We start from the raw sequence: 57,671 nt of genomic DNA on the forward strand, positions 1-57,671 counted from the left end.
TATCAGTGACAATCGTGGTGACTTTGTCAGTACCTGGAACCAGGTTCTCGAAATGCTCGCCGCCAGTCACTTCCTTGATGCCGGTAGTAACAGTTTGGTCGCCTTTGTACACATCGTCCGGAGCCACAGCCGAAACGGTGCCGCTCGACTGGTTCACACCGATGGTGATGGTCTGGTTGTTATCCAGAGTCACCGTCAGTGGGCCAGTGGTGTTGGTGACCGGCTTGCCATCCTTGTCGACCAGAGTCGCGGTGTAGACGATTTCGCCGCCTTCACCCACGGTTTTGGTGGCCGTCAGGACCACATCGACCTTGTCGATGGTGTCGTTGATCTGCGTCGTCGCCCCACCCGGTGCGATATCAAGCTTCTCGAAGCCGCCACCGACGATGTCCGGATTGATCGTGACGTTGATCGGTCCGGCATCTTTGAATACGTCGTCGCTCGGTGCCTTGGACGTCACCTGGCCAGTCGTCTCGCCCTTGGCGATGGTGATGACGTCACCGTTGCTCAGGGTCAGGGTCAGGTCGCTGCCGGCCTTGTTGCTCAAGGTCGCGGTGTAGGTGATGTTGCCACCTTCGTCGGCTTCGCCTGGTGCGGTCAGCGTGACGGTGGTGGTGTCGGTAGTGCCGGGTGTGTCGGTTACGGTGGTGTTGACCGGCGTGGTGCCTGGCACCAGGTTCTCGAAATGCGCGCCGCCGGTCACATTGGTGATGGCGGTGGTGATGGTCGGGTTGCCTTCATACACATCGTTCGGCGCAACAGTGGTGACAGTGCCGGCGGATTGGCCGACGCCGATGGTGATGGTCTGGCCATTGTCCAGGGTCACGGTCAACGGGTTGGTGATGTTGGTGACCGGGTTGCCTGCCTTGTCCACAAGCGATGCGGTGTAGACGATGTTACCGCCTTCGCCCACGGTGGTCGTGGCGGTCAGGACTACATCGACCTTGTCGATAGTGTCGTTGACGGTCGTGGTAGCGCCGTCACCGGCCACTTCCAGTTTCTCGAAGTTGCCGCCGGTAGTCTCGGTGATCTTGACGGTTTGCGTGCTCTTGTCGACAAACACGTCATCGCCCGGGGCATCAACCGTCACGGAGCCAACGGTTTCACCGGCCTTGATGATGATGGTCGAACCGTTATCCAGTTTCAGCGTGACGTCAGTCTCTGCTTTATTGGAGAGCGTGGCGGTGTAGGTGATCTGGTCGCCTTCGTTGATATCGCCCGGCGCAGTCAGCGTCACGGTGGTGGTATCGACCGAGTCGGTGATGGTGGTGACGGCTGGCGTGGTGTTGGGCACCAGTTTTTCGAAATTGCCACCGGTGGTGCCAGTGATGGTCGTAGTGACCGTGCTGCCGTTGACGTAGACGTCGTTCGCCGGGGTGTCGACCACCACGGTGCCGACGGACTCGCCGGCCTTGATGGTAATCACCGAACCGTTGGACAAGGTCACGGTCAGCGGCGTTTGCGCCGGGTTGGTCAGGGTTGCGGTATAGGTGATCTGGCCGCCTTCGGTGACCGTGTTGGTGGCGGTCAGGGTCAGGCCGGTGTCGTCGACCGAGTCGGTAATGGTGGTGACGGCAGGCGTGGTGTCTGGCACCAGGTTTTCGAAGTTGCCACCGGTAGCCCCGGTAATCGTGGTGCTGACCGTGCTGCCGTTGTTATAGACGTCGTTGGCAGGTGTATCGACCACCACGGTGCCGGTGGACTTGCCAGGCTCGATGGTGATGACCGAACCATTGCTCAACGTAATGGTGACCGGTGTCTGCGCCGGGTTGGTCAAGGTCGCGGTGTAGGTGATCGGACCGCCTTCGGTCACCGTTTCGCCTGCCGTCAGGGTCACGGTGGTGGTGTCGATGGTGTCGGTGATCTGGGTCACGGCCGGCGTCGGGTCGACGGTGAGCACCAGGTTATTGCCACCGGTCGTGCCGGTCACGGTCACGCTGATCTGACCGGGATCGATGTACGGGCTGTCGTTCGGTGCCAGGGGCACGTTGACGGAGCCAGTCACCTGGCCGGCCGGGATGGTGATCACCGCGCCGTTGGACAGGGTAACAGTCAAGTTACTGGTAGACGGCTGGGTCACCGTGGCGGTGTAGGTCAGCACGCCGCCAGCTTCAGTGATGGTCGGCGTGGCGCCCAGGGTCAGGGTCGACGGCAAAGGTGCCGCCGTGAGCGGGTCGTTTGGTTGCCCGCCGAGCTCGTTGGTCAGCGCATTGGTCGCGAAACCCAGGCCTGCCGTCGGGAAGCCAATGGTCGGATCGACCGAGCCCGCCGTCTCATCAAGCATTACAAAGCTGTGGCCGCCCCCGGCAGCACCGGTACCTGCCGCTGACGCGCCTGCAGCGGTGGCTTCCAGGTCGGTGGTCGGGTCAGCGCCGGCAGCAATGGCCTGTTGCAGTTCGGCAACCGAAGGCGCGGCCTGTGCGGTGGCTTGGGCCAGGTCGGTGCTGGAGTCAGGCGCGGTGGCGCTCCACTGGGTGTCACGCCCCAGGTCCAGGGTGCGGCCATCGGCTAGCTCCAGGCTGACGGCGCCCGACATCCCGGTGTCAATCTGGTCGCCGGCGAACAGGCGATCACCTTCAACCAGCACCCGACGGGCACCTTCCGGAGAAATGACGAAAACTTGGCCAACAATGCCCTTGACGATTGCAACAACACTGCTCATTGAAGATTTCTCCGGCGATCCATTCTGTGGGTGTCCCTATGACTGAGAACCTATGGGATTCATCAGTCTGGGAGGTGCGTAGTTTGTAAAACGTGTGACGTCAAATAATTGGCTATATTTTTTGGCAATTTACTTTATGCCAAACTATTGACCTTCTTGGCGCCATCCTAAACAATCGCCTCGCTAATGTCACATTGATATTCATGCGGCGAACCGTCCTACATGTGTGAACCAGTTCCGCTTTTGAACTTTCCGACGTACGGTCATTACGGTAGCCATTTTCTAACGCAGCACACCAAGTTGCTGTGACTTGAGACAAGAAGTCCTGGGGATTTTTAAAATGCGTTTGCACCTGCTTAAGGCAATACCGTTCGTTCTCGCCGCCAGTTTTGTACAAGCCCAAACCCTGCCCCAGGCCATGCAGCAAGCGCTGGATGTGCATCCTGAGATTCAGGCAGGTGTCAACGCTCGTATCGCGGCTGACTATCAGTTGCGTGCGGCCAAGGGTGGCTACCTGCCCCGTGTCGACTTGAACGCGGGTTATGGCCGTGAAGGTACCGACAGTTCATCCACCCGTGCCCGTGGTGGCCACTGGGACACACTCAATCGCGGTGAGTCGAGCCTGCGCTTGCAGCAAATGGTTTTTGACGGTTTTGCCACTTCCAGTGAAGTAGGGCGTCAACAAGCCACCGTTAACTCCCGCGCGTTTTCGCTGCTGGGTACTTCCGAGCGCACTGCATTGACGGTAGCCCAGGTTTACCTGGATGTCCTGACCCGTCGTGAGTTCGTGCGCCTGGCTGAAGACAACCTGCGCAATCACGAGCGTATCTACGACCAGATCAAGTTGCGCACCCAGCGTGGCGTCGGCAGCGGGGCTGACCTGGACCAGGCCGAAGCCCGTCTGGCCCAGGCCCGCAACAACGTGATCACTGAGCAGACCAACCTGGCCGATGCCCAGACCAACTACCTGAGCGCCGTCGGCCAAGACGCCGATCAGTTGGAGCGTCCACCCAGCTTCATGGCACTGCTGCCCGCCAACCTGAACGAAGCGCGTCGCCAGATGCTGGATAACAGCCCGATCCTGCGTTCGGCCGAATCCGACATCGCCGCCGCCGAAAAACAATACGAAGCCGCCAAGTCTTCCTTCTACCCACGCTTCGACGCCGAGTTGGGCCGCAACGCCGACAACAACATCGACGGCGACGCCAGCCACAACAACGGTTGGGAAGCCATGCTGCGCATGCGTTTCAACCTGTACGCCGGTGGCAGCAACAAAGCCGAGCTGGAGTCCAAGTCCTACCAGTCCAACCAGGCGCTGGATATCCGCAACAACGCCTTGCGTCAATTGAACGAAGAGCTGGGCCTGGCCTGGAACGCCATGAACAACGCCAATGCCCAGGTGCCGATTGCCCAGCAATACGTCGACCACAGCAGCAAGGTGCGCGGTGCCTACCAGAAGCAATTCAGCCTGGGCGAACGAACTCTGCTTGACTTGCTCGACAGTGAAAACGAGCTGTTCACGGCTTCGCGTCGTTTGGAAGAGATAAAAAACGTTCAGTTATTTACTCAGTACCGAATCAAGGCGACCATGGGCGAGTTGCTCAAGAGCCAGGGAGTGGTCGCACCGATGGCCTCCGTCGTACAGAACGATGTGAAGCCGAAAGTCCAACTGCCTGGGATGAATTGAGCTATTCCTTATAGTCCCATCTGTTAGTTGAGAGAGCCCGCGTGGAATCAGAAGTCAGTCGAGTCCATCTCAGTCATGATCCCCGCACATTGCACGACGACCCGTTACTCGACGGGTTGTTGGCTCTCTGCGCCCTGCACCAGAAGCCCGCCAGTGCGGCAATGCTGACCACCGGCCTGCCATTGCCGGCCCAGCAACTGACCGCCGATTTGCTGGCCCGGGCCGCAGCCCGCGCCGGTTTGCAAGGGCGGTTGCTGCAACGCAAGCTCGATTCGATCCCCGCGATTGCCATGCCGGCGCTGCTGTTGCTCAAGGACGGCCGCAGTGCCGTGCTGCTCGGTTGGCAGGGTGAAGACGAGGCCCAGGTGCTGCTCAGCGAAAGCGATGGCGGTGAAACCATCGTCAAGCGGGAAGCGCTGGCCGATGACTACATCGGCAAAGTGTTCTTTGCCCAGCCCCAGCACAAATTCGATGTCAGCCACGGCACCCTGATCCCGCGGGCCCGCTCCTGGTTTCGCGACACCCTCAAGCGTTCGCGCTGGCTCTACGCCGATGCCATCGCCGCCAGTTTCCTGATCAACCTGATTGCCATGGCCGCGCCGCTGTTCGTGATGAACGTCTACGACCGCGTGGTGCCGAACCAGGCCACTGCCACCTTGTGGGTGCTGGCCACCGGTATTTTCATTGCCTACGTGTTCGACCTGGTCCTCAAGAGCCTGCGTAGCCTGTGCCTGGACCTGGCCGGCAAGAAAACCGACCTGATCATCTCGGCTACGCTGTTCGAGCGGATCGTCGGCATGTCGATGAAATACCGCCCGGCGCGGGTCGGCAGTTTTGCCCAGAACATCCACGAGTTTCAGAGCCTGCGCGACTTCCTCGCGTCCCTGACCCTCACCAGCCTGATCGACCTGCCGTTTACCCTGCTGATATTCATGGTGATCGCGATCCTCGGCGGGCACCTGGTGTGGATCCCCATGCTGGCCTTCCCGATTGCCCTGGGCATCGGCTACCTGCTGCAAAAGCCGCTGGTTGCCACCATGGAGCGCACCATGGCCCTGGCTTCCGAGCGCCAGTCGAGCCTGATTGAAACCCTGGCCGGGCTGGATGCGGTCAAGGTCAACAACGCCGAGAGCGAGCGCCAGTACCAGTGGGAACAGACCATTGGCACCCTCAGCCGCCTTGAGTTGCGGGTGAAAATGCTCTCTGGGCTGTCGATGAACATCACCTTGCTGATCCAGCAACTGGCCGGTGTGATCATGATTGTCTTCGGCGTCTACCAGATCATCGACGGTAACCTCAGCATGGGCGGCCTGATTGCCTGCTACATGCTCAGTGGCCGCGCCCTCAGCCCCCTGGCATCGCTGTCGGGCCTGATGACCCGCTACCAGCAAGCCAAAGTCACCATGGTCTCCACCGACCAGATGATGGAGCTGCCCCAGGAGCGCAACTTCGAAGAGCGCCCCTTGAGCCGCCGCACCCTGCAAGGCGCCATCGAGTGCCGGGGCCTGAATTTCACGTACCCCAACCAGCAGAACATGGCGCTCAAGAACATCAACCTGGTGATCAAGCCCGGCGAGAAGATCGGCATCATCGGGCGCAGCGGCTCAGGCAAAAGCTCCCTGGCCAAACTGATCGTGGGCCTCTACCAGCCCGACTCCGGCGCCTTGCTGGTGGACGGCGTGGACATTCGCCAGATCGACGTCAGCGAACTGCGCCACAACGTGGGTTATGTGCCTCAGGATATCCAGCTGCTGGCCGGTACCCTGCGCGACAACCTGGTCTCCGGCGCCCGTTACGTTGAAGACGAAGTGGTGCTGCAAGCCGCTGAATTGGCCGGTGTCCACGAATTTGCCCGCCTGCACCCACAAGGCTACGAGCTGCAAGTGGGCGAGCGGGGCCAGAACCTTTCTGGCGGCCAGCGACAAAACGTCGCCTTGGCCCGTGCCCTGCTGCTCAACCCGCCTATCCTGCTGCTGGATGAACCGACCAGCGCCATGGACAACACCGGTGAGGAGCGCCTCAAACAGCGCCTGCAAGCCGTAGTGGAAAGCAAAACCGTGGTGCTGGTGACGCACCGGGCGTCGCTGTTGTCTCTGGTGGACCGTTTGTTGGTCATCGACCGTGGGCAAATCCTTGCCGATGGCCCGAAAGCCGTAGTGATGGAAGCGTTGAAGAAGGGGCAGATCAGTGTTGCGTAAATTCAAGGACGCGGTCCGTCGCTATTTCATTGGTTCCGATTCGCTGGACGGCCAGCCACTGCCAGAGGTCAAGAAGGCCCTGATCGAAGATGCCCCGCGCGTGGTGCGGCTGACCATCTGGGGGATCATCGGGTTTTTCCTGTGCATGCTGCTGTGGGCCGGTTTTGCCAAGGTCGACGAAGTGACACGCGGTGATGGCAAGGCCATTCCCTCCTCCAAATTGCAGAAGATCCAGAACCTTGAGGGCGGTATCGTCGCTGAGTTGTATGTCAAGGAAGGGCAGATCGTTGAGGCCGGTGCGCCGCTGATCCGCCTGGACGACACGCGCTTTGTTTCCAACGCCGGGGAAACCGAGGCCCAGCGCCTGTCCCTGCTGCTGCGCATCGAGCGTTTGAACGCCCAGATCGAAGACCGGCCGTTGAATGTCCCTGAAGATGTGCGGGCTGCTGCGCCAACCCAGGCGATCAACGAGCAGTCGCTGTACGAAAGCCGGCGCCAGCAGTTCAAGGACGAAATCGGCGGCTTGCAGGAGCAATTGACGCAGCGCCAGCAAGAAATGCGCGAATACACCTCCAAGCAGGGCCAGTATCGTAGCCAGCTGTCGTTGCAGCGCCAGGAAATCAACATGTCCGAACCCCTGGTCGCCCAGGGTGCGGTGTCGCCGGTGGAAGTGCTGCGTCTCAAGCGCGCAGAAATGGAAACCCGTGGGCAACTGGACGCCACCACCCTGGCCATCCCGCGCGCTGATTCGGCGATCAAGGAAGTACAACGCAAGATCGACGAGACTCGCGGTAAATACCGTAGCGAAGCCCTGACCGAGCTCAACGAGGCGCGCACTGACCTGAACAAGGCCCAGGCCACCGGCAAAGCCCTCGAAGATCGTGTGAGCCGGACCATGGTCACCTCGCCGGTGCGCGGGATCGTCAAGCAACTGCTGGTCAACACCATTGGTGGGGTGATCCAGCCGGGCAGCGACATGGTCGAAATCGTACCGCTGGACGACACCTTGCTGGTAGAAGCCAAGATCCGCCCGCAAGACATCGCCTTCCTGCACCCGGGGCAAGAAGCCGTGGTCAAGTTCACCGCCTACGACTACACCATCTACGGCGGCCTCAAGGCCAAGCTGGAGCGCATCGGTGCCGACACCATTACCGATGAAGACAAGAAAACCACCTACTACATGATCACCTTGCGCACCGACCGCAGCCACCTGGGCACCGATGAGAAGCCGCTGATCATCATCCCTGGCATGGTCGCTTCGGTCGACATCATCACTGGCAAGAAGACCATCCTCAGCTACCTGCTCAAGCCCATCATCAAGGCCCGGGCCGAGTCGCTGCAGGAGCGTTGATTTTCGGTGTCTGGGCGGGCCCTTTCGCGAGCAAGCCCGCTCCCACATTCGACTGCATTCCCATGTTGGAAATCGGTCGAATGTGGGAGCGGGCTTGCTCGCGAAGGGGCCCTCAACCTCCCCACACCTTCCGTCCTCTCCCCAAAAACGCCATATCGTTATTCTCTAACGGTATTTAAATTCCAGTTCTTATATCTATAAAGTCACTCTCCTGACTGCCAGGGAGTGATCACATGTCCACCGCCACAGCCGCCTTGCCCACCGCGCAAACCTTCGATATCCGCCCATTCCCCGGCAGCGTAGGCGCCGAGATCATTGGCCTGGACCTGTCGCGCCCGGTCAACGACCAGGACTTTGCCCGCATCCATCGCGCGCACCTGGACCACCATGTAGTGGTGTTCCGCGACCAGCGCATCACCCCCGAGCAACAGATCGCCTTCAGCCGCCGTTTCGGCGTGTTGCAGATCCATGTGCTCAAACAGTTCCTGCTGGTCAACCACCCAGAAATCCTTATCGTCTCCAACATCATCGAGAACGGCCAATCCATCGGTCTGGGCGACGCGGGCAAGTTCTGGCATTCGGACCTGTCATACAAAGAACTGCCGAGCCTGGGTTCGATGCTCCACGCCCAGGAACTACCATCCGAAGGCGGCGACACGCTGTTTGCCGACATGCACAAAGCCTGGGACCAGTTGCCCGAGCATCTGCGCAAAGCCGTGGAAGGTCGCAGCGCTGCGCATTCCTACACCGCGCGCTACAGCGAAACCAAATTCGAAGGCAACTGGCGCCCGACCCTGACCCCCGAACAACTGGCGCAGGTCGCCGAAGTGGTGCACCCGGTGGTGCGCACCCACCCGGAAAACGGGCGCCAGGCGCTGTTCGTCAGCGAAGGCTTCACTACCCGCATTGTCGGCCTGCCCGAAGACGAAAGCCGCGACCTGCTGGCCCAACTCTTTGCCCACAGCACCCACCCGCAAAACATCTACCGCCACCGCTGGCAGCCCCACGACCTGGTGTTCTGGGACAACCGCTCGCTGATCCACCTGGCCGCCGGTTGCCCCAGCCACCTGCGCCGCAAACTGTTTCGCACCACCATCCAGGGCGACGCGCCTTTCTGATTCGGAGCATGACCATGTCCAGGAAAACCCCCTTTGCACGATTGGCCGCGACCGTGGGCCTTGGCGTCAGCCTGTTGGCCGGCAGTCTGGTTGCTCCCGCCGTCGCCCAGGCCGAAGGCGAGATTCGCATTGCCGAGCAGTTCGGCATCGTTTACTTGCTGCTCAACGTGGTGCGCGACCAGAACCTGATCGAGAAATATGGCAAGCAGGAAGGTATCGACATCAAGGTCGACTGGACCCAACTGTCCGGCGGCGCGGCGGTCAATGACGCGCTGCTCTCCGGCTCCATCGACATTGCCGGCGCCGGGGTCGGCCCGCTGCTGACCATCTGGGACCGCACCCACGGCAAGCAGAACGTCAAGGCCGTGGCTTCCCTGGGCAACTTCCCGTACTACCTGGTCAGCAACAACCCCAAGGTCAAGACCATCGCCGACTTCACCGAGAAAGACCGCATCGCCGTGCCGGCCGTGGGGGTTTCCGTGCAGTCGCGGTTCCTGCAATACGCGGCGGCCAAGCAATGGGGCGACAAGGAGTTCAATCGCCTGGATAAATACACCATCGCCGTCCCGCACCCGGACGCTACGGCTGCGTTGATCGCCGGGGGTACCGAGCTGACCGGGCATTTCTCCAACCCACCGTTCCAGGACCAGGCGCTGGCCAACCCCAATGTCCACGTGGTGCTCAATACCTATGACCTGCTGGGGCCAAACTCGCCGACCGTACTGTTTGCCACCGAGAAGTTTCGCAACGACAACCCGAAGACCTACAAGGCCTTTATCGATGCGCTGACCGAGGCCGCGCAGTTTGCGCAGAACGATAAGGGCGCCGCTGCCGACACTTACATTCGTGTGACCAAGGCCAAGATCGACCGTGCCGCGCTGCTGAAAATCATCGACAACCCGCAATTCGAATTCAGCGTCACGCCAAAAAACACCTACCCGCTGGCCGAGTTCCTCTACCGGGTTGGCGCGATCAAGAACAAGCCTGAATCGTGGAAGGATTACTTCTTCCAGGATGCCAAGCCGCTGCAAGGGAGTTGAGATGAACGCGCCCTTGCAAGGCCACACGGCCAGCAACCTGAAGACCACTGAGGCGCTGCTCTCGGTGGATCACGTCAGCCTTGAATACCGCACGCCCGAACGGGTCGTGCGGGCCACCCACCAGGTCAGTTTTGAGATCGATCCGGCCGACCGTTTTGTGCTGCTGGGGCCTTCGGGCTGCGGCAAGTCCACGCTGCTCAAGGCGGTAGCCGGTTTTATCAAACCCTGTGAAGGCGAAATTCGCCTGGTAGGGCAAAAGGTCGAACAACCGGGCCCGGATCGCATCGTGGTGTTCCAGGAATTCGACCAACTGCCGCCGTGGAAAACCGTCAAGCAGAACGTGATGTTCCCGTTGTTGGCCTCCAAGACCCTCAAGCGTCGCGAGGCCGAAGAACGGGCGCTGTACTACCTGGACAAGGTCGGTTTGAGCGCCTTCGCCGACGCCTATCCGCACACGCTGTCCGGTGGCATGAAGGCCCGTGTGGCGATTGCCCGGGCGTTGGCCATGCAGCCGAAAATCCTGCTGATGGACGAACCGTTCGCCGCCCTCGACGCCCTGACCCGGCGCAAGATGCAGGAGGAGTTGCTGCTGCTGTGGGAGGAGGTGCGCTTTACCTTGCTGTTTGTCACCCACTCCATCGAAGAAGCGCTGGTGGTGGGCAACCGCATCCTGTTGCTGTCGCCGCATCCGGGGCGCGTGCGCGCAGAAATCCACAGCCATCAATACGACCTGCACAGCCTGGGCGGTGTGGAGTTCCAGGCGTCGGCGCGGCGTATTCATCGCCTGTTGTTCGATGAAACGCCCGAGGCAGAAACCGAACTGGATTTCGCCGATATCCGCATCGCTTATTGAAGGACTGTGCCCATGCGCCAGGAATATGAAATCACCCTGCAACCGCTGCCCGGCGTGCCCGTGGAGCGTGCCTTACCCCTGCGCCAGCGCCTGTGGCAACAAGGCTGGTTGCGCAAAGGCTTGATCCTGATCGTGCTGGCGCTCCTCTGGGAAGCAGCGGCGCGCTATCAGAACAACGACCTGCTGCTGCCCAGTTTCCTGCAGACCTTCAACGCCTTCTACGACGGCATTGCCAGTGGCGAGCTGTTGGGTAAGGTCAGTATCTCGCTGGTGGTGCTGCTCAAGGGCTACCTGATCGGCATTGTCCTGGCATTCGCCCTGACCACTTTGGCGGTCTCGACCCAGATGGGCCGCGACCTGCTGAGCACCCTGACCTCAATGTTCAACCCGCTGCCGGCGATTGCCCTGCTGCCATTGGCGTTGCTGTGGTTTGGCCTGGGGCAGAACAGTCTGATTTTTGTGTTGGTGCACTCGGTGCTGTGGGCCTTGGCACTCAACACTTACTCGGGGTTTATGGGGGTGTCGGAAACCCTGCGTATGGCCGGGCGCAACTACGGCCTCAAGGGCATGCGCTTTGTGCTGTTTATCCTGATCCCGGCGGCGCTGCCATCAATCCTCGCCGGCCTGAAGATTGGCTGGGCCTTTGCCTGGCGCACATTGATCGCTGCCGAACTGGTGTTCGGTGCGACCAGCGGCAAGGGTGGCCTGGGCTGGTACATCTTCCAGAACCGCAACGAGCTGTACACCGACAAGGTCTTCGCCGGGCTGGCGGTGGTAATCCTGATCGGCCTGCTTGTGGAAAACCTGGTGTTCGACACTTTGGAGCGCGTCACTGTGAAGCGCTGGGGGATGCAGCGCTAAACAAGAATGATTGCTCTTTGCCTGTTGCGAGTCCGATAATGCCGCCCGAACCTGATGCCGTCCTGGCGTCAGGCCTGGCCGGTAAAAGGATTTACGAACATGCGGTTTTTGGTCTTGGCGGCGGTGCTGCTGTTATCGACATCGGCTTATGCCGAGTTCAAACCCGAAGTGGTTTTCAGCGCCAAGCCGGTCTACCCCAAGACCCTGAGCACCACCCAAGGTCATGCGCAGATCAGCCTCAAGATTCATAACGACGGCTCGGTCAGCGATGTGAAAGTCCTCAGTGCCACCAAGCCAGCCTTTGGTGAGTCCGCCGTCGGTGCGGCCAAGCAGTGGCGCTTCAAGCCCTGGACCGTGAATGCCGAGCGCCCGGCGGTGATCGAGGCGCGCAATGACATATTGTTTGCACCCGAGCCCATCAGTCGTGAAGCGGTCCAGCTGAACTTTACCGAGGTCAAGTTTCAATCCTGCCGTGACCTGAACGAAGAGGTCAGCCAGTTCCGTCGCGAGTATCCCTCCCGGCCGTTGAGTGCCATGAAGAGCTTTGCCATCACCCGTGTGGCGGTGATGCTGCCGGCGTTCAGTGGCAAAAGTACCTATGCCGATGGCCTGGCCTTGGCTGATCAGTTGGAAAACCTGCTGCCGGAAGTCGTCCGTCAGTGTCAGGCCAACCCCACCGCCACCTACGCCGATTACCTGCCGCATAGCCTGAAACAGTACCGGTAAAGCCTGCTACGATTGCGTGCGCTGTACTCCAAACCCATCACGAGTGCTTGGCATGCAATTACCGGATATGAACCTACTGGTCGCCCTCGACGCCTTGCTCGACGAGGGCAGCGTGGTGGGTGCCGCGCGGCGGATGAACCTGAGCCCGGCTGCCATGAGCCGTACCCTGACGCGCATCCGCGAGGCGGTGGGCGACCCGATCCTGGTGCGGGCAGGGCGCGGCTTGGTGCCCACGCCCAAGGCCCTGGAGTTGCAAGGCCAGGTGCGCAATGTGGTGGAGCAGGCGGCGTTGCTGTTCCGGTCGGCGGACGAGGTCGACCTGAGCACCTTGCGTAGGCGGTTCAGCGTGCGCGCCAATGACTTTTTTGTCGGTGTGTATGGCGGTCGTCTGTTCGACACCATGGAGCGTGTGGCACCCCATTGCGAGCTGCGTTTCGTCCCCGAAGGCGACAGCGACGACGAAGCCTTGCGTGAAGGGCGGTTGGACTTGCGCGTCGGCAACACCATGCCGATTACCCCGGAAGTGAAGGTGCAGAACCTGTTCTCCACCACCTTCGTCGGCCTGGCCCGCGAAGGCCATCCATTGTTCGACGAAGAAATCACTGCTGCACGGTTTGCCAGCTACTCCCATATCAGCATCTCCCGACGGGGCATCGCCCGTGGGCCGATCGACACCGCCCTCAATGCCCAGGGCCTGGAACGCCGGGTGGCGATGATCGCGCCGGGGTTTCACGGCGCGATGTTCATGCTGCCCGACTCCGACCTGATCCTGCCGGTGCCCAAGGAAGCGCTCTACAGCGCCAATCGCCTGAAACTGCCACTGCGCGCATTCACCCTGCCGATCTCCCTGCCGACCCTGGTGTTGACCCAGGCCTGGCACCCGCGTTTCGACAAAGACCCGGCGCACAAATGGCTGCGCGAAACCATGCGCGAAAGCTGCGCGGCTACCTGGCGTGAAGCCCAGCCCACCTGAAAACCCCCATCCCAATGTGGAATGGGCTTGTGTGGGAGCGTTTACAGTGAGTGCCGTGGTGGGTCTGATAGCTGCGTCTGGCGCAGTTATAACCTTCCCATAAGTCAGTTTTCGTCATGTCTAAGCCTTATTAAACTGCTCGGGTATTCTATTTCCGAGTTGTACCTTCATGACTTCCCTCGCTGCCCCCGCTCCCTTGGCTGCAGCCAAACCCGCCGCCGTCAGCCCCCCTGTGTTTGGCCCGCGGATCATCATCGGCCTGGTCGGCGTGCTGCTGGCGGTGTTGGTCTCGGGCCTGAACGAAATGGTGACCAAGGTCGCCCTCGCCGATATCCGTGGTGCGCTGTACATCGGTTTTGACGAAGGCACCTGGCTGGTAGCCGCTTACACCGCTACCTCCGTCTCGGCCATGGCCTTTGCGCCGTGGTGTTCGGTGACGTTTTCGCTGCGCCGTTTCACCCTGTGGGCCATCGGCCTGTTTACCCTGCTGGGGGTGCTGTGCCCCCTGGCACCGAACTACGAAAGCCTGCTGCTGCTGCGTACCGTACAAGGCTTGGCCGGTGGCGCTCTACCGCCGATGCTGATGACCGTGGCCCTGCGTTTCTTGCCGGCCAACGTCAAACTCTACGGCCTGGCCGGCTACGCCCTGACCGCCACCTTCGGCCCCAGCCTCGGTACACCGCTGGCGGCGCTGTGGACCGAATATGTCGGCTGGCAATGGGCGTTCTGGCAGATTGTCGCGCCGTGCCTGCTGGCCATGGCCGCTGTGGCCTATGGCCTGCCCCAGGACCCGCTGCGCCTGGAGCGCCTCAAGCAGTTCAACTGGCGCGGCCTGCTGCTGGGGTTTCCGGCGATCTGCATGCTGGTGATTGGCATCTTGCAGGGCAATCGCCTGGACTGGTTCGAGTCGCCGCTGATCACCACGCTGTTGGTGGGCGGGGTGCTGTTGCTGGTGCTGTTCATGCTCAATGAATGGTCACACCCGATGCCGTTCTTCAAGTTGCAGATGCTCGGGCTGCGCAACCTGTCGTTTGCCCTGATCGTGCTGGCCGGGGTGCTGGTGGTGTTGCAGGCGGTGATCATCCTGCCATCCAGCTACCTGGCGCAGGTGCAGGGCTATCGGCCGCTGCAAACCGCGCCGGTGATGCTGATCATGGCCCTGCCGCAGTTGATCGCCCTGCCGCTGGTAGCGGCCCTGTGCAACTTGCGCTGGGTGGACTGCCGCTGGGTGCTGGGGATTGGCCTGGGCATGCTGACCTTGTCCTGTGTCGGCGGCGCGCAACTGACCTCGGCGTGGATCCGGGATGAGTTCTACGTGCTGCAACTGTTGCAGATCTTCGGCCAGCCGATGGCGGTATTGCCGTTGTTGATGCTGTCCACCGGCAGCATCGTGCCCACCGATGGGCCGTTTGCCTCGGCCTGGTTCAACACGGTCAAGGGCCTGGCCGCGGTGGTTGCCACCGGGGTGATCGAGGTGCTGACCACCCACCGCCTGCATTTCCACTCGACCATGCTGGTGGACGCCCTGGGCAACTCACCGTTGGCCAATAGTGACGCCCCGGGCTTGGCCCATCGGCTGCACCAGCAGGCGGTGGTGCTGACTTCTTCGGATCTCTATTACGTCATGGCCGGTGTTGCGGTGGCGTTGATCCTGCTGATTTTCTGGATGCCGACGCGGATTTTCCCGCCGCGCGCACCCACCTGATTGTTGACGCAGACAAAGGATTTTTATGAAACGTAAAGACCAGATTGCCGTGACTGTTATCGCCGTGTGCGCCGTGGGTGTGCTGGTGTACCTGCTGGCGCCGGGTGTATTTGGCAACAAGCGCCAGACCACCAACGACGCCTTTGTGGCCGCCGACTACACCCTGGTGGCGCCACGGGTTGCCGGGTTTATCAAAGAGGTGTTGGTGGAAGACAACCAACAGGTCAAGGCCGGGCAGTTGCTGGCGTTGATCGATGACCGCGACTTGCGCGCCGCCGCCCAGGCCGCCGATGCCGAGACCCTGATGGCCCAGGCTCAACTGAAAAACGCGGTGGCCACCCTTGAGCGGCAAAGCTCGGTGATCGCCCAGGCCCAGGCCACCGTGGCCGCCGATCGCGCCGAAGTGGCCTTTGCCGAACACGAATTGAACCGCTACAACCATCTTGCCGGTGTCGGTGCTGGCACTGTGCAGAATGCCCAGCAAGCCAAGACCCGTATCGACCAGGCCACCGCGCGCCTGGCCAATGCCACGGCGGTATTGGCCGCCGAACGCAAGCAGGTGGAAATCCTCAGCGCCCAGCGCGATGCGGCTGAAGGCGGCTTGAAGCGGGCCCAGGCCGCGCTGGAAATGGCCAGTTATCAGCTGTCGTACACACGCATTGTCGCGCCGGTGGACGGCATGGTCGGCGAGCGTGCGGTACGGGTCGGGGCCTTTGTCACACCCGGCAGCAAGATCCTTGCCGTGGTGCCGCTGGCCGACGCGTATGTGGTGGCCAATTTCCAGGAAAACCAACTGTCCCACATGCATGCCGGCCAAGCGGTTGAAGTGCGGGTCGACAGCCTCGACGGTGAAGTGCTCCAGGGCCACCTGGAAAGCCTGGCGCCGGCCACGGGCGTGACCTTCGCCTCGGTCAAGCCGGACAACGCCACCGGCAACTTCACCAAGGTGGTGCAGCGCATTCCGGTGAAAATCCTCCTGGAGCCAGGGCAGGCGCATATCCATCGCCTGCGGGTCGGGATGTCGGTGGAGGCCAGCGTCAACACCCATCCCAGTGCGCAGCAACGTGAGGTGGCGCAGCAATGAGAAAACTCGCACTGCTTACCCTCAGCCTGGTCAGTCTGGGTGCGTGTACCGTAGGCCCTGATTTCCAGCGGCCCGATGTCCGGTCGACGGCGCACTGGGCCGAGCCCCAGGGACGCCAGGCCGCCAGCCGTGCGGTCAGCGATCCGTTGGAAGAGCAGTGGTGGGACGTGTTCCACGACCCGCAACTGTCGGCCCTGGTGCGCCGGGCACTGAGTGACAACCTCGACTTGAAACTGGCCAGCAGCCGCCTGCAACAGAGCCGCGCAGTGCGCCAGGTGACGAGCGCCGGACGCTATCCAGAGGTCAGCGCCGATGGCAACTACGGGCGCAAACGCAATAGCGCCAATGGCCTGAGCGACCCTTCGGGCAACAACGGCCGTTCGGCCTTCAACCTATGGGATGCAGGCTTCGCGGCCTCCTGGGAACTGGACTTCTGGGGCCGGGTAAGACGCGAAACCGAAGCTGCCGACGCCACCCTGCAAGTGGCCGAAAACGACCGCCGCGCGGTGCTGCTGTCGGTGCTGGCCGAGACTGCCCAGGACTACATTCAACTGCGTGGCGTGCAAAGCACCCGTGCGGTCACCGAGCAAAACCTCGACGTGGCGCGCCGTAGCCTGAAACTCTCGCAGCTGCGTTTGGCCGACGGTGTGGCTACCCACCTGGATGTCGCTGAAGCCGCTGCGCAAGTCGCCGCCATCGAAGCGCGCCTGCCGGATTTGCAGCAGCGCCAGGACCAGTTGATCAACGCCCTGAGCCTGTTGATGGGCCAGGCTCCGCAAGCCTTGCATGCGCAACTGTCACCGGACGGCGCAGTGCCCCAGACCCAGCGCCAGGTGGCGATTGGCCTGCCGTCGCAACTGGCAGAGCGCCGCCCCGACATCCGCCAGGCCGAGGCGCGCCTGCATGCGGCGACCGCCAGCATTGGTGTGGCCAAGGGCGACTTCTACCCACGGATCACCCTGTCGGGCAGCCTCGGTTCCCAGGCCATGCAGTTATCGGATCTGGGCTCCTGGGGTTCGCGCACGTTCGCTTTCGGCCCGTCGTTGAGCCTGCCGCTGTTCAACGGTGGCCGCTTGCAGGGCATGCTCGACCTGCGCGAAGCCCAGCAGCAGGAAGCGGCCCTGGCCTACCAGCAGACCGTGCTGCGTGCCTGGCATGAAATCGACGACCAGTTGACCCGCTACAACGCCAGCCAACTGCGCCGCGACAGCCTCGCCGAAGCGGTGCGCCAGAACCAGATCGCCCTGGACACCGCCCAGCACCAGTACGTCGAAGGGGTGGTGGATTTCGTCAACGTGCTCACGGTGCAGAGCGCCTTGCTGGCGACCCAAGAGCAATGGGTGGAAAGCTCCACCGGCGTGTCCCTGGCCATGGTCGGCCTGTACAAGGCGCTGGGCGGAGGTTGGGAGTCGGTGTACCCGTTGCAGACCGCCGGGCGGTAACTGATAAAGTTTTTTGCCAGTCGCGATACAAGCTGTAATGATAATTGCTCTCAATAGTGTATCCGGGCGATTCATGGACACCGCGACTGACGGCCAGCAACAGCTTCATCTCCTGTACCGCGACCATCATGGCTGGCTGCAAGGCTGGCTGCGCAAGCGTTTGGGCGACCGCGAGCACGCCGCCGATGTGGCGCAGGACACGTTCCTGCGCCTGTTGGTGTCTGGGCGTTTTCCCGGGGCCAGGGAAAGTCGCAGCTACCTAACGCAGATTGCGCGCAACCTGGTGATCGACCAATGGCGCCGCCTGCGCATCGAGCGCGCCTATCTGGAAAGCATTGCCCACTTGCCGGAGCCAGAGTCGCCGTCACTGGAGACCCGCGCACTGATCCTCGAAACCCTGATGCAGATCGACGCCATGCTCGACCGCATGCCCGAGAACGTGCGCCGCGCGTTCCTGTTGTCGCAGTTCGAAGGCCTGACCTACGCGCAGATCGCCGAACGCCTGGGGGTGACGATCAGCTCGGTGCAGAAGTACATGACCCGCGCGATCATTGCCTGCTACCAGGTGGCCTACGAAGAATGAGAGCCCGCCATGACGCGCCGATTGCCCAGGCGGTGGTCGAGCAGGCCAGTGAGTGGTTGATGCTGCAATGGGGCGGCGAATTCGATGGGGCCCAGCGCCAGGCCTTTGCCCATTGGCAGGCCGCCGACCCGGAGCATCGTCGCGCCTGGCAGCGTTTGCAGCAGTTGCAGCAGACCTTGGGCGGTGTGCCCGCCGACAGCGCCCGTGCGGTGTTGCGCGACGCGCCAGACCCCCAGCGCCGGGCCGCGCTGAAACTGCTTGGGTTGCTGCTGGTGGCCGGTGGCAGTGGCTACCTGGTGCAGGGCAGCCAGCCCTGGCAGGCGGCCTTTGCCGAGCATCGCACCGCCACTGGTGAGATTCGCCACCTGACCTTGAGCGACGGCACCCACCTGGACCTCAACAGCGACAGCGCCATCGACCTGCGCTTCAGTGCCACTGAGCGGCGCATCCGCCTGATTCGTGGCGAGCTCCTGCTGACCAGCGGCCACGACCCGTCCCGCCCGCTGATTGTCGAAACCGCAGCGGGCGATATCCAGGCCCTGGGCACCCGGTTTGCCGTGCGCGAGCTGGACGATGGTAGCCGCGTCGATCTGTATGAAGGGCGTGTGCAGGTGCGCCCGGTGCAGGGTGTGCCGGTGCTGATGAATGCGGGGGACAGCCTGTGGTTCAGCGCAACGCAGACCTCGGCGGTGACCGCGCTGGATGCCAACGCCAGCAGTTGGACCCACAATCGCCTGATCGCCGAGCGCCAGCCGTTGGGGCAGTTTGTCGCGGAACTGAGCCGCTATCGGCCAGGGGTTTTGCGTTGCGATGAGTCGGTAGCGGGCCTGTTGCTGACCGGCGTATTTCCCCTGAATGACACTGACGCGATCCTTGCGGCGCTGGAGCGCTCGCTACCGGTGCAGGTACAGGCGGTGACCCGTTACTGGGTCACCCTCAAACCCAGGGCCTGATTCCCACAGGGTTTTGTGTCTGGGTTGAGGGCCAAGGATAAATTTTTGATTTTCTTTTGTCGGTTTTCTATCCCCGTCCGGGATACCTCTTGAAAGCCAATCAAGAAGCGTTCTCACGGGGAGTCCTGCAATGCCGCACCACCCAATCCAACCTCTGGCCCGCGCCTTGCGCCGTGGCCTGTTTATCAGTGTGCTGGCGACTGTGCCAGTCGTCCCGAGCATGGTTCAGGCCCAGGAGAGCGCCGGTGAAGCCTTGCGCCAATACAACATTCCTGCCGGCAGCCTGGACCAGGCGTTGAACCGTTTCGCCAGCGCATCGGGGATTTTGCTTTCGGTGGATGCGGCGCTGACTTCAGGCAAACGCAGCCCTGGCTTGCAGGGTCGCTATGCCACTGGGCCTGGGTTGGAGCAGTTGTTGGCGGGCAGCGGCCTGGTGGCGATGCAGTCCGGTGGTGGCTGGTCGGTGCAGGCCATTTCGGGGGACGGCTCGGTGCAATTGGGCGCGACTCGGATCAGCGCCCAGCAGGCCCAGGAAAGCGCCTGGGGCCCGGTCGACGGCATCGTCGCCACGCGGAGCGCCACGGGCAGCAAGACCGATGCGGCACTGGTGGAAATCCCCCAGACCATCAACGTCATCACCGCCGCCGAAATCAAGGCGCGGGGTGCGCAAAGCGTGACCCAGGCGTTGCTCTACACCCCAGGCATGAGCGCCGGTGGTTTTTCCGACCGAGTGAAGCTGTTCGATGAGCCGACCTCCCGTGGCTTCTCGCCGACGCCCCTGTACCTTGACGGCCTGCACTTGCCGTACGGCGGTGGCAGTACCGGCGGCGCGTTGCAGATCGAGCCCTATTCCCTGGAGCGCATCGAAGTGCTCAAGGGCCCGGCATCGGTGCTGTACGGGCATAACCAGCCGGGCGGCATCGTCAATATGGTCAGCAAGCGCCCCAGCGAGACCCCGGTGCGCCAGGTGGTGCTTGAAGCCGGCACCTACGAGCACAAGAGCGCGGCCATCGACCTCAGTGGCCCGCTGGATGACCAAGGCCAATTCTTCTATCGCCTCACTGGACGACTCAAGGACGAACAGGGCGAGATCGACTACTTCGAAAACAAGCGGCAATTCATCGCGCCCAGCCTGACCTGGCGACCCAATGACGACACCAGCCTGACCCTGTTCGCCCAATATCAGAAAGACAAGGGGGTGCCCGAAGCCCAGGGGCTGCCGGCCTCCGGGACGATCTGGAAAAATCCGAACGGCAAGATCGACCGTGATCTGTTTATCGGTGAACCGGGCGTCAACAAATACAACCGCGAACAGGTCGCCTTCGGCTACGAGTTGTCCCATCGTTTGAACGACACCTGGACCCTCAAGCAAAACGCGCGCTATGCCGAAGTGGACGACCGCTACGTGGCGCCGTTGCACGGCTATCGGTTTGTCGCCAACCCGGCCACCGGCGCCATGGATCAACGCTACCTGCAGCGCTTCGGTGTGGATTGGAAGCAGAACAACAAAGTCATCGGCGTGGATAACATCGCCCAGGCCGAGTTCAACACCGGCGAGTTTTCCCACACGCTGATCGTGGGCCTGGATTACTACCACTCCAACTCCAGGTTCCTCGGCCTCTATGACCGCAATCCGCCGATCATCGACCTGTTCACGCCGGTCTACGGCCAGCCGCTGAATTTTGGCCAGCCGTACCGCTGGGACAACACCATCACCCAGACCGGCCTGTATGTGCAGGACCAGATCAAGTGGGACAAGTGGGCGCTGGTGCTGGGCGGGCGTTATGACTGGGCCAACGTGGTCAACAAGGTGCCGCTGAGTGGCGACCGCACCAGCAGCAAGGACCAGGCATTCACCGGTCGCGCAGGCCTGGTATACCTGTTCGATAACGGGCTGGCGCCGTTTATCAGCTACTCGGAATCCTTCCTGCCGCTGTCCGGCACCGATGCCAACCAGAAGCCCTTTGACCCGTCCACCGGCAACCAGTACGAAGTCGGCGTGAAGTACCAGCCGCCGGGCCAGGAAAGTTTTGTGCAGGTCTCGGTCTACCAACTGGACCAGGAAAATATCCTGACGGCCATTCCGCTGACCAACTTCAGCAGCCAGAGCGGGGCCATGCGTTCGCGCGGCGTCGAGTTCGAAGCCAAGGCGGTGTTGAACGATGCCTGGGATGTGGTCGCTTCGGCGGCGCGCAACGACATCAAGTACACCAAGGACAACGAGGGGCGCGAAGGCCGCCACCCGGCGGGCATCTCGCCGCTGACAGCGGCGTTGTGGGTCAACTACACCGTCGTTGACGACAGCCCGCTGGCCGGTCTCGGCGCAGGTATCGGCGCGCGTTACTCGCGCAAAAGCCTTGGCGACTACTACGCCGGCGCGTTCAGTGTGCCGTCCTACACCGTCTACGATGCGAGCCTGAGCTACGACCTGGGCGCCTCGCCCCTGAAGCTTAAAGGCGTCAAGTTGGCGATGAATGTGCAGAACCTCGACAACAAAACCTACGTCTCACAGTGCACCAGCGACCTGGATTGCTACTACGGCGAAGGGCGCACGGTGGTGTCGAGCCTGACGTACGACTGGTAAGGCACAACCCTGTAGGAGCCGGCTTGCCGGCGATAGCGGTCCATCTGCTGTTACGTCGATGGCAGGCACACCGTGATCGCCGGCAAGCCGGCTCCTACAGGTTGATCAGTGGGGATTCTGCAAAAACACCACATACCCGCCAAACCACTCACTCTCCTTCAAATACTCCGGCTCCTGCCAATCCCCGCCCTGGATCAAGCCGATCTTGAACGGTAGCCCCAGCCGGTTCATCCGTGGCAGGTATGCCGCGTAATCCGGGATGCTGTGGCGCCCCTGGTAGGTCTGCACCACCACTTCATCCACCACCCCTTTGAGCTGGGCGATGGCGGCCGGGTCGGCGTTGCTGCTCCAGTCCATCAGGCCGGTGATGCTCAGGCGCAAATCCTTTGGCAGGCGCTGGCGCAAATCCTTGAGGAAGTCGGCGTATTCGTGCAGGTATTGGGTGCGGGCGTCGAAGTCGATCTGGATACCCACCACCGGGTTGCCCGCGGTTTTCCAGCGCTGCACCTGCCCCAGCAATTTTGTGTAGACCGGCTCTGGCCAACGCAGGGTGTGGGCGCGGTAGACCACCCACACCTGGCCCTGGCGGATGCGCGGCACGCTCATGCCCTGGGCGATGAACTGCACGCCACGTTCGGGGTGGCGGCGGGTCGAGTTGATCTGGCCCTGGAGGATGTACAGGGTCCTGGCCTGCTTGAGCACCGGCTGTGGTACGACGCCGCTCCACAGCCAGAAAGCGTCATAGTCGTAGGCGTCGACGGTGGCGAAGGCCGGGCTCGCCAACAGCAGCAAGCCTAGCCACAGGTGTTTCACCAGTAGTACTGCAGCGACTTGCCCCACTGCGTGTCGGCAAACCCGCTTTTCAACTGGCGGAACCAGCCCTTGCGCACCGCCTTGTCCACGTCCTCACCACCGCAGCTGTTATAGCCCGAAGGCGCGTAACAGTTGATCGCCCGGAACAGCGCATAGGCCTTGTCGTCACGCGGCGCCTTGGGGTTGGCGATCACCTGTTGATAACCATCGAGCCGCGAGAAGGTTTCACCGGTGAAGCCCGATGGGGTGCTGCCCAGACTGCCGGCCGAGCGCGCCTCTTCCAGGGGCATGCCGTCCAGGCCGTTACGCAGGATGAACTCACCCAGGCAATTGAGGCCGTGTGGGTTTTTCGCGTCGTTTTGCAAGGTGCTGGCGGTTTGCGCGATGGTCGGGCAGGTGTAGCCGGACGGCGCCTTGTCGCCGCTCCAGCGGAACAAGGTCAGCGCCTGGCCGCCGTCGTACACGTAGCCCAGGCTGGTGCCGATCTTGTCTGCGGCAGGGGGGGCCGGCAGTTGCTGCAAATCCTCGGCAAAAGTCGCGAACTGGCCGCGCAGCAGGTCTTTGTAGAGCAACACAAATTGCGCGGTGCTGCGCTCCAGCGGGTCGCTGGCCTGGCTGATCTGCTGGCGCAACAACTCTGGGCCGGCCACGCTGCGCAGCAGGATATAGCGCACTTGCGGGGTCTGGATCGGCGAGTCGGCGGTGAACACCTTGGCCAATTGGCCGCTGCGCTCGTAGTTCATTGCCAGGGCCAGTTCCAGTTGCTCGCGCTGCAAGGGCAGCTTGGCGTGCGACAGCAGTTGTAGCCACAGTGCCTCGGCGCCTTTCCAGTCCTGCCTGGCTTCCAGGGCCAAGCCGCGAAGGGTCTGCTGGCTGAAGGCGAAGTAATCCAGGCTTGATGGCACGTCTTGTGGCAGATGCTTCAACGCCTTGTCGGGCTGGTGCTCGACATACAGGGCGAACGCGGCCTGCAAGTAGTCGTACAGCGCAGGCTCGTTGGCAAACGCGGCCTTTTGCGCATCAAGGGTGGCGCGGGTCATATTGAGCAGGTTGTTGGCGCGCATCCACATCAGGTCGTTGATCGCCAGCAGCAGTGGGTTGCGGATGGTTTCGGCATAGCTGGTCAGCAGCTTGTTGTCGGTTTCTTCAACCAGTTCATCGATAGACCCATTGCGCTCGGCATCGCTGGCCTCGGTCAGTTGCCAGGCGTAGTCGTCTGCCAGCTTGGCCGCATCGCCCGCCAGCCAGTGAACCCGGCGTAGCAGGCCGCGAGCGGAGGCCGCATAGTCGCCCTGTGGATAAGTTTTCAGGTAGCTGAGGAAGCTATGCTCGGCTTCGCCCAGGGCGGACTTATCCACAGCCTTGCGCTGGGGCATGCCGTATTCGTCGAAGGCGTTTTCCTGGGCATGGTTGAGCGACGCGCGGGCGATCATGTACACCGCCGTTTCTTTCAGCCAGGGCAGCGTTGTGACGGTGACCGCGGCAAACCCGCGCTCGGCATATACAAAACGCCCGCTGTAAAAGTCGGATGCGGCGAGCAAATAGGTCGTCAGTTCCCGACCCTGGGTCGATGTCATCAGCTGCGGCTCCAGCAGCACTTCGCCCTGCCAGTCACAGGTGCCAAGCAATTTCAGGCGTGCATTGGCCAGCAGCACCCGTTCATTTGCCGGCACATCGGCCTTGATCACTTGGCGTACAAAGTCGGTGGCACTCTGCACATTGTTGCTGCGGCAGCGGCTGCCTTCGCCCCACAGGAACTGGTCACCCGCTGGCGCCGTCGTGGTATCGCGCTGGATACCCAGCGAGGCCAGCAATTGTGTCAACTCGGCGCTTTGTTCCTCGGCCGATTCTGCGGCAACTGGGGCAGGGACTAGGCGATACACCGGGAACGGCACCGGGCCGAATCCCTGGGCCAGGTCATCTGCGCCCAGCGCATTGGGCGTCAGCGGCGCATTCTTTTTGGCCGCGAGCAATAGACGCAAGTTGGTCCGACTGTCATTGCCGGGGCTCAGAAAAGGCACGTTGCTGCACGCGGTCAGCGAGTCCTGGGATACGCGCCAGTCGGGGTAGCACGAGTCGTCGCCACTGGCCTGGGCCTGTAGGGATACACCGGCATACAGTGCCAGGGTCAGGGATGACAGAAGACCGATGCGCATGAATTGTCCTTATTCCGGGAGGCCGTGAATGCCGCTGGGCGAAAGGTGCAGATGATAGCGTGAACATTGCAAAATGTTGCACAGAAGGCCGTCAATCTGTGGGTTTTATCGGTCTAGACTGTAGTCAATCACCTAGTCTCGGAGTTGCCATGGAATCGCCTGTCCACACCCTGCCGTCGTTGTTCAAACAGCTCGGGCTGCCCGATGACGCCACCAGCATTGAGCGTTTTGTTGCGGTGCATTCACCGCTCAAGCCAGAGTTGAAACTCGAAGATGCGTTTTTCTGGACGGATAGCCAGAAGGCATTTTTGCGCGAAGAGATTCTGGAGGATGCGGATTGGGCGCAAGTGATGGATGAGTTGAATCTGCTGCTGAGGGCTGGGAGGGATAGACCGGCTGGTTAGTTCATCAATACATCTTCCATAGGATAGCTCGGTCTTGAGTTGGGAAATTTCCGACTTCTCAAACTGAGTTAGATGATAGAGGGAAGTGAAAAAAATGGTTATCAACAGGCGCACATTGTCTCCTGTTGGAAAAGCCATATGAGTGGAAAGCCCGCCGCCCGCGTTACGGACCCTACGGCATGCCCAATGTCGGGGCATGGCAGCAACCCTATAATCGAAGGTTCTCCTGACGTCTTCTTCGATGGCTTGCCCGCAGCACGCCAAGGTGATGTATCTACTTGCGCAAGCCGGATTAGCACTGGTGTGTCTTCGACGGTTTTCATCAACGGAAAACCTGCCGCAACGCTCGGCAGCGTCGGTGAACATGGCAACGTGATCATCGGCGGGTCGGGAACCGTGTTCATCGGTGACAGATTCACACCGTCCCCGCTCACTCCCCTTGCGCCGTTGAGCAGTTCCATAGCCCCTTACTCCGGACGCTTTCAACTCATAGATCAGGAAACCGGCCAACCTATTGGTGGTCGCAAGGTAAAGGTATGGTCGAGTGCCGGCTGGAGCACGTTCGACACCACCAATGGCGAAGGCATGACATCGTGGGTTAACCACGATACGTCGCAGGCTATCTATATTGGCCTAGTGCCGGGCGACGAAGCATGAATGATCAACCCGGCCTGTCTCAGGGTGGCATGAGCCCCGAAGGCACGACCAACCCCGTGGGCATCCTGAAGCCGAAGCTCGGTCTCCAGGACAGGAAAGTACTGTGCTCGGCAATTTGCTATTGCAGCGGCACACCTAACATCAGCCAAGATGGCAGGAATCTTAAACAGGGCTGTGTGGCACAGCGCCTTGGGGAGCTTGACGAGATTCTCCAGGGGCGCAGTCCGTATAGGGCCGAGGTCAGTTACGACATGACCAAGCGTCCACCACAGCCAATCCTCGACAGTCAAACAGGGACCAGCCCTCATGGCTGGATACCGGGCTGGATCAACAAGTACTGGAATGAAGACCCAGAACATCCACCGTTCAAGGCCGGGAAAGGGATGATTCGCCGGCCCGATGTAGTGATCGTCAAGGACGCCAGCAAGCCGCCAACTCAGGACAATATCAAGCAAGTGGTGGAGATGAAGTTTCCACCTGACCCTCCGAAAGTGGAGCAGGCGCAGGATTATGCAAACATAGCAGGCAACAAAAATAAGGTCGTTGAGATGACATCCACCGAATGTGACTGTAGCCAGGAAAATCAGCAGTCCAACGTGCCAGTGGCGCAGCTTGGCTGGGCCGCAGCCATCGCTGGTGGCGTGATGTTTATCCTGACGCGTGGCCGCTCCCCTCGGCCAATGATCCCCGCTTACTGATTCGGAGGAGCCCCCATGGAACCGGAATTCAATGTGGCCGAAGAACTTGCCAAGCAACCACACCTGCTGGAAATACCCGGTCATCTATTGATGAAGGGCGGCCCCCAGAATTATATCGGCGCAGTACTTTGCCTGCGGGGAACGCTGTATTTCAAGGAGGCCCATACACGTTTGGTGCGCGAAGCGCTATGCCAGTGTTTCGACGACTTCAAACGCTTGGCTGAGCCCCACCTCACTTGGCTCTGGCGCGAAGAACCTCCTCAGGGCAAGCCACTGTCAGCTTTTGCTGACGCAAAGCCACTCCGAGATATGGTCGAAGCAATGGATGCAGACGACCTTCTCAGCTTCTACTACCTCAGTGGCAAGCAATCCAACGACGCTAGCGCTTGGCTCTTCGATGTTTTTGGTATGCGTGGATGGAAGGCAAAGATGGGGGATGAGCTCAGCGTCCTGCAGTTCTCAGTACCGCTTTTGTACCAAGAGCAGAGCCCACTCAGTTTCCTGCGCTTGTTCCTAGACTCCGCGCGCCGATTGGTCCCCGAGCAGGGCTACGCGGGGCATGCCTTCAATCTTTCCGTCACCAACCGGGATAGCAATGAGCCTACTGAAGCCTTTATGGCGGCGCGCATGCCTGGATTGGATGTAGGCACAGCCGCTCTGTTGGCCAATATCCCCGAATTCAAACCCACAAAAATCAAGACGGTCAGTTGGCTGACCTTGCTCGACCAAGCACGCCTGGATCTTGTTGGCGGCCTGGATGGCCTGCGTGCGCAGCTACCGTCCAGCCATTTTGCCTTCTATGACTACGGTAACGGCGTAGTGATCCAGGCCGGTGCATACCCGTATCTTGGCGGGGATGCCGATGATCCGAAACCGGCGGCCTACGTGTTGTTGAACCATGTGCTCAAGGACATCCGCTACGAGACTGTAGGTTCACTGCACGGTGGCTCTCATGATGGCGAGTTGCGGCTGGTGGACTGGTCGGCTGATCAGTGGCTCAAGCGCTTGGATGTGGACGCAGACGATATACCTGCCTGGCGTGCCAAGTTACTTCGCGATGAACCCTGCTTGGATGCTACAAACACCCTGCCGGGGCGGTTGTAGAATCGATGGGCTGACCACCTACGAATACAAGGATGGCGAAAATGAATAGGAAAAAGGTGTGGTGGTTGTGGGGCGGGTTGGATGCTATTTATCTCACTTGGTATTTTCTAAACAGCTTACTTGGCGGTCGAGTTCCTTTTTTTAGCGATATCGCCAGCGCTGTGAATATTTTTCCGGATCACGGTTCAGTGCAGATTTATATATTTGCTTTTAACTTGGTTCTTCAAGTTTCGGTTGTTTTTTCTTGTGCGTTATTTTTATTGCAAAAAACACAGGTTAAATGGCTTGTATATTTACAAACTCCTTTGCGTCTTATTTTTATAGTGCCCTCTGTTTCGATTTTGTTGATTGGCGCTCGCGTATTTCCAGATTACAACGTTATTTTTATGGCTGTCTTAGTGGTGATTTCCGAGGCTGCAAAAGTCTGGAGTGTTCGGCGGTATGGTCAGAAAAGTTGATCGGGCGCGCTGAAAACCTTCACCTTTGATGGAAACTGTCCTATTCGCCGCTCAAGCCGGAGTTGAAACGCGAAGCGCGGCTTTCTGGACGGATAGCCAGAAGGCTTTTTTGCGTGTAGGAGCGAGCTTGCTCACGAAGGTCGTCAACGATGACGTGGGCACCCTGGATCAGCGCGGTGTCTTGGCGTTTTTTCGCGAGCAAGCTCGCTCCTACAGGAGGGCCTGCCGCCTATCTGCGAATTTGTATCAAAACTTGACGAGATTCCATCCATCCACCATATTGATAGTTAGCAAACTAACTGTATGCGAACTATCCCGTGTCCCAATCCCTCGAACACCTTCACATGAGCCTCAGCAGCAGCATGGTGGCTGGCGCCCGTCACTGGCGCAAAATCTGCCAGAGCACCCTGGTGAGCTACGGTATTTCCGAAGCCTGTGCGGTGCCTTTACTGATGATCGGCCGTCTCGGCGACGGTGTGCATCAAGTCAAGGTGGCCCAGGCGTCGGGGATGGAAAGCCCATCCCTGGTGCGCCTGCTCGACCAACTGTGCAACAGTGGTTATGTGTGCCGCACCGAAGATATCCACGACCGCCGCGCCAAGGCCTTGAGCCTCACCGCGCGCGGTCGTGAGCTGGTGCAAGCGGTGGAAGCACAACTGGTGCGCCTGCGCCGTGAAGTGCTGGCCGATATTGCGCCTACCGATATGGAAGCCGCGCTGCGTGTGCTGCGCGCCTTTGAGGCGGCGACACTTTGAACGGATTTTTCAGTGGCTTCCCGCCCGCCCGCGACTGGTTCTACGGTGTGCGTACCTTCGCCGCCTCGATGATCGCGTTGTACATCGCCATGCTCATGCAAATGCCGCGTCCGTATTGGGCGATGGCCACGGTGTATATCGTCTCCAGCCCGTTTGTCGGCCCCACCAGTTCCAAGGCGTTGTACCGCGCCATCGGCACCTTGATGGGCGCGGCGGCGGCGGTGTTTTTTGTGCCGATGTTTGTGCAGTCGCCCTACATTCTGGTGGTGGTGATCGCGTTGTGGACGGGCACTTTGCTGTTCCTCTCCATGCACCTGCGCACGGCCAATAACTACGCCTTGATGCTGGCCGGCTACACCCTGCCGCTGATCGCCCTGCCGGTGGTGGATAACCCCCTGGCGGTGTGGGATGTGGCCGAGGCGCGGACCGAAGAAATCTTCCTCGGTATCGCGGTGGCCGCCGTGGTGGGCGCGATGTTCTGGCCGCGCCGACTGATGCCGGTGTTCGATGGTTCGGTGGCCCAGTGGTTTGCCGATGCCCAGGTCTACAGCCAGCGCTTTCTGATGCGCAATGTGCAGCCTGAAGAAGTCAGCAACCTGCGCGGCGCTATGGTCGCCACCTTCAACACCCTCGAATTGATGATCGGCCAGTTGCCCCACGAAGGCGCACGGCCGCAGACAGTGCGTAACACCAAAGAACTGCGTGGGCGCATGATCCACCTGCTGCCGGTGGTGGATGCACTGGATGATGCGTTGTACGCCATCGAACACCGTGCCCCGCAGTTTCTCGATCGTCTCACACCGATACTCCAAGCCACCCAGCAATGGCTGGAAGACACCCGACAAGGCGCACCGCTGGAAAGCTGGCGCGCCTTGCGCGACCAGTTAGACGCCCTGCAACCCCAAGGCGAAGCGCTGGACGATCGCCACACCCTGCTGTTTTCCAACGCGCTGTACCGCCTTGGTGAGTGGATCGACTTGTGGCAAGACTGCCGCAGCCTGCAAGCCGCCATTGAGTGCGAAAGCCAGGACACCTGGCGCGCCGTCTACCGTCACTGGCGCCTAGGCCGACTCACGCCATTCCTCGACCGTGGCCTGATGTTTTACTCGGCGTTCTCCACCGTCACCGCGATCATCGTCGCCTCGGTGCTGTGGATTCTGCTGGGCTGGACCGACGGCGGCAGTGCGGTGATTCTGGCGGCGGTGGCGTGCAGCTTCTTCGCCTCGATGGACGACCCGGCGCCGCAGATTTATCGGTTCTTTTTCTGGACGGCGATGTCGGTGCTGTTCGCCAGTCTCTACCTGTTTCTGGTGCTGCCCAACCTGCACGATTTCCCGATGCTGGTGCTGGCGTTCGCCGTACCGTTTATCTGCATCGGCACCCTCACCGTGCAGCCGCGCTTTTACCTGGGCATGTTGCTGACGCTGGTGAACACCTCGTCATTCATCAGTATCCAGGGGGCCTATGACGCGGACTTCCTCAACTTCGCCAACGTCAACCTGGCCGGTCCCGTGGGCCTGCTGTTTGCCTTTGTGTGGACGCTGATCGCCCGGCCCTTTGGCGCCGAACTGGCGGCCAAGCGCCTGACCCGCTTCAGTTGGCGCGATATTGTCGGCCTCACCGAACCTGCGACCCTGGCCGAGCACCGGCACATGGCCGTGCAAATGCTCGACCGCCTGATGCAGCACCTGCCGCGCCTGGCCCTCACCGGCCAGGACACCGGTATTGCCCTGCGTGATTTGCGGGTGGCACTGAACCTGCTCGACCTGCTGGCCTACTCGCCGCGCATCCTTGGCGTGCCACGGGTGTTGCTCAACCAAGTGGTCGAAGGCGTCGGGGCTTACTTCAAGGCCTGTCTTAAAGCCGGTGAGCGCTTGCCCGCGCCCAGCGGCCTGCTGATGACCCTCGATCGCACCCGCCGCGCGCTCAACGGCCAGGGCCTGCAAGGCGAGGACGATACCCGCCTGCACCTGTTGCACGCCTTGGCCGGCCTGCGCCTGGCGCTGTTGCCTGGGGTTGAATTCATTGGCGGCGCCGAGATGCAAGCGCCGCTGCCTGATGGAGCGCCTCTATGATCGGTGACCTGGACATCAGCGGGGTGTTCCTGCCCACGCTGCTGGTGCTGATGGGCATTACGTATGGCTTTTACCTGGTGGTGCACGGGCTGTTGACCCGTGCCCACTTCTATCGCCTGGTCTGGCACCGGGCATTGTTCAATGTGGCTCTCTACGCGCTGTTGCTGGGCGCTGTGGACTCACTCAGTCGATACCTGATGACATGAAAAAACCTTTTTTGACGATTGGCCGTGTGGTCCTGACGCTGTTGGTAGTGACCTTTGCCTGCGTCGTGGTCTGGCGCATGGTGATGTACTACATGTTTGCCCCCTGGACCCGCGACGGGCATATCCGTGCCGATATCGTGCAGATCGCCCCGGACGTGTCCGGGCTGATCCAGCAAGTGGACGTGCGCGACAACCAGTTGGTGACCCGTGGCCAAGTGTTGTTTGCCGTCGACCAGGACCGCTTCAAGCTCGCCTTGCGCCAGGCCCAGGCCGCCGTGGCCGACCGCCAGGAAACCCTGGCCCAGGCCCAACGCGAAGCCAAGCGCAACCGTGGCCTGGGCAACCTGGTAGCCAGCGAGCAATTGGAAGAAAGCCAGTCCCGCGTGGCTCGCGCCCAGTCGGCCCTGGCCGAAGCGCAGGTGACGGTGGACAGCGCCCAGCTCAACCTCGACCGCTCGGTGATCCGCAGCCCGGTGGACGGCTACGTCAACGACCGCGCCCCCCGGGCCCAGGAATTTGTCACCGCCGGGCGCCCGGTGCTGTCGGTGGTGGACAGTAATTCCTTCCATATCGACGGCTATTTTGAAGAGACCAAGCTGGACGGCATTCATGTCGGCCAGAGCGTGGATATCCGCGTGGTCGGTGATAACGCGCGCTTGCGCGGCCATGTGCAGAGCATCGTCGCCGGGATCGAAGACCGCGACCGCACCAGCGGCGCCAACCTGCTGCCCAACGTCAACCCGGCATTCAGTTGGGTGCGCCTGGCCCAGCGGATCCCGGTGCGCATTGCCTTTGACGATGTGCCGGCAGACTTCCGCATGATTGCCGGGCGCACCGCCACCGTGTCGATTATCGCGGACCAGCCCAAGCCCGGAGACCAGCCATGAAGCGACTGCTGGCGACCGCTGGGCTGGGGTTGTTGCTATCTGCCTGCCAGGTGGTCGGCCCGGACTATCACCTGCCGGACGAAGCCGCCGTGAACCGTGGCGACCTGCAAGGCCAACTGGCCGGGCAGGGCAGCAATGTAGTCTCGGCCCCGGTGCCCGCCGACTGGTGGAAGTTGTACCAGGACCCGCGCCTGGATGAGCTGGTGCGTCAGGCCATGGCCTCCAACACCGACTTGCGCGTGGCGGCGGCCAACCTGCAACGGGCGCGTTTCCAGGTACAGGAAGCGCAATCGGCGGGCGGTTGGAGCGGTGGCGTCAAGCTCGGCGCCCAACGCTTGCAGGAGTCCGGCGAAGCCTTCCTGCAGGCGGATAAGGTGCCGGTGGCCAATGTCGCAGATATCGGCATCACCACTTCTTATCAGTTCGACCTGTTCGGCACCTTGCAGCGCGGCATCGAAGGCGCCCAGGCCAATGCCGACGCGACCCAGGCCGCCGTCGATACCGCGCGCATCACCCTGGTGGCGGACGTGGTGCGCTCCTACACCCAGGTCTGCGCAGCCAACGAAGAGCTGGAAATTGCCCGCCATTCCCTCGACCTGCAAGCCCAAGGCACGCGCCTGACCCAGCGCCTGCGTGACGCTGGGCGCGGTGATGAAACCCAGGTCACCCGTTCGCAAACCCAGTTCAAGTCGCTGCGTGCCGAACTGCCGCGCTTTGAAGCCGCGCGCCAGGCCGGGTTGTTCCGCCTGTCGATGCTGCTGGCCAAGCCCGTGGACCAACTGCCCGCCGGCACCCGTGAGTGCGCCGAGCTGCCGCATATTGCCCAATTGCTGCCGGTGGGCGATGGTGCGGCGCTGCTCAAGCGTCGGCCGGATGTACGCCAGGCCGAGCGCCGGCTGGCGGCCTCGACGGCGGGCATCGGCGTCGCCACCGGCGAGCTGTACCCGGACATCAGCATCGGTGCCTCCATCGGCACCGTCGGCATTATCGACAACCTTGGCAAACCGGCCACCAACCGTTGGGGCTTCGGCCCGCTGTTGAGCTGGACGGTGCCGTCCAACGGCTCGCGCGCGCGCATCCATGAAGCCGAGGCCGCGACCCAGGGCGCCTTGGCGCATTTTGACGGGGTGGTGCTCAACGCTATCCGCGAGACCCAGACCGGCCTGGCGCAATACACCGCGCAACTGCAGCGCCGCGATGCCCTGGCCGAGGCCGAGCAGTCGGCGCAACAGGCCGCCGACCAGACGCACCGCTTCTTCCAGGCGGGGCGTGAGTCGTTCCTCGCCGACTTGCAAGCCACCCGCACCTACACCGACATGCGCGCCCAACTGGCGCAGGCCAACACCCAAGTGGCAATGAGCCAGATCGACTTGTTCCTGGCCCTGGGCGGTGGCTGGGAAAGCGGACGAACGCACGGTGCAGAACCCGGCAAACCCTGAGGCGATTGCTATGCTTTGATCAGACGGGCTTTCGTGATGGCCCGCTGATCACTGCCTGCGTTGTTCATGGGGATTCCAATAATGAAAAACCCTTATGCTCCCGCTTTCTGGTGCGTGCTTTTCGCCCTGGTGTTGTTATCGGCGACGTACTTCTATGGCGTCATGCTGGCCCATCAACTCGACAAGGCCATGGTGTTCCTCGACAGCGCCTGTGCGCTGATCGCCGCGTTATCCGTTGGTGTGGTGGCGTGGGCGTCCTACCAGAGCCAGCGCACCCAGAAAAAATTCCTCGACCAAGGCAAGACACGGGTGGCGATCTGGGATACCAAGGTCGCCCTGCGCCGGGTCGAGACCGTGTTCGACCGCTATTTCTGGGGCAGCTACTGGCAACCTGGGCGCACGTTCCAGGAAGTCATGGGCGAGCTGACCGGCACACCGCTGGAAAAAAGCCTCGAAGCCTTGAAAAAACAATGCGTGGTACTCGACCGGCAAGTGGCCGAAGGGCGGCATTGGCTGAACAACGCCCGGGAGCTGTCCGACGTCGCCACCGCCATGGCTCGCGAGCGTTACCAGTTGGATTTCTACGATCCCAAGGCCGACACGCCAGGCAATGCGGTGATCCATCGCGAGTTTGAAGTGCTGGTGTACACCTGGACCGCACGCCTTAAAAGCTTCGACCACCAACTCGATGAGATCGAGACCGAATACCTAGAGCGCCCGTAGCCGGGTGGTCGGCCAGTCAAGGGCATTGCGCCATGCCCCCCTGCCAGTGCTAACCTTGCCCGGTTTCCGGCGGGCTTGAGCCGACACTCCACTTCGGAGGTCAGGGAAGACAGCCCACATCGCACAGGATTGGATCAGGTCACTTCATGAATAAATCAGCCGTTGTACTCTTGGGTTTTGTTGCCGCCGTCGGCGTGGTCAGTGCCGGTGGTGCCTGGTACACCGGCAGCCAGTTGGAAGGGGTGTTGAAAACCTCGATCGAAGACGCGAACAAGGAAATGGAACGCTCCCTGGCCGGCGTCGATGGCCGCATGACCCTGGAGATGGTCTCCCTGGATCGTGGCTGGTTCAGCAGCACCGGCCACTTCCGCCTCAAGGCGCAAGGCGCGGTGTTCGGTGAGCAGTTCAAAGACAGTGAGTTGCTGTTTGTCGACAATATCGAACACGGCCCGCTGCCGTTTTCGCGCCTGATGAGCCTCAAGTTGTGGCCGGTGCTGGCTTCCAGCCATCTGGCCCTTGAGAAAAACCCGACCACCGAAAAATGGTTCGCTGCCACCAAAGACGTGTCGCCTATCAAAGGTGTGGCCAACATCGGCTTCAACCGTTCGGTGAACGGCACGCTGGAACTGCTGCCCCTGGAGTTCAAGGACGCCACCAACAGCGTCAACTTCTCCGGCATGAAGCTCGACTTCTTCAACACTGCCAAAGGCGAAGAGATCAAGGTTGACGGCTATATGGACGCCTTCAAGATCTCCCTGGTCGACCCCAAAGGTGCACCGTTCCAGGCCGAGCTCAATGGCCTGACGCTGGCGAGCAACCTGTCCAAGACCAACTTCGGGTTCTACATCGGCAAGAACACCGTCGGGCTGAGCAACAGCAAGTTCACTTTTGGCCCGCAGCAAGCTGTGCTGAACATCAAGGGCTTCGAGCAGAAAGACAGCAGCGACACCCAAGACAACAACATGCAGGGTCGCGTTGATTACAAAATCACCGAGATCACTTACCAGGGCAAACCCGTGGGTTCGGCAGCCATGGCGATCAGCATGAAAAACATCGACGTGCCGGCGGCGATGGTGCTGACCAAGCTGTATCAGGACAAGATGCAACCGGTGCAGGCCGCTCAGGCGGCTGGGCAGCCGATCCCCGAGCTGCAATTGAGCGAAGCCGAGCAAGCGCTGGCCCAGACCAACGTTGAACAACTGTTGGCCGCCAAGCCACAAGTGGCCCTGGAAAACCTGTCCCTCAAGACCGCCAACGGCGAAAGCCGCTTCAGCCTGGTGGTGGACATGACCAAACCGTCCACCATGGAACTGCCACCTGTTGAGCTGGGCAAGCAGATCATCACGCTGCTCGATGCCAACCTGACCCTGTCCAAGCCGATGATTGGCGATGTTGCCGCCCTGCAAGCGCAGATCGATGGCGTGACCGATCCGAAAGCCATTGAGCAGCAGTCCCAGATGGCCAGCGAGATGCTCAGCGGCATGGCCGTTGGCACACAACTGGCGACCCTGGAAGGCAACGACATCCTGGCCAAGCTGCACTACGCCAACAATGAAGTGACCTTCAACGGCCAGAAAATGACCGTCGAGCAGTTCATCGGCGGCGTACTGGGCAAACTGGGTGCGGTCAGCGGCGCGCAGTAAGCCTCTGTAGGCCGGCACCGACCCAAAATGTGGGAGCGGGCTTGCTCGCGAATGCGGTGGGTCAGTCATGGATATGTTGACTGATACACCGCATTCGCGAGCAAGCCCGCTCCCACATCTGATCTCCATTGGCTTGTAGGGCGATTCTGAACAATTGTCCTGATTTGTCCTATTCCGTACCCTTCTCAGGGATATTGCGCACAGGAAAGCTTGGCCGGGTCATCAGACACCGGCGGCCTGATGCGTGTTGTACAGGCGAACCTATCGCTACAGCTTTCCAAGTAAGGAAGCTGACGACATGCTGCGTAACCTCTCACCCACCGGCCCTGGCCGATTGCGTCTACTGATCGGCGCTGCCTTGCTGCTGCCGACCCTGGCCGTGGCCGATCCTGCCTATGATTCGCTGATTCGCCAGGCCCGTACCGGCAACTACACCCCGGCACTCAACCTGCTGCGCCAATTGCCTGCCGAACGCCAGACTTCCGGCCAGGTCAGCGACCACCTGCTGATCGCCAGTTGGGCGCGCCAGGATGACGAAGTACTCAAGGTCTATGAGACCCAGGGTCGCCAGCGCCAACTGACCACCCAAGCATTGACCACCGTGGCCCGCACCTACCGCAATCAACAGCGCTGGGCGCCTGCCGAGGCTGTGTATCGCCAGGCATTGCTGCGTGAACCGAACAACCCGGACCTGCAACTGGGCCTGGCCCTGACCCTGGCCGATGGTGGCAAAGCCGCCGAAGCCGTACAGCGCGCCCGCACCCTGGTGGCGGCCAAGCCCGAGGATGTCGAGCGGCGCATGGCCCTGGGCTACGCGTTGTCCCGGGCCGGGCAGACCTTCGACTCATTGTTCGAGTTTGACCAAGCCTTTATCCGCGCAGGCAACCGGCCTGACGTGGTGCGCGAATACCTGATTGCCCTGCAACGTGCACGTATGCCGGAACCGGCCCTGCGCCTGAGTGCGCGCCACCCCGGCCTGCTGGACCCGGTGACCCAGCGCCGCCTGGAAGGTGACCTGGCGGCCGAGCGTGTGCGCCTGGCTGAATTCCCTACGCGCAGTGAAAGCGAACGTTTTGTGATCGCCGACCGCGCCCTCAAGGATTACGACCGACTGATCGCCACCTGGGCCCCGGACGCCAGTGCCCATGACGATGTGGTGCGCTGGCGCATCGACCGGATGGGTGCGCTCAAGGCCCGTGCACGTACCGCCGAGGTGATCCACGACTACGAGGCCTTGCAAGCTCAAGACGTGCAACTGCCCGGCTACGCCCTGCGCTGGGTGGCCGCCGCCTACCTCGATCAACGCCTGCCGGAAAAGGCTGCGCCGCTGTTTCGCCAAGCGGTGGCAGCGCCAGACGCCGACCCCAGCAACCAAGTGGTAGACAGCACCGCGCTGTACTACTCCCTGCTGGAAAACGATCAGACCGGCGAGGCCCGCGCCGTCGCAAACGACTTGGCGAGCACGCAAAAGCCTCGGGTTGAACTCAAGGGGCTGCCCCTCGGCAACCCCAACGACGCGTGGCTGGCCGCCCAGCAACTGGCGGCCCAGGCCGCGACCTACGGCGCCGATCTGCCCACCAGTGAAAAAAGCCTGGAGAACCTGGTGCGCACCTCGCCCGGCAATGTCGGCATGCGTGTGGCCCAGGCGGACATGTTCCGCGCCCGCGCCTGGCCGCGGCGTGCCGAAATTGCCCTCAAGGATGCGGAAAACCAGAACCCCCGCCATATCGACCTGGAAGTCTCCCAAGGCTACAACGCGCTGGAGCTGCAGGAGTGGCGCCAGCTTGATGTGCTCGCCGATGACGTGGTCGACCGCGCCCCGGAAAATCGCCAGGTCCAACGCCTCCAGCGCCTGCGCAAGGTGCATGAAATGGCTGAACTGCGCATCGAAGCCGAGACCGGTAAAAGTCATGGCGGCGGGGCGGTGTCGGGTAGCCGCGACTGGGGCATCGAAACCCTGCTCTACAGCCCGCCCATCGATGAAGACTGGCGGATATTCGGCGGTATCGGCTACGCCACCGCCGACTTTGAAGAAGGCACTGGCCACCACCGCTGGCAGCGCCTGGGTGTGGAGCGGCGCACCCGCGACATGACCCTGGAGGCCGAAGTCTCCAATCACTCCTACGGCAAAGGCACCAAGCAGGGCGCACGCCTGGCGATTGCGCGTGACATCAACGACCACTGGCAGTACGGGGGCAGTCTTGACTACCTGGCCGCCAGCACACCGTTGCGTGCGCTCAATGCCAACGTCACGGCCAATGGCGGCAGCGGGTTTATCCGTTGGCGCGCCAACGAGAGCCGTGAGTGGAGACTGGCGCTGAGCCCGTCCCACTTCAGCGACGGCAACGACCGTGTCGAGGCGCTGCTCAGCGGCCGTGAGGGCGTCTACCGCTCGCCGGGCGTGCAAGTGGACCTTGGCCTGGAAGTCGCCGCCAGCCGCAACAGCAAGGAAGAAGCCGCGTATTTCAACCCGCGTTCAGACTTCAGCGTGCTCCCCACGGTGAACGTCAACCATGTGCTCTATCACCGCTACGAAACCCAGTGGAGTCAGCAGTTCCAGGCCGGTGCGGGCACCTACAGCCAGCGCGATTACTCAACCGGCGCCATTGGTTTGCTCAGTTACGGCCAGCGTTATCGCTGGAACGACGTACTGGAAACCGGCGCCAACCTGAGCTGGATCAACCGACCTTATGACGGTCAGCGCGAAAGCGATGTGCGCCTGCTCGTCGACCTCACTTACCGTTTCTAGAAGAGTCCGATCATGACCCTTGTTTCCCGTTGCCTGCTGGCCCTGGGTTTTTTGCTGAGCAGTGCCTGTGCCCAGTCCCCCGCGCCTTTTACGCCACCTGCTGAACGACTCAAACCGGTCAACGAAGCGCCGTGGCCGAAAAACCATTTCCTGGGCATTGCCTACCACGATGTCAACGACCGTGATCCCGACCAGAGAGTGGTGGCGGTGCGTACCGAACGCTTGATCGAACAGTTGTCCTGGCTGCGCGAGAACGGCTACCAGGCGGTCAGCGTCGATCAGGTCCTTGCCGCCCGCGCCGGCGGGCCACAGTTGCCGCCCAAAGCCGTCATGCTCAGCTTTGACGACGGCTATTCGAGCTTCTACACCCGCGTGATGCCGATCCTGCGTGCCTACCAGTGGCCTGCGGTGCTGGCGCCGGTGGGCAGTTGGGTCGACACGCCGTTGAACCAACCGGTGGATTTTGCCGGTGTGCCGCGTGAGCGCGGGGAGTTTTTGACCTGGCAACAAGTGCGCGAAGTGGCGCAATCGGGCCTGGTGGAAATCGCCGCGCATACCGACGCCCTTCACAAAGGTGTGCTGGCCAATCCCCAGGGCAACATGGAGCCGGCCGCCGCCACTCGGCGCTATGACCCGGTCACCCGCAGCTATGAGCCCGAAGCGCAGTTCCAGGCGCGGATGCGCGCCGACGTCGCGGCGATTTCCAATAAGATCCGCGCCGTTACCGGCAAGGCCCCGCGTGTGTGGGTCTGGCCATACGGGGCGGCGGACGGCACCTCCCTGGCGGTGGTGGGCGAGCAGGGTTACCAGATGGCCCTGACCCTGGAGGACGGCCTCGACAACCTCGGCAACTTGATGAGCAGCCCGCGCTTTCTAGTGGACAACGACCCGTACGGCGAGGACTTCGCCAACAGCATGGTCTCGGCGCAGGTCAAAGCGCCGATGCGCGTGCTGCATGTGGACCTGGATCAGGTCTACGACCCGGACAAGGCGCAAGAAGTGCGCAACCTCGACGCATTGGTCCAGCGCGTGCTGGACATGGGCGTCGACACCGTGTTCCTCCAGGCGTTCGCCGATCCCAAGGGCGATGGCCTGGCGCGTTCGCTGTACTTCCCCAACCGCCATTTGCCGATGCGTGCCGACCTGTTCAACCGTGTCAGTTGGCAGTTGCACACCCGTGGCGGCCTGGTCAAAGTCTACGCATGGATGCCCGTGCTCAGCTTTGCCCTGGACCCCAAGCTGCCCCGCGTCAGCCGTTGGGACCCGGCCACCGGCAAGGTGGCCGTCGACCCGAAGCAGTACCAGCGGCTGTCGCCGTTCGATCCCAAGGTGCGCAAAATCATCGGTGAGATCTACGAAGACCTCGCCCGTACCAGCGCTATCCACGGCGTGTTGTTTCACGACGACGCCGTGCTTTCGGACTTTGAAGACGCAAGCCCCCAAGCCCTGAAAACCTACGCAGCCAACGGCCTGCCGGGTAGCATTCAGGCACTGCGCGCCGACCCTGAGGTGATGCAGCGCTGGACCCGTTTCAAGAGCCGCTACCTGATCGACTTCACCCATGAGCTGACCGCCAAGGTCCGCACCCTGCGCGGGCCGGAAGTGCTCACCGCGCGCAACATCTTCGCCGAACCGATGCTCAACCCGGCCAGCGAAGCCTGGTTTGCGCAGAACCTCGACGACTTCCTCCAGCACTACGACTGGACCGCGCCGATGGCGATGCCATTGATGGAAGGTCAGTCGCTGAAAAACTCCAACGCGTGGCTGGAAAAACTCGTGGCCACAGTCAAGGCTCGGCCCGGTGCGATGCAGCGCACGGTCTTCGAGTTGCAGGCCAAGGATTGGCGCACCCCGGCCGCACCGGATCTTTCCGGCGCGCAAATGGCCGAGTGGATGGGCGTGCTCAAGCGCCAGGGCGCCAGCAGTTTTGGCTACTACCCCGACAACTTCCTGGAGAATTCGCCGGATCTGAACACCGTGCGTCCGGCCCTTTCCAACAAATGGAATCCTTGACTCATGTTCGACAGAATCCTAGCTCTTCTCGTTTTGGCGTTGGTGTTGGGTGTGCCCCTGGGCCTGATCTTCCTGGTCACCGGGCAGTTCCTGATGGAATTCGTGTTTTTCTACCCGTTGTTCATGTCCGGGCTGTGGATCGCCGGCGGCCTGTACTTCTGGCTGCACTGGGAGCGCCACTGGCCATGGGCCGATGACACCCCGGCGCCGGTGCTCAAGGGCGAACCGCTGATCTCGATCCTGATCCCTTGCTACAACGAAGGCGACAACGCCGCCGAGACCATTGGCGCGGCGCTGGCCCAGCAGTACCGCAACATCGAAGTGATCGCGATCAATGACGGCTCCAGCGACAACACCGCTGCCGTACTCGACGCCCTGGCGTTGAATGAGCCGCGCTTGCGCGTGCTGCATCTGGCGCAAAACCAGGGCAAGGCGGTGGCACTGCGCATGGGCGCCGTTGCGGCCCATAGCGAATACCTGGTGTGCATCGACGGCGACGCCTTGCTCGACCGCAACGCGGCGGCTTACCTGGTGGCGCCGATGCTCGACAACCCACGGCTTGGCGCGGTGACCGGCAACCCTCGGATCCGCACGCGCTCGACCTTGATCGGCCGGGTGCAGGTGGGCGAGTTCTCTTCGATCATCGGCTTGATCAAGCGTACCCAGCGAGTGTTCGGGCGGATCTTCACCGTCTCCGGCGTGGTGGTGGCGTTTCGGCGGGCGGCCCTGGACCGGGTCGACTACTGGAGCACCGACATGATCACCGAAGACATCGACGTGAGCTGGAAGCTGCAACTGGACCACTGGAGCATCTTCTACGAGCCGCGTGCGCTGTGCTGGATCTTGATGCCGGAAACCCTCGGCGGCCTGTGGAAACAGCGCCTGCGCTGGGCCCAGGGCGGCGCCGAAGTGCTGTTCAAGAACATTCGCGGGATCTGGCAATGGCGCCACCGCTACCTGTGGCCGTTGCTGTTCGAATACTGCCTGTCCACGGGCTGGGCCTTCACCTTCCTGTTGTCGGTGATCTTCTGGGGCGTGGGCAAAGTCGTGCCGTTGCCCGAGGCGATTGCCGTCGGCTCGCTGATGCCACCGGCCTTCACCGGCTTGCTGCTGGCGGTGGTGTGCCTGGTGCAATTTGCCGTGAGCATCATGATCGACCGGCGCTACGAGCGCGGCCTGTGGAAAACCCTGTTCTGGACCGTCTGGTACCCGCTGGTGTTCTGGCTGGTGAGCCTGTTCACCACCCTGGTCAGCTTCCCCAAAGTCCTGTTCCGCCAACATCAGAAACGCGCGCGCTGGGTCAGCCCGGATCGCGGCATCAAGGCACCTGCCAAGGAAGTGAACCCATGAACCTGATCCGCACCCCACAGCGGCCTGTGATGCAGGCCATCGATATTTTCCTGACCCTGATGGCCTGGGCCGGCCTGGTGCTCCTGCTGGTGCGCGGGTTGGTGCCGATGCTCGATAGCAACGGCGGCCCACGTATCGATGCACCGATCTTCGCCGCGCTGAACACCTTGCAGATCTATCTGTGGATCGCCCTGTTCAATGCGGTGCTGCTGATCAGTTGGGCGCGCTACCAACAACGGCGCGGCAAGCAATTTGCCCAGCGGCGTGCGGCGACCAAGGCGCTGAGTGACCACGGCTTGAGCGAGAGCTTCCGCCTGGCGGCTGGCGAGCTTGAGCAACTGCGCCGACCGGGGGTGTTGGTGATTCATAACGATCAGGAGGGCGGGGTGCAGGCGGTGACGTCGCATGATTCCCGTGAGGTGCGGCGGCCAGAGTTGAAACTGGTGGTAGGGCAAGATAGCTAGGTGAAGTGGGGAAAACTATTTAGCTGTAGGGGGAGTCTGTAAATTTTTAGGAGGTTTCCTATTTGGTTCGTTCGGCGGCTCCATGATAATCACGGTGTTAACCCGACTTAAAGCGGTTTTTGCTTAACGTCTAATGAGTAATTGGTTGTTATTAATCAATTAATCGCCTATCCAGATGAGTACTTCGCTCAACTAAAAACGCTGGGTGCCGACAATCTGTTCGCCACTGATCACTGGCCTGCTCAATACACGGCTCACCGGTCAGGGGCAGGTGCTCGAATAGGCCGTTGCGGTTTTATACCTGGCGTCGCCGAGATAGTGGGTGGATTTGCCCGTCATACATGGAGTTTTATATGAAGCCAAAGCCGTTTAAAAAAAGCCTGTTGGCTTTGATCGTTGGGGCAATCAGTACCCAAGTGCTGGCGGTTGAAGTGGATGTTGGCCAAGGCAAGAGCACCTTGAACGGCGGGATATTTAGTGAATCACTGACCTTCACCGGAACGGTAACTCAGCCCACGAACGTGACCGCTAGCCAAGGCATTAGCAATTGGATGGGAGTGAGTGTCGCCGATACGAGAATTCAGGGTTCGTTGATCAATCGTGCAGATATTATTTTGGATGGTCAGGGTCGCGATATCCGAGGGTTTGCCGTGGACCCATCGCTGCAACTGACTGCCAATCCAGGGAGTAGCACCGTCACTGGTGATGTTATCCAGGCAGCTAACATCACCCAGAGTAACGGGGCGTTTCAAGCTTTTGAGATTGGTGCTACTACGATTGGCGGGAGCGTGATCAACTCCGGGACCATCCAATCCACAGCCCCAGTATCCAATCCCTGGACTTTTCGCGATGGTATTCGGTTGCATGGCACCACGGTGGCGGGGGACGTTTCCAATACCGGCGTGGTACGAATGACGGGAGTTAACTCGCTTGCTATGGTGCTGGACCGAGGAGGCCTCTCCCCAATCAGCATCGGCGGCAATATTCTCAACTCCGGTACGTTGTCTGTCACGGGCGACGACTCCTGGGCTTTCGAGGTGGAAACCCCTACATCTCCCTTGAGGATCGAAAACAGTGGCCTGATTTCCGCGAACGGCGCAGCTACCGCTGGAGTGGTGTTTTATGACGGCACTGTCGATTACATCCTCAACACCGGCACGATCGAAGCAAAAGGCGAAAAGGCTGATGCTTTTGACTTCCACGGAGCAACTTTCGCTCAGAACAGTGCGCCCGGCTCTCGCGGTATCGTCAACCGAGGCATCATCAGTGCCGATGGCGTAGCCATTTATGCCGATATTGACGAGCAAACCTCCCCCTTCGAAATCAACCAGCAAGCCGGTGAAATTCGTAGCAATTCCGGCACGGCCATCGATGCTGCCAACCTGGCGAGCCTGAACTGGAGTGGCGGTAAAATCGTCGGTGATGTGCTCGGTGTCACGGGTGTGAATATCACCGGTCAGGCGGACTTTACCGGCAAGAGCATTGCCAGCCCGGTGTCGATCAATGCAGGTTCGTTGAACCTGTCTGACGCCGGCACCGCGATCACTGGCGACTTGAATGTAGCCAGCGGCGCCGGGGTTGATATGCGCCTGTCCAACAGCGTTGTGCCGACCACGCCGTACCTGACAGTCAGCGGTGCAGCGAATTTCGCCCAGGGCTCCAACGTGACCTTGAGCGCCAAGCCCGGTGATTTCACCGCCGTGCCTAGCGGTATTGAATACACCCTGCTGCAAGCCTCCAGCGTGCAAAACAACGGCCTGACGGTCGCCAGTAGCTCGTCGTTGCTGGATGTATTCAGCTACTCGGCCGATGCGCAAACCGTCAAGGCGGTGGTGGGCTTGAAGAGCGATGAGCAGGTGCAGGAGGATCTGGGCGGCGTAGGTGCTGGCGCGGCGTCGGTCACTGCACTCAACGAGCTGAAGAACGAGGTGTTGGGGCAACTGAGCGAGGACGACGCGGTGTTCCAGGCCGTGGCCAACGCCGGCACTGCCCAGCAATTGGCGCAGATTGGCGAACAGCTCAAGCCGGACGTGAACCGTGGCGCGCTGGACGTGGCCCTGTCTGGGCAGACCGTGATCAACGGCGCGATCCTCAATCGCCTGGCCGGTCAGCGCGATGGCAGTGAGCGTGGCGGTGTATGGGTGCAGGGTCTGAGCAGCAACATGGACCAGGACGGTCGCGGTGGCGATAACGGTTACTCGGCCAACAGCAGCGGTATGGCGGTAGGTGTGGACGGTCGCTTGAACGACGCCACCACTGTGGGTGCGGCGTACAGCTACCTCAACTCCAACATTCACTCGGACCTGGGCAACAAGACCGAAGTGCAGGGCAATGCCCTGTCGCTGTACGGCAACTGGTCGCTGCAAAACTGGTTTGTCGATGGCAGCCTGAGCTACGGCTTCAACGACAACGACAGCAAGCGCCACGTCGCTGGCACCACGGCCAAGGGCAGCTACGACAGCCGGGCGTTGTCGGCCAGCGTGTTGGGCGGCTACAGCTTCAAGCCGTCGGGCAGCGTGCTGATCGAACCGCGTGTAGCGGCGCGTTATTCCAGCGTGCGTATGGATGGTTTCAATGAGAAGGGCTCTTCGGCAGCGCTCAGCACGGGTTCGCAGCGCTATGAAGTGGGCGAGTTGGGGGCGGGCGTGCGCTTGGCGGGCAACCTGCCGTTGGGCGCCGGTACCCTGCAACCGGAAGCGACCTTGATGGCCTATCACGACCTGATGGGTGATCGCGTGGCGCAGACGTCGAGCTTTGTAAACGGTGGCTCGACGTTCAGCGTGACCGGCGCATCGGTAGCGCGTGACAGCTATGAAGCCAGCGTGGGCGTGAACTACCAAGTCTCGGCGTTCAGCGTCGGCGCCAGCTACACCCGTCAGGCCCGCAGCGGGTTTGATGCCGATGGGGTGATGATTAAAGCGCGCTACGCGTTCTAAGTAAAAATGGGGTCAGACGATGATTGAACTTTTAATCGTGGTCTGATCCCATTCCGCGCAAGATTTTCATCAATAAGGACGTTCCGTGCTCAAAATCTTCATCAAGGTCGCCGCCCTCATCGCAACATTATCGATGACTGGCTGCGTCTCCTATACCGTCACCGGCCCGTTGGGCGCTCCGCTTCATCCTGCGTCAGTCAGCAACCCCCGCGCGGCGCAGGTTGCCGATGTCACGGTTGCCATCCCTGGCGCTGACGAGGCAACCCGTACAGCCATCAGCCGCTCGCTTACGATGCAGCTCAACCAGTACGTCAAGGCGGGTGGGTACTTCAAGCAGGTCACCGAGTACCCCGTGCGCCTGGGGGAGAACGATGTGGTGCTCAAGTTCAACATGACGTCTCTCAAGGGCCATCGCGCTCCGCATCCTGCCTATATCCCCGGCGCGTTGTTGACCCTGACGATCTGGATCTGGGTGAACGGGCCGATTTATGTGGACAGCTTCGATGTGGCGGGGGACCTGGTGATCGTCGACCGTGACGGCAAAGAGCTGGCGGCGGCTAAGGAACAGATCAAGTTTGAGCATAACGTCGGCCTGTACGGACGCGAGTACTGGTCACCGGTAATGGGCGCCAAGCAACTGAATGAACTGGTTTCAAAACTGCTCGCTACCGCCACCGCGAAGTTGGCAACACCTCAGCTCAAGGGAGAATGAACATGATGGGTTTGCTCAAGCGCAGTTGGGTGCTCGCCGCTGTTTTGCTGACGGGGTGCGTGTCCTATTCGCAGCACGAATTGCCGCCGGTCCAGGCCTGGCCGCCAACGGCCAATGCCCCACAGCAAAAGCCAACGGTGTACGTGCGTACCACGGCCATGAACCAGGTCAACGGTGGCCCGGCCAATACCGCGACGGGTGCAGCGGCGGCGGTTGCGGAAACGACGGTTGCCGAGGGTTTTCGTCAGTCTGGGCGTTTTGCGCGGGTCAGTACGGATAAGGTCGAGTCGGACCTCTATGTCGAAGCCTCGTTGTACAACAATGAACAGTTCAGCATGGCTTCGGCCATCATCACGGGTGTGACGTTCTTCATCATCCCCTCAACGGCTAAGAATACCTTCACCCTGGAGACTGTATTCAAGGACAAGGACGGCAAAGAGCTGGGCCGTGTACGCAAGAGCGAATCGGTGCGCACCTGGATGCAATTGTTGTTGATCGTCGCCGTTCCTTTCCGGCAGGACACGCGTGAGATCGTAGAGGCGTTGACCCGCAGTACGCTGGATGAAGCGGTGCAGCGCCGCTTGTTGTAAGGCGAATGGGGCGGTACTGGAGCGCCCCTTTTTTATTTATGAACGCTGCGGACTCAACTGTCGCTCAATCACATCCATCAAGTCGCAGCCATCGGACAGGCCAAAGGTGGGTAACATGGTCGCGAACTTATACAAATATCGGCACGGCATTGGCCTGGTCTTACTCCTGGCTGCGCTACTCAATGGCTTTCTACGATTTGACGGTAGCTGGAAGCGCTTTTTCCTCATGGTGCTGGTGCAGCTGTGGTTTGGCCAGGCGGTCTACAACTATGCGCGAGGCGCCAGGGTGGCCATCGCGCCGGGCGGCATGAGTAAGGATGCCGACCCTGCGCAGCGCATTCCCGTCCCCGCAACCCTGTAGGAGCGAGCTTGCTCGCGAAGCACGTAAACGATAACGCTCACTTGTCGAATGAACGCGTCGCCTGGGCGTTTTTCGCGAGCAAGCTCGCTCCTACAGGAACCTGCCCGCTGCACCTACCAGGACGAAACAACTTGAGAACCGCTCTCAACCCCGTAAAATGCCGCAGCACTTAATCAGGGATGAATTCGAAGATGCGCGTTTTTGCCTTACTGCTGGCACTGTCCTTCCTGGCCGGCTGTGCTTCCAAGCCCCCGTACTACATCTCTCCAGCGCCCGTGACCATTCCCAAGAACGCCACGTATTGGCTCGATACCTTCGACGTTGAGGTGGTGGGCAAGAACGAACGCTTCCTGTCGGATGACAAGGTTCGCCAGCAACTGGGTATCGACCTGGTCGACCGCTTGCTCAAGGCCAAGCGCTACGCCACGAGCAAGGAAAAGGCCGACTACCTGTTGGATGTGAGCGTTATCTATACGCGGCGTATTCAAGATACGAAGGGCGGTTTCATGACGACCATCGTCGATGACAACACCATCCTGGCCAGTGTCGATTTCAACTATCAGGTCAAGGTCAAGAAGGCCGATGCCCAGGTGCTGCATTTTTCCCAGGCTCGCCAAGGGCTGATGCCATCTGGGTACAAGGGCGACTGGCAGAACATGAAAACCATGGCCGGGGTGCTGACCAACAGCGGCAACTCTAATGTAGAGACCTTCTACACCGGCGCGCTTAGCCGTTTTATCGTTGACGATCTGCGCGGTATTCCATCGCGATAGCGTTACCTGCGGCCTCGATTTACCACTTAGGAGCACTACGTGAAATCACTCTCAAAAATCCTGCTGTCAGGCTTTGCCGGCGCAGCGCTGCTGGCGCTGGCCGGTTGCGCCACTGAAAGCTCTCGCGCACTGCCGATCGAAAAAGTCGCCAGCGCCAACGTCGCCTACTCCGGCGTACGTGTACCGATCGCCGTGGGCAAGTTCGATAACCGCTCCAGCTACATGCGCGGGATCTTCTCCGACGGCGTGGACCGCCTCGGTGGCCAGGCCAAGACCATCCTGATCACCCACTTGCAGCAGACCAACCGCTTCAGCGTGCTGGACCGCGACAACATGGGCGAAATCTCCCAGGAAGCGAAAATCAAAGGCACTGCGCAGAAGCTCAAGGGCGCTGACTTCGTCGTGACCGGCGATGTGACCGAGTTCGGCCGCAAAGAAACCGGCGACCGCCAACTGTTCGGCATCCTCGGCCGTGGCAAGACCCAGGTGGCCTACGCCAAGATCAACCTGAACATCGTCAACATCAGCACCTCCGAAGTGGTGTACTCCACCCAGGGCGCCGGTGAATACGCGCTGTCGAACCGTGAAGTAGTGGGCTTTGGCGGCACCGCCAGCTACGACTCCACCCTCAATGGCAAGGTCCTGGACCTGGCCATGCGCGAAGCGATCAATCGCCTGGTCGACGGCATCAACGCCGGCGCCTGGAACCCGCGTAACTGATTCACGTGTTTTCAAGGAGCAGTACACGGATGAGCAAGGCAGTGAAGTTATCGCTGATGCTGACAGCAACCGCGCTGGTTGTAGGGTGCCAGACGGCACCCAAGCCCCTGTATCAATGGGAAAGCTATCAGCCGCAGGTTTATGAGTATTTCAAGGGTGAGCCCAAGGAAGCCCAGGTCGAAGCGCTGGAGCGCGACCTGCAAAAGATCAACGCCAGTGGCCGCCAGGCCCCGCCGGGCTACCACGCCCACTTGGGCATGCTGTACCTGAGCATGGGCAAGGATGACCAGATGGTGCAGCAGTTCCGCACCGAGAAGGCGTTGTTCCCCGAGTCCGCTGCCTACATGGACTTTTTGCTGAGAAACGCCAAGGCCCCGGAGGTGAAGAAATGAGCCTGTTGAAACTCACCGGTGCCTTACTGGCCCTGGCGTTGCTGGGCGGCTGCGCGGCACCCAAGACTTTTGATTACGCGGCGTACAAGCAGGCGCGACCGAAGTCGATCCTGGTCTTGCCACCGATCAATGAATCCCCTGAAGTGCAGGCGTCCTACAGCCTGGTATCGCAGGTGACCTACCCATTGGCGGAAGCCGGCTACTACGTGATGCCGATTGCCCTGGTGGACGAAACCTTCCGCCAGAACGGCCTGACCACCGCCAACGATATCCAGGCCGTGGCACCGGGCAAGCTGCATGAGATCTTCGGCGCGGACGCGGCGCTGTACATCACTGTCAGCGAGTACGGCACCAAGTACATGCTGGTCACCAGCGATACCTCGGTGACGGCCTCGGCCAAACTGGTCGACCTGCGTACCGGCACCACCTTGTGGACCGGTTCTGCACGGGCTTCCAGCGAGGAAGGCAACAACAACGGTGGCGGCCTGGTGGGCATGCTGATCACGGCGGCGGTCAAGCAAGTGATCAATAGCTCCACCGACGCAGCGCACCCGATTGCCGGTATCACCAGCGCACGCCTGCTGTCGGCCGGGCAACGCACCGGCATCCTCTACGGCCCGCGCTCGCCCAAATACGGCTCGGACTGATCCCCACAAACCCATGTAGGAGCTGGCTTGCCAGCGATAGCGGTAGGTCAGTCGCCGTATGAATTGACTGACCCACCGCTATCGCGAGCAAGCCCCACCTGGATCGACTGACCGCACGCTAACCCGAATCCCGACGCTCTTACGTCTGACCTTGTGAACGCATCATTCACTCACGAGGTTCAGCCCATGTCCCGTCCTCTTCTCTTCCTACGCCCCGCAGCCCAGGGCTTTGCCGTGACCTTGCTGGTGGCGCTTGCCGGGTGTGGGCTGTCGTCCCGTGACGAGGCCAAGGCGCCCCAAGCGGTGGCTATCCCCGAACTGCAAAGTGCGCCCGTCCAGGCTCAGGGGGCCATGCTCAAACGAATGGCGATGCCGGCACCGATGGCCATGCATGACGCGGTGGCCATGCAATACCGCACCGAGCCGCGCGAGCAGTATCAGAACCTGCCGGACAACCCGGTACACAGCGTTGCCCAAACCCCGGTCTCGACCTTCAGCGTCGATGTCGACACGGGCAGCTACGCCAACGTCAGACGCTTCCTCAATCAAGGTCGCCTGCCGCCCGAAGGTGCTGTGCGACTTGAGGAAATGGTCAATTACTTCCCCTACGACTACGCGCTGCCGACCGATGGCTCTCCCTTCGGCGTGACCACTGAAGTCGCCTCGACCCCCTGGAACCCCAGCACGCGCCTGCTGCGCATTGGCATCAAGGCATCCGAGCGTGCCGTGGCCGAGTTGGCGCCGGCCAACCTGGTGTTTCTGGTGGACGTTTCCGGCTCCATGGACCGTCGCGAAGGTTTGCCGTTGGTCAAAAGCACCCTCAAGCTGCTGGTGGACCAACTGCGTGATCAGGACCGCGTGTCTCTGGTGGTGTATGCCGGCGAATCGCGGGTAGTGCTCAAGCCTACATCCGGGCGCGACAAGGCAAAAATCCGCAACGCCATCGACCAGTTGACCGCCGGCGGCTCGACAGCCGGCGCATCGGGCATCGAACTGGCCTATCAAATGGCCCGCGAAGGGTTTATCGACCAGGGTATCAACCGCATCCTGCTGGCCACCGATGGTGACTTCAACGTCGGCATCAGCGACTTCGACAGCCTCAAGCAAATGGCCGCGGATCAGCGCAAAAGTGGGGTATCCCTGACCACCCTAGGGTTTGGCGTGGATAACTACAACGAACACCTGATGGAGCAACTGGCCGACGCGGGCGATGGCAACTACGCCTATATCGACAACCTGCGCGAAGCTCGCAAGGTGTTGGTGGAGCAACTCAGCTCGACCCTGGCCGTGGTGGCGCGGGATGTGAAGCTGCAGGTGGAATTCAACCCGGCCCAAGTCAGCGAATATCGCCTGCTGGGCTACGAAAACCGTGCCTTGAAACGTGAGGATTTCAATAACGACAAGGTAGACGCCGGCGAGATCGGTGCCGGGCATACCGTGACGGCGCTGTATGAAATTGTACCGAAGGGTACAAAAGGCTGGCTGGAACCGCTGCGCTATACGTCGGCACCTGCTGCCGAGGGCAATGCCGCAGAGCTGGCCATGTTACGGGTACGCTACAAGCCGGCGGCGGGCGGCAGCAGTCGCTTGATCGAACACCCGATCAATAACGCCCGGCACGCGGCCAGCGACGACCTGCGCTTCGCCTCTGCCGTGGCCGCTTTCGCCCAACAGCTCAAGGGCGATGGCCGCTACACTGGCAGCATGAGCCTGAAGGACACCGCCACCCTGGCCCGCTCGGCCCGTGGTGGTGATCCCTACGGCCTGCGCAATGAATTCGTACAACTGGTGGAGCTGGCCCAAAGCCTCAAACACTGATCTTGCCCATGACCGAGATCCCTGTGGGAGCTGGCATTAGTTCAGCCCGGCTCCCACAGGTAATCTGCATTGATCCATCGAAAGGAGTTCGCCACCCACATGCCCGCTCCAAATGATCCACCCAGCGACGAATCGCTGCTGGCCCGCTACCGCACCGGCGATGCCGCTGCGTTCGAGATCCTGTACGCCCGGCACCGCCAGGGCCTCTACCGGTTTCTCGTGGGCTTGAGCAACAAGGCCGAACTGGCTGAGGAAATCTACCAGGACACCTGGCTCAGCCTGATCCGCAGCACCACCCAGCCACAGGGACGGGCGAGTTTTCGTACCTGGTTGTTCCAGATTGCCCGCAACCGCCTGATCGATCACTGGCGCAAGCACGGCATCCTCAACCCGTTGCACGACAGCTACGACGAACAGCTTCATGCCCAACTCGACGACCGCGCCGGCCCCGAGCAGCAACTGAGCCTGAGCCGTGACCAGGGCCGCCTGGAGGCTGCTCTGCAAGACCTGCCTGAAGACCAGCGCGAAGTGTTCATGCTGCGTCTGCACGGCGACCTGGAACTGCCACAAATTGCCGCCCTGACCGGCAGCCCACTGGAAACGGTAAAAAGCCGCTTGCGTTACGCCCAGCAGAAACTGCGTCGGCTGCTGGCCGAGGAGGTACCCGTATGACTGACTCCCGACACTCCCAGGATCCGATTGACGAAGGGCTGATCCAGCACTTTCGCCAACACAGCGCCAGCGAGCCGCCTGCGTCCCTCGACGCCTTCATCCTCGCCGCTGCCCGCCGCGAAGCCCCAGCGCCCGCGCCGAGCCTGTGGCAACGCTGGCTGCAAGCCTGTCAACGGCCACGCTGGCAGATGGCCTTTGCTACCGTCGCCGGGGTCGCGCTATTGATTGGCGTGGTGATGCGCTCGCCAGTGCCGGACATCAACCTACCTGAAACCGCTCAGTACGCAGCCGCGCCACCGCCACAGGCACTGTCTGCCCCGGCTGCTCCTGCGCCGATGGCTCGTCTGGCGATGGCACCGCAGGCAGATAGCGCACCAATCCAGGCCGAGATGGCGATGGTCGATGAGCCCGTGGCAAGAATGAGCAAGCAGATGGCCGTCAAACCGCAGTCCCTGGAACAAGGGCTTGAGGAGATTGTGCGTCTGCGCCAGGCGGGAGAGAACAGGGCGGCGGATGAGAAACTGCTGGCCTTGTACAAGCGCTTTCCCGACGAAAACCTGCCCGCCCGGTTGGAAGCCCTGCAAAAGCGTTGACCAAGCGCCCACAAAAAAGCCCCAGGTCTTGCGACCTGGGGCTTTTCGTCTGTATCTACTGTCCCCGGCCTGGTTTGAACTGAGACCTACAGGCACCAGTTTTATAGGCTGTCTTGATACGTCATGACTTGGTCTTTGAGCCAGCTGTGCAGGGAGGTTAATTGCGCCGAACGTTTAATCCCCAGTGGCCAGACCAGGTAGTAGCTCGAAGAATGCGCCGGTTCGATGTCGGTGAGTTTGACCAGCTCCCCACGCTGAATCAGTGAGTGGGCTATCGAGCGGCGCGTCAATGCGACGCCGTGCCCGAGCCGTACCGCTTCGAGCAGCAATGTTGAATCGGTGAACTCCAGCGAGGCGTGAGGGCGTTGCCCCTCCACGCCCGCTGCGCATAGCCAGGTTGCCCAGCTTTCACTGGCGTGCAGCAGTGGCTGCTCCAGGATGGCGTGCGGCGTGTCTGGCAGTACACCGTGGTTGAAGTCGCGAGCAGCGACCACCAGCAATGAGTCGGTCATCAGTGTTTCGCAATGCATATCGGGCCATTGGCCGTGGCCGAAGCGGATTGCGCAATTGACCAGGCCCTGTTCTAAACCGGCGAACGCCATGGTCGATTCCAATTTCAGGCGCAGCCCGGGATGGGCACTCATGAAACCGTGCAAGCGTGGCAATAACCAGTGCATGGCATAGGAGGGCAGCACCGACAGGGTCAGTTGCGGGAAATTGCTTCTCGTCAGAAATTTCTCTGTGACCCCGGCTATTTCACCCAGCGCCTGCCTGATCTGGTAGGCATAAATGCGGCCCTCTTCCGTCAACACCAGGGAACGTCCGCTGCGCATCACCAAGGCAATACCCAAATACTCTTCAAGAGAGCCAATCTGATGGCTGACGGCACTGTGGGTGACGTGCAGCTCAATGGCCGCCAAATTCACCTTGCCCAGCCGGGCCAAAGCCTCGAAGGCGCGCAATGCGGCGAGTGGAGGGAGCTTCAATAGGTGAATTCCTTTCACGGAAAAGTCTAATAATAGCCGCTATACGTGAAGTGAGCGAGATGCCGATAATAGCGACGATTTAATTATTTAAATAACGTCGTGCTTATAAAGCGGGAGTTGTTCGCCATGATCAATGAAATCCAGTCGTTTCTGAAAAACTACTTTGATGTGCTGCAAACCCAGGATTTGAATCTGTTCGATCGGGTCTTTCATCGGGGTTGCGTGTTATATAGCGCGCAAGACTCGACCGTGATCGTCCGGTCTTTTGATGAGTACAGGGCCATGGTTCAAAGCCGTCAGTCGCCAAAAGAAGGTGGTTTTCCACAACTTGATGAAGTGTTGATGATTGATGTGATGTCTGCGGAAATGGCCATCGTTAAAGTGCGTTTGCGCCTATTCAATAACGTCATGGTCGACTACTTGAATTTGATGAGAGTCGATGGCCACTGGATGATCTTCGCCAAACTCTTTCACAAGGCCGGTGAAGTGACAACTCGATAAGCTAACCGCCAAATGCAAAATAAGAGCAATTTTATGTAGTGCAATCTTCGCGTCGCCAGTTTATTCATTCCCACTTACAACGGGAAAGCGCTTTGCCTAGTTGGATATGGCCGTCAGAAGAGTCTTTGTGATGGAAGCGAAACCAACTTCCTCGCCTTCCCACCACTATCTGAAACCATTGCTCCCTCCTGAAGATAGGTCAGAAGGTGTAAACCTTATTCAGGACGGGACAGCGCCCACAAAAAAGCCCCAGGTCTTGCGACCTGGGGCTTTTTGTCTGTATCTGGTGCACCCGGCGGGATTCGAACCCACGACCCCTGCCTTCGGAGGGCAGTACTCTATCCAGCTGAGCTACGGATGCTTGTGCGGGCGCCATCATACCCATGTCGACCTTGGGCGTCCATGCTGGTTTTTGGCCGGCTGGCGGTGGGATTCTGGAGCAGGGAGGCTCTGTACCGGGCGGTGTGTGCCATGGGCGTTGGGTGTGGCGCCGATACGCTTGTCAGAATAATCCGGCTAATGCGCCGTTTTCGTTCTTTTTTTCGAACAGACTATTGCCCTGAACCCCCATTGATCCTAGGATTCGTTTGAGATTTCAAACGCTCTGTCTCCCGTGCGCGATTGCGCCCAGTGACTGATTTCCCTGACGGCAGCCTTCGAGGCGCCTTTCAACAACTCTAATTTGCCCCGCGCGCGCGCGGTGCTGTTAAGGAAAGCCGACATGCAGCTTAAAGATACCCAGTTGTTTCGCCAGCAAGCCTTTATTGATGGCGCTTGGGTCGATGCGGACAACGGTCAAACGATCAAGGTCAACAACCCCGCGACTGGCGAGATCCTGGGCACCGTGCCGAAGATGGGCGCTGCCGAAACCCGTCGTGCCATCGAAGCCGCCGACAAGGCCTTGCCGGCCTGGCGCGCACTGACGGCCAAGGATCGCGCGAACAAGCTGCGTCGTTGGTTCGAGCTGATCATCGAGAACCAGGATGACCTCGCACGCCTGATGACCCTGGAGCAGGGCAAGCCGCTGGCCGAAGCCAAGGGCGAAATCGTCTATGCCGCTTCGTTCATCGAGTGGTTCGCCGAAGAGGCCAAGCGTATCTATGGTGACGTGATCCCTGGCCACCAGCCGGACAAGCGCCTGATCGTGATCAAGCAACCGATCGGCGTCACCGCCGCCATCACGCCGTGGAACTTCCCGGCCGCGATGATCACCCGTAAAGCCGGCCCGGCCCTGGCCGCCGGTTGCACCATGGTGCTCAAGCCTGCATCGCAAACCCCGTTCTCCGCGTTCGCCCTGGCGGAACTGGCGCAGCGTGCCGGTATCCCCAAAGGTGTGTTCAGCGTGGTCTCCGGCAGCGCTGGCGATATCGGCAGTGAGCTGACCAGCAACCCTACCGTGCGTAAATTGTCCTTCACCGGCTCGACCGAAATCGGTCGCCAGTTGATGGCCGAATGCGCCAAGGACATCAAGAAAGTGTCCCTGGAACTGGGCGGCAACGCGCCGTTCATTGTGTTTGACGACGCCGACCTGGATAAGGCTGTCGAAGGCGCGATCATTTCCAAATACCGCAACAACGGCCAGACCTGCGTCTGCGCCAACCGCTTGTATATCCAGGACTCGGTGTACGACGCGTTCGCTGAAAAACTGAAAGCGGCCGTGGCCAAGTTGAAGATCGGCAACGGTCTGGAAGAAGGCACCACCACCGGTCCCCTGATCGACGAAAAAGCCGTGGCCAAGGTTCAGGAACACATCGCCGACGCCCTGAGCAAAGGCGCGACCCTGCTGGCTGGCGGCAAGGTCATGGAAGGTAACTTCTTCGAACCGACTATCCTCACCAACGTGCCGAAAAACGCCGCTGTGGCCAAGGAAGAAACCTTCGGCCCACTGGCGCCGCTGTTCCGCTTCAAAGACGAAGCCGAAGTGATCGCCATGTCCAACGACACCGAGTTCGGCCTGGCGTCCTACTTCTATGCCCGCGACCTGGGCCGTGTGTTCCGTGTGGCCGAAGCCCTGGAATACGGTATGGTCGGCGTCAACACCGGGCTGATCTCCAACGAAGTGGCACCGTTCGGCGGTATCAAGGCTTCGGGCCTGGGCCGTGAAGGCTCCAAGTACGGGATCGAGGACTACCTGGAAATCAAATACCTCTGCCTGGGCATCTAAACCCGGCAAGGCATTGCGTGAAACGCAAAGGGCACGAGAGCGCTGACCCTTTGCGTGTTTTGAATGTTATTTCGCAAGTGGCCGGGAAAGCTGTGGCAGTCGATCATCGCATGCTGCCGTAGTTGCCTCCCCGCCACGTATTCCTTGGACCACGCCGCCCGATGAGCGGCGAATGAGGACTTTATGAGCAACAAGACCAACGCATCCCTGATGAAACGCCGCGAAGCCGCTGTACCACGCGGTGTGGGCCAGATTCACCCGATCTTCGCCGAATCCGCGAAGAACGCCACGGTAACCGACGTTGAAGGTCGCGAGTTCATCGACTTCGCCGGCGGTATCGCCGTGCTGAACACCGGTCACTTGCACCCGAAAATCATCGCGGCCGTGACCGAGCAACTGAACAAGCTGACCCACACCTGCTTCCAGGTCCTGGCCTACGAGCCTTACGTGGAGCTGTGCGAGAAAGTCAACGCCAAGGTCCCGGGTGATTTCGCCAAGAAAACCCTGCTGGTCACCACCGGTTCCGAAGCCGTGGAAAACGCCGTGAAAATTGCCCGTGCCGCCACTGGCCGTGCCGGTGTGATCGCCTTCACCGGCGCCTACCATGGCCGCACCATGATGACCCTGGGCCTGACCGGCAAAGTCGTGCCGTACTCGGCCGGCATGGGCCTGATGCCAGGCGGTGTGTTCCGCGCGCTGTACCCGAACGAGCTGCACGGTGTGAGTGTCGACGACTCCATCGCCAGCATCGAACGCATCTTCAAAAACGATGCCGAGCCGCGTGACATCGCTGCGATCATCATCGAGCCGGTACAGGGCGAGGGCGGTTTCTACGTCGCGCCGAAAGCCTTCATGAAGCGCCTGCGCGAACTGTGCGACAAGCACGGCATCCTGCTGATCGCCGACGAAGTGCAAACCGGCGCCGGTCGTACCGGTACCTTCTTCGCCATGGAACAGATGGGCGTTGCCGCCGACCTGACCACCTTCGCCAAATCCATCGCTGGCGGCTTCCCGCTGGCCGGCGTGTGTGGCAAGGCCGAATACATGGACGCCATTGCTCCAGGCGGCCTGGGCGGCACCTATGCTGGTAGCCCGATCGCTTGCGCCGCTGCGCTGGCGGTCATGGACGTGTTCGAAGAAGAGCACCTGCTGGACCGTTGCAAGGCTGTCGGCGAGCGTCTGGTCACTGGCCTGAAAGCTATCCAGGCCAAGTACCCGGTGATCGGCGAAGTGCGTGCCCTGGGCGCGATGATCGCGGTCGAGCTGTTCGAAGATGGCGACAGCCACAAGCCGAACGCTGCTGCCGTGGCTGCTGTGGTCGCCAAGGCGCGCGACAAGGGCCTGATCCTGCTGTCCTGCGGCACCTACGGCAACGTGTTGCGCGTACTGGTT

Annotated in this window: 50 protein-coding genes and 1 tRNA gene (1 of these 51 running past the window's edge); 45 read left to right on the forward strand and 6 right to left on the reverse strand. The window is 61.0% G+C overall.

Annotated elements, in window-relative coordinates; translation table 11 throughout:
- Positions 1–2,662: retention module-containing protein (locus BFQ03_RS20835; protein ID WP_139115721.1), on the reverse strand; the 2,662-nt coding region annotated here is incomplete at its 3' end.
- A 340-nt stretch (positions 2,663–3,002) separates the two neighbouring features.
- On the opposite strand from BFQ03_RS20835, the gene BFQ03_RS20840 reads away from it, so the two are divergent.
- From BFQ03_RS20840 to BFQ03_RS20910, 15 genes are all read left to right on the forward strand, one after another.
- Positions 3,003–4,349: a TolC family outer membrane protein gene (locus BFQ03_RS20840; RefSeq protein ID WP_032856471.1), complete on the forward strand. Its 1,347-nt coding sequence runs from the start codon at positions 3,003–3,005 to the stop codon at positions 4,347–4,349.
- Positions 4,350–4,390: 41 nt separating this feature from the next.
- Positions 4,391–6,547: a type I secretion system permease/ATPase gene (locus BFQ03_RS20845; RefSeq protein WP_032856472.1), complete on the forward strand. Its 2,157-nt coding sequence runs from the start codon at positions 4,391–4,393 to the stop codon at positions 6,545–6,547.
- Positions 6,537–7,898: an HlyD family type I secretion periplasmic adaptor subunit gene (locus BFQ03_RS20850; RefSeq protein WP_065943930.1), complete on the forward strand. Its 1,362-nt coding sequence runs from the start codon at positions 6,537–6,539 to the stop codon at positions 7,896–7,898. Before BFQ03_RS20845 ends, BFQ03_RS20850 begins: the two co-directional genes overlap by 11 nt.
- A gap of 233 nt (positions 7,899–8,131) precedes the next feature.
- Positions 8,132–9,016, forward strand: a complete 885-nt coding sequence (locus BFQ03_RS20855) for a TauD/TfdA dioxygenase family protein (RefSeq protein ID WP_065943931.1) — start codon at positions 8,132–8,134, stop codon at positions 9,014–9,016.
- 14 nt (positions 9,017–9,030) lie between these two features.
- Positions 9,031–10,056 (forward strand): ABC transporter substrate-binding protein, encoded by a 1,026-nt coding sequence (locus BFQ03_RS20860; RefSeq protein WP_065943932.1) that lies wholly within the window; start codon positions 9,031–9,033, stop codon positions 10,054–10,056.
- A 1-nt stretch (position 10,057) separates the two neighbouring features.
- Positions 10,058–10,909: an ABC transporter ATP-binding protein gene (locus BFQ03_RS20865; RefSeq protein ID WP_065943933.1), complete on the forward strand. Its 852-nt coding sequence runs from the start codon at positions 10,058–10,060 to the stop codon at positions 10,907–10,909.
- A 12-nt stretch (positions 10,910–10,921) separates the two neighbouring features.
- Positions 10,922–11,770, forward strand: a complete 849-nt coding sequence (locus BFQ03_RS20870; protein ID WP_065943934.1) for an ABC transporter permease — start codon at positions 10,922–10,924, stop codon at positions 11,768–11,770.
- 99 nt (positions 11,771–11,869) lie between these two features.
- A complete protein-coding gene (locus BFQ03_RS20875) occupies positions 11,870–12,496 on the forward strand; it encodes an energy transducer TonB (RefSeq protein ID WP_032856478.1) in 627 nt (208 codons plus the stop codon).
- A gap of 52 nt (positions 12,497–12,548) precedes the next feature.
- Positions 12,549–13,469, forward strand: a complete 921-nt coding sequence (locus tag BFQ03_RS20880) for a LysR family transcriptional regulator (protein WP_032856479.1) — start codon at positions 12,549–12,551, stop codon at positions 13,467–13,469.
- 169 nt (positions 13,470–13,638) lie between these two features.
- On the forward strand, positions 13,639–15,174 hold the full coding sequence (locus tag BFQ03_RS20885; RefSeq protein ID WP_065943935.1) for an MFS transporter: 1,536 nt from the start codon (positions 13,639–13,641) through the stop codon (positions 15,172–15,174).
- A gap of 25 nt (positions 15,175–15,199) precedes the next feature.
- Positions 15,200–16,258 (forward strand): HlyD family secretion protein, encoded by a 1,059-nt coding sequence (locus tag BFQ03_RS20890; RefSeq protein WP_032856481.1) that lies wholly within the window; start codon positions 15,200–15,202, stop codon positions 16,256–16,258.
- Positions 16,255–17,700 carry an efflux transporter outer membrane subunit gene (locus BFQ03_RS20895; protein WP_065943936.1) on the forward strand — a complete coding sequence of 482 codons (1,446 nt, stop codon included), beginning with the start codon at positions 16,255–16,257 and terminating at the stop codon, positions 17,698–17,700. Before BFQ03_RS20890 ends, BFQ03_RS20895 begins: the two co-directional genes overlap by 4 nt.
- A 73-nt stretch (positions 17,701–17,773) precedes the next feature.
- The gene (locus tag BFQ03_RS20900; protein ID WP_032856483.1) at positions 17,774–18,283 is read left to right on the forward strand and encodes a sigma-70 family RNA polymerase sigma factor; all 510 of its coding nucleotides are present in this window, start codon (positions 17,774–17,776) and stop codon (positions 18,281–18,283) included.
- Complete coding sequence (locus BFQ03_RS20905) at positions 18,280–19,236, forward strand: FecR domain-containing protein (protein ID WP_032856484.1); 957 nt, start codon at positions 18,280–18,282, stop codon at positions 19,234–19,236. Before BFQ03_RS20900 ends, BFQ03_RS20905 begins: the two co-directional genes overlap by 4 nt.
- 130 nt (positions 19,237–19,366) lie before the next feature.
- Complete coding sequence (locus BFQ03_RS20910; RefSeq protein WP_065943937.1) at positions 19,367–21,820, forward strand: TonB-dependent siderophore receptor; 2,454 nt, start codon at positions 19,367–19,369, stop codon at positions 21,818–21,820.
- Between the two features lie 105 nt (positions 21,821–21,925).
- Here BFQ03_RS20910 and BFQ03_RS20915 read toward each other — a convergent pair whose 3' ends face one another.
- Both BFQ03_RS20915 and BFQ03_RS20920 read right to left on the reverse strand, forming a co-directional pair.
- A complete protein-coding gene (locus BFQ03_RS20915) occupies positions 21,926–22,633 on the reverse strand; it encodes a DUF3142 domain-containing protein (RefSeq protein WP_065943938.1) in 708 nt (235 codons plus the stop codon).
- Positions 22,630–24,789, reverse strand: a complete 2,160-nt coding sequence (locus tag BFQ03_RS20920; RefSeq protein ID WP_065943939.1) for a PA5441 family protein — start codon at positions 24,787–24,789, stop codon at positions 22,630–22,632. Before BFQ03_RS20920 ends, BFQ03_RS20915 begins: the two co-directional genes overlap by 4 nt.
- 149 nt (positions 24,790–24,938) lie before the next feature.
- On the opposite strand from BFQ03_RS20920, the gene BFQ03_RS20925 reads away from it, so the two are divergent.
- From BFQ03_RS20925 to BFQ03_RS20945, 5 genes are all read left to right on the forward strand, one after another.
- A complete protein-coding gene (locus tag BFQ03_RS20925) occupies positions 24,939–25,193 on the forward strand; it encodes a DUF2789 domain-containing protein (RefSeq protein WP_065943940.1) in 255 nt (84 codons plus the stop codon).
- A gap of 138 nt (positions 25,194–25,331) precedes the next feature.
- On the forward strand, positions 25,332–25,850 hold the full coding sequence (locus BFQ03_RS20930) for a PAAR domain-containing protein (protein ID WP_065943941.1): 519 nt from the start codon (positions 25,332–25,334) through the stop codon (positions 25,848–25,850).
- A complete protein-coding gene (locus tag BFQ03_RS20935) occupies positions 25,847–26,548 on the forward strand; it encodes a VRR-NUC domain-containing protein (protein WP_065943942.1) in 702 nt (233 codons plus the stop codon). Before BFQ03_RS20930 ends, BFQ03_RS20935 begins: the two co-directional genes overlap by 4 nt.
- A gap of 15 nt (positions 26,549–26,563) precedes the next feature.
- Positions 26,564–27,652 (forward strand): DUF3396 domain-containing protein, encoded by a 1,089-nt coding sequence (locus BFQ03_RS20940; RefSeq protein WP_065943943.1) that lies wholly within the window; start codon positions 26,564–26,566, stop codon positions 27,650–27,652.
- Between the two features lie 41 nt (positions 27,653–27,693).
- Positions 27,694–28,110, forward strand: a complete 417-nt coding sequence (locus BFQ03_RS20945) for a hypothetical protein (RefSeq protein ID WP_065943944.1) — start codon at positions 27,694–27,696, stop codon at positions 28,108–28,110.
- Between the two features lie 40 nt (positions 28,111–28,150).
- On the opposite strand, the gene BFQ03_RS30350 is transcribed toward BFQ03_RS20945, so the two are convergent.
- The gene (locus tag BFQ03_RS30350) at positions 28,151–28,312 is read right to left on the reverse strand and encodes a hypothetical protein (RefSeq protein ID WP_175403912.1); all 162 of its coding nucleotides are present in this window, start codon (positions 28,310–28,312) and stop codon (positions 28,151–28,153) included.
- Positions 28,313–28,454: 142 nt separating this feature from the next.
- Between BFQ03_RS30350 and BFQ03_RS20950 the strand changes: the two genes are divergently transcribed.
- From BFQ03_RS20950 to BFQ03_RS21055, 22 genes are all read left to right on the forward strand, one after another.
- Positions 28,455–28,865 (forward strand): MarR family winged helix-turn-helix transcriptional regulator, encoded by a 411-nt coding sequence (locus BFQ03_RS20950; protein WP_065943945.1) that lies wholly within the window; start codon positions 28,455–28,457, stop codon positions 28,863–28,865.
- Entirely contained in the window at positions 28,862–30,940 is a 2,079-nt protein-coding gene (locus tag BFQ03_RS20955; protein ID WP_065943946.1) for an FUSC family protein, read from the forward strand. Before BFQ03_RS20950 ends, BFQ03_RS20955 begins: the two co-directional genes overlap by 4 nt.
- On the forward strand, positions 30,937–31,146 hold the full coding sequence (locus BFQ03_RS20960) for a DUF1656 domain-containing protein (RefSeq protein ID WP_032856492.1): 210 nt from the start codon (positions 30,937–30,939) through the stop codon (positions 31,144–31,146). Before BFQ03_RS20955 ends, BFQ03_RS20960 begins: the two co-directional genes overlap by 4 nt.
- Complete coding sequence (locus BFQ03_RS20965; protein WP_032856493.1) at positions 31,143–32,033, forward strand: efflux RND transporter periplasmic adaptor subunit; 891 nt, start codon at positions 31,143–31,145, stop codon at positions 32,031–32,033. The genes BFQ03_RS20960 and BFQ03_RS20965 overlap by 4 nt, the downstream gene beginning before the upstream one ends.
- Positions 32,030–33,472, forward strand: coding sequence for an efflux transporter outer membrane subunit (locus tag BFQ03_RS20970; RefSeq protein ID WP_065943947.1), 1,443 nt, complete (start codon positions 32,030–32,032; stop codon positions 33,470–33,472). The genes BFQ03_RS20965 and BFQ03_RS20970 overlap by 4 nt, the downstream gene beginning before the upstream one ends.
- An 81-nt stretch (positions 33,473–33,553) precedes the next feature.
- A complete protein-coding gene (locus tag BFQ03_RS20975; protein ID WP_065943948.1) occupies positions 33,554–34,195 on the forward strand; it encodes an NADH:ubiquinone oxidoreductase subunit N in 642 nt (213 codons plus the stop codon).
- 146 nt (positions 34,196–34,341) lie between these two features.
- The gene (locus tag BFQ03_RS20980; protein ID WP_065943949.1) at positions 34,342–35,838 is read left to right on the forward strand and encodes a YdgA family protein; all 1,497 of its coding nucleotides are present in this window, start codon (positions 34,342–34,344) and stop codon (positions 35,836–35,838) included.
- A 298-nt stretch (positions 35,839–36,136) separates the two neighbouring features.
- Positions 36,137–38,587 carry a poly-beta-1,6 N-acetyl-D-glucosamine export porin PgaA gene (gene pgaA, locus BFQ03_RS20985; protein WP_065943950.1) on the forward strand — a complete coding sequence of 817 codons (2,451 nt, stop codon included), beginning with the start codon at positions 36,137–36,139 and terminating at the stop codon, positions 38,585–38,587.
- A 12-nt stretch (positions 38,588–38,599) separates the two neighbouring features.
- Positions 38,600–40,600, forward strand: coding sequence for a poly-beta-1,6-N-acetyl-D-glucosamine N-deacetylase PgaB (pgaB, locus tag BFQ03_RS20990; RefSeq protein ID WP_032856498.1), 2,001 nt, complete (start codon positions 38,600–38,602; stop codon positions 40,598–40,600).
- Positions 40,601–40,603: 3 nt separating this feature from the next.
- Positions 40,604–41,950, forward strand: coding sequence for a poly-beta-1,6-N-acetyl-D-glucosamine synthase (pgaC, locus tag BFQ03_RS20995; protein WP_065943951.1), 1,347 nt, complete (start codon positions 40,604–40,606; stop codon positions 41,948–41,950).
- Entirely contained in the window at positions 41,947–42,414 is a 468-nt protein-coding gene (gene pgaD / locus BFQ03_RS21000) for a poly-beta-1,6-N-acetyl-D-glucosamine biosynthesis protein PgaD (RefSeq protein ID WP_065943952.1), read from the forward strand. The genes pgaC and pgaD overlap by 4 nt, the downstream gene beginning before the upstream one ends.
- Before the next feature lie 353 nt (positions 42,415–42,767).
- A complete protein-coding gene (locus BFQ03_RS21005) occupies positions 42,768–45,350 on the forward strand; it encodes an autotransporter family protein (protein ID WP_065943953.1) in 2,583 nt (860 codons plus the stop codon).
- A gap of 85 nt (positions 45,351–45,435) precedes the next feature.
- A complete protein-coding gene (locus BFQ03_RS21010; protein ID WP_032856501.1) occupies positions 45,436–46,062 on the forward strand; it encodes a hypothetical protein in 627 nt (208 codons plus the stop codon).
- A gap of 2 nt (positions 46,063–46,064) precedes the next feature.
- Positions 46,065–46,652 (forward strand): hypothetical protein, encoded by a 588-nt coding sequence (locus BFQ03_RS21015; RefSeq protein WP_032856502.1) that lies wholly within the window; start codon positions 46,065–46,067, stop codon positions 46,650–46,652.
- Positions 46,653–46,767: 115 nt separating this feature from the next.
- Positions 46,768–47,013: a hypothetical protein gene (locus tag BFQ03_RS21020; RefSeq protein ID WP_050593281.1), complete on the forward strand. Its 246-nt coding sequence runs from the start codon at positions 46,768–46,770 to the stop codon at positions 47,011–47,013.
- 191 nt (positions 47,014–47,204) lie between these two features.
- Positions 47,205–47,786, forward strand: a complete 582-nt coding sequence (locus BFQ03_RS21025) for a hypothetical protein (protein ID WP_032856503.1) — start codon at positions 47,205–47,207, stop codon at positions 47,784–47,786.
- Between the two features lie 39 nt (positions 47,787–47,825).
- On the forward strand, positions 47,826–48,506 hold the full coding sequence (locus tag BFQ03_RS21030) for a CsgG/HfaB family protein (protein WP_032856504.1): 681 nt from the start codon (positions 47,826–47,828) through the stop codon (positions 48,504–48,506).
- Between the two features lie 29 nt (positions 48,507–48,535).
- Positions 48,536–48,898, forward strand: coding sequence for a DUF4810 domain-containing protein (locus BFQ03_RS21035; protein ID WP_065943954.1), 363 nt, complete (start codon positions 48,536–48,538; stop codon positions 48,896–48,898).
- Positions 48,895–49,545: a DUF799 domain-containing protein gene (locus tag BFQ03_RS21040; protein WP_032856506.1), complete on the forward strand. Its 651-nt coding sequence runs from the start codon at positions 48,895–48,897 to the stop codon at positions 49,543–49,545. The genes BFQ03_RS21035 and BFQ03_RS21040 overlap by 4 nt, the downstream gene beginning before the upstream one ends.
- Before the next feature lie 186 nt (positions 49,546–49,731).
- Complete coding sequence (locus BFQ03_RS21045; RefSeq protein WP_065943955.1) at positions 49,732–51,363, forward strand: vWA domain-containing protein; 1,632 nt, start codon at positions 49,732–49,734, stop codon at positions 51,361–51,363.
- Positions 51,364–51,462: 99 nt separating this feature from the next.
- Positions 51,463–52,035: an RNA polymerase sigma factor gene (locus BFQ03_RS21050; RefSeq protein ID WP_032856508.1), complete on the forward strand. Its 573-nt coding sequence runs from the start codon at positions 51,463–51,465 to the stop codon at positions 52,033–52,035.
- Positions 52,032–52,628, forward strand: coding sequence for a hypothetical protein (locus BFQ03_RS21055; protein ID WP_065943956.1), 597 nt, complete (start codon positions 52,032–52,034; stop codon positions 52,626–52,628). The genes BFQ03_RS21050 and BFQ03_RS21055 overlap by 4 nt, the downstream gene beginning before the upstream one ends.
- Before the next feature lie 101 nt (positions 52,629–52,729).
- Here the strand turns inward: BFQ03_RS21055 and BFQ03_RS21060 are convergent, their stop codons facing one another.
- Positions 52,730–53,632 (reverse strand): LysR substrate-binding domain-containing protein, encoded by a 903-nt coding sequence (locus BFQ03_RS21060; RefSeq protein WP_239695267.1) that lies wholly within the window; start codon positions 53,630–53,632, stop codon positions 52,730–52,732.
- 108 nt (positions 53,633–53,740) lie between these two features.
- Between BFQ03_RS21060 and BFQ03_RS21065 the strand changes: the two genes are divergently transcribed.
- Complete coding sequence (locus BFQ03_RS21065; RefSeq protein ID WP_065943958.1) at positions 53,741–54,115, forward strand: nuclear transport factor 2 family protein; 375 nt, start codon at positions 53,741–53,743, stop codon at positions 54,113–54,115.
- A gap of 284 nt (positions 54,116–54,399) precedes the next feature.
- Here the strand turns inward: BFQ03_RS21065 and BFQ03_RS21070 are convergent.
- A tRNA-Arg gene (locus BFQ03_RS21070) sits at positions 54,400–54,476 on the reverse strand.
- Between the two features lie 360 nt (positions 54,477–54,836).
- On the opposite strand from BFQ03_RS21070, the gene gabD reads away from it, so the two are divergent.
- The gene (gene gabD / locus BFQ03_RS21075; RefSeq protein ID WP_032856525.1) at positions 54,837–56,279 is read left to right on the forward strand and encodes an NADP-dependent succinate-semialdehyde dehydrogenase; all 1,443 of its coding nucleotides are present in this window, start codon (positions 54,837–54,839) and stop codon (positions 56,277–56,279) included.
- Positions 56,280–56,462: 183 nt separating this feature from the next.
- Positions 56,463–57,671, forward strand: the 5' portion of a protein-coding gene (gabT, locus tag BFQ03_RS21080; RefSeq protein ID WP_032856526.1) for a 4-aminobutyrate--2-oxoglutarate transaminase. Its footprint extends 72 nt past the window's final position; 1,209 of the gene's 1,281 nt are visible here — the first part of the coding sequence; it begins with the start codon at positions 56,463–56,465; the stop codon falls past the right edge of the window.

Source organism: Pseudomonas sp. 25 R 14, assembly GCF_900004755.1.
Classification (GTDB): domain Bacteria; phylum Pseudomonadota; class Gammaproteobacteria; order Pseudomonadales; family Pseudomonadaceae; genus Aquipseudomonas; species Aquipseudomonas brenneri.

What these genes read in the sequence shown, in the direction of transcription:
- BFQ03_RS20840 (WP_032856471.1), top strand. Translation starts at nt 3,003, where the DNA reads ATGCGTTTGCACCTGCTTAAGGCAATACCGTTCGTTCTCGCCGCCAGT.
- BFQ03_RS20855 (WP_065943931.1), top strand. Translation starts at nt 8,132, where the DNA reads ATGTCCACCGCCACAGCCGCCTTGCCCACCGCGCAAACCTTCGATATC.
- BFQ03_RS20860 (WP_065943932.1), top strand. Translation starts at nt 9,031, where the DNA reads ATGTCCAGGAAAACCCCCTTTGCACGATTGGCCGCGACCGTGGGCCTT.
- BFQ03_RS20865 (WP_065943933.1), top strand. Translation starts at nt 10,058, where the DNA reads ATGAACGCGCCCTTGCAAGGCCACACGGCCAGCAACCTGAAGACCACT.
- BFQ03_RS20870 (WP_065943934.1), top strand. Translation starts at nt 10,922, where the DNA reads ATGCGCCAGGAATATGAAATCACCCTGCAACCGCTGCCCGGCGTGCCC.
- BFQ03_RS20875 (WP_032856478.1), top strand. Translation starts at nt 11,870, where the DNA reads ATGCGGTTTTTGGTCTTGGCGGCGGTGCTGCTGTTATCGACATCGGCT.
- BFQ03_RS20880 (WP_032856479.1), top strand. Translation starts at nt 12,549, where the DNA reads ATGCAATTACCGGATATGAACCTACTGGTCGCCCTCGACGCCTTGCTC.
- BFQ03_RS20885 (WP_065943935.1), top strand. Translation starts at nt 13,639, where the DNA reads ATGACTTCCCTCGCTGCCCCCGCTCCCTTGGCTGCAGCCAAACCCGCC.
- BFQ03_RS20890 (WP_032856481.1), top strand. Translation starts at nt 15,200, where the DNA reads ATGAAACGTAAAGACCAGATTGCCGTGACTGTTATCGCCGTGTGCGCC.
- BFQ03_RS20895 (WP_065943936.1), top strand. Translation starts at nt 16,255, where the DNA reads ATGAGAAAACTCGCACTGCTTACCCTCAGCCTGGTCAGTCTGGGTGCG.
- BFQ03_RS20900 (WP_032856483.1), top strand. Translation starts at nt 17,774, where the DNA reads ATGGACACCGCGACTGACGGCCAGCAACAGCTTCATCTCCTGTACCGC.
- BFQ03_RS20905 (WP_032856484.1), top strand. Translation starts at nt 18,280, where the DNA reads ATGAGAGCCCGCCATGACGCGCCGATTGCCCAGGCGGTGGTCGAGCAG.
- BFQ03_RS20910 (WP_065943937.1), top strand. Translation starts at nt 19,367, where the DNA reads ATGCCGCACCACCCAATCCAACCTCTGGCCCGCGCCTTGCGCCGTGGC.
- BFQ03_RS20920 (WP_065943939.1), bottom strand. Translation starts at nt 24,789, where the DNA reads ATGCGCATCGGTCTTCTGTCATCCCTGACCCTGGCACTGTATGCCGGT.
- BFQ03_RS20925 (WP_065943940.1), top strand. Translation starts at nt 24,939, where the DNA reads ATGGAATCGCCTGTCCACACCCTGCCGTCGTTGTTCAAACAGCTCGGG.
- BFQ03_RS20930 (WP_065943941.1), top strand. Translation starts at nt 25,332, where the DNA reads ATGAGTGGAAAGCCCGCCGCCCGCGTTACGGACCCTACGGCATGCCCA.
- BFQ03_RS20935 (WP_065943942.1), top strand. Translation starts at nt 25,847, where the DNA reads ATGAATGATCAACCCGGCCTGTCTCAGGGTGGCATGAGCCCCGAAGGC.
- BFQ03_RS20940 (WP_065943943.1), top strand. Translation starts at nt 26,564, where the DNA reads ATGGAACCGGAATTCAATGTGGCCGAAGAACTTGCCAAGCAACCACAC.
- BFQ03_RS20945 (WP_065943944.1), top strand. Translation starts at nt 27,694, where the DNA reads ATGAATAGGAAAAAGGTGTGGTGGTTGTGGGGCGGGTTGGATGCTATT.
- BFQ03_RS20950 (WP_065943945.1), top strand. Translation starts at nt 28,455, where the DNA reads ATGAGCCTCAGCAGCAGCATGGTGGCTGGCGCCCGTCACTGGCGCAAA.
- BFQ03_RS20960 (WP_032856492.1), top strand. Translation starts at nt 30,937, where the DNA reads ATGATCGGTGACCTGGACATCAGCGGGGTGTTCCTGCCCACGCTGCTG.
- BFQ03_RS20965 (WP_032856493.1), top strand. Translation starts at nt 31,143, where the DNA reads ATGAAAAAACCTTTTTTGACGATTGGCCGTGTGGTCCTGACGCTGTTG.
- BFQ03_RS20970 (WP_065943947.1), top strand. Translation starts at nt 32,030, where the DNA reads ATGAAGCGACTGCTGGCGACCGCTGGGCTGGGGTTGTTGCTATCTGCC.
- BFQ03_RS20975 (WP_065943948.1), top strand. Translation starts at nt 33,554, where the DNA reads ATGAAAAACCCTTATGCTCCCGCTTTCTGGTGCGTGCTTTTCGCCCTG.
- BFQ03_RS20980 (WP_065943949.1), top strand. Translation starts at nt 34,342, where the DNA reads ATGAATAAATCAGCCGTTGTACTCTTGGGTTTTGTTGCCGCCGTCGGC.
- pgaA (WP_065943950.1), top strand. Translation starts at nt 36,137, where the DNA reads ATGCTGCGTAACCTCTCACCCACCGGCCCTGGCCGATTGCGTCTACTG.
- pgaB (WP_032856498.1), top strand. Translation starts at nt 38,600, where the DNA reads ATGACCCTTGTTTCCCGTTGCCTGCTGGCCCTGGGTTTTTTGCTGAGC.
- pgaC (WP_065943951.1), top strand. Translation starts at nt 40,604, where the DNA reads ATGTTCGACAGAATCCTAGCTCTTCTCGTTTTGGCGTTGGTGTTGGGT.
- pgaD (WP_065943952.1), top strand. Translation starts at nt 41,947, where the DNA reads ATGAACCTGATCCGCACCCCACAGCGGCCTGTGATGCAGGCCATCGAT.
- BFQ03_RS21005 (WP_065943953.1), top strand. Translation starts at nt 42,768, where the DNA reads ATGAAGCCAAAGCCGTTTAAAAAAAGCCTGTTGGCTTTGATCGTTGGG.
- BFQ03_RS21015 (WP_032856502.1), top strand. Translation starts at nt 46,065, where the DNA reads ATGATGGGTTTGCTCAAGCGCAGTTGGGTGCTCGCCGCTGTTTTGCTG.
- BFQ03_RS21020 (WP_050593281.1), top strand. Translation starts at nt 46,768, where the DNA reads ATGGTCGCGAACTTATACAAATATCGGCACGGCATTGGCCTGGTCTTA.
- BFQ03_RS21025 (WP_032856503.1), top strand. Translation starts at nt 47,205, where the DNA reads ATGCGCGTTTTTGCCTTACTGCTGGCACTGTCCTTCCTGGCCGGCTGT.
- BFQ03_RS21035 (WP_065943954.1), top strand. Translation starts at nt 48,536, where the DNA reads ATGAGCAAGGCAGTGAAGTTATCGCTGATGCTGACAGCAACCGCGCTG.
- BFQ03_RS21040 (WP_032856506.1), top strand. Translation starts at nt 48,895, where the DNA reads ATGAGCCTGTTGAAACTCACCGGTGCCTTACTGGCCCTGGCGTTGCTG.
- BFQ03_RS21045 (WP_065943955.1), top strand. Translation starts at nt 49,732, where the DNA reads ATGTCCCGTCCTCTTCTCTTCCTACGCCCCGCAGCCCAGGGCTTTGCC.
- BFQ03_RS21050 (WP_032856508.1), top strand. Translation starts at nt 51,463, where the DNA reads ATGCCCGCTCCAAATGATCCACCCAGCGACGAATCGCTGCTGGCCCGC.
- BFQ03_RS21055 (WP_065943956.1), top strand. Translation starts at nt 52,032, where the DNA reads ATGACTGACTCCCGACACTCCCAGGATCCGATTGACGAAGGGCTGATC.
- BFQ03_RS21065 (WP_065943958.1), top strand. Translation starts at nt 53,741, where the DNA reads ATGATCAATGAAATCCAGTCGTTTCTGAAAAACTACTTTGATGTGCTG.
- gabD (WP_032856525.1), top strand. Translation starts at nt 54,837, where the DNA reads ATGCAGCTTAAAGATACCCAGTTGTTTCGCCAGCAAGCCTTTATTGAT.